Origin of the sequence: Paenibacillus sp. 4624 (genome assembly GCF_050435065.1) — a bacterium.
In the GTDB taxonomy this organism is placed as follows: Bacteria; Bacillota; Bacilli; order Paenibacillales; family Paenibacillaceae; genus Paenibacillus; species Paenibacillus amylolyticus_D.
Genome location: NZ_JBNDJR010000004.1, coordinates 230,687 through 288,357, shown reverse-complemented (window position 1 = coordinate 288,357; position 57,671 = coordinate 230,687). Strand labels below are relative to the sequence as shown.

Below are 57,671 nucleotides of genomic sequence, written 5' to 3'. Positions count from 1 at the left end.
ACCCGGGCGGAGCGCAAAGAGATTGAAGCGATGATGGATGAAAATGCCCTTGGGCCAGAAGCGGCTTTCAAATGTGACAACTGGCTGGATCGCAAGGAGATGATGCTCTCGAACCGGATAAATACTCAGCTACTGGCGTCACTTCATGAAATCGGAAGAATGCTGGGCCAACTCTTTACAAGCCGCTCCAGCAAACAAGACCAGCCCTTTATGCTTGAAAATGCGGAACTGTTTCGAAAGGTTAAGCTACGCACCTCTCAGGCAGCAATCAAAGCAATCCGGGCACAGATGAATGACTCCAATCGTGTGGCGGCTCTCGCGGTTATTTCCAAATATGAACGGGTGATCGCAAAGTTACGTGCGTGGAATCAGGATAAGACGACTGAAGATCCGTTTAATCAGGATAAACTGGAACTTCAGATGGTAGCCATCCAGGAGCAGCGCAATACAATACAACAACTGTATGAGAATGGAGAGATTACACGCGATGTTGCAGCCAGATTACGTCGTTATATCAATGATGTAGAAGCAACAGCTCTTAAAAACGATTAATCGATTATTCATGAGTTCGCGCGAATCGGGCAATGCTAACGGAGAGTTTGACGTATGAAATTCAAAGTGAGGATACGACATGAAGCTGAAAGCTACCCGATTCATCGCATTGTTCATGCTGACTGGAATAATCTTTGGCAGTTCGACATGTTCAGCGTATGCCAAGCCAGTGCAGAAGAACCGTCAGTATTATGAAGAACGGGGAGAGATCGTGTGGGAAGTTCCCACGCAGGACAAACTGATCGCCCTGACTTTTGATGATGGACCAGACCCTGTGCAGACACCGCAAATTTTAGCTTTGCTCAAACAGTATCATGCAAAGGGGACTTTTTTTGTACTCGGCAAATGGGCAGAAAAATTTCCGGACATCGTCAGGCAGGAACAGCTCGAAGGACATGAGATCGCAAATCATACATTTGCACACACGTATGCCGTTCGCTCAACAGCAGCGGACAAATACATGAAAGACATGGAGGCAGCGGAGGATTCCATTGTAAGTGCAGGTGCGCAGCGCCCGCTGTTGTTTAGACCTCCTGGGGGGTATTACAACGATATGGTGATTCAGGCTGCTAAGCAAAAAGGGTACACCATCGTATTATGGTCTTGGCATCAGGATACTCGAGACTGGGCCCTGCCTGGTGTATCAGCGATCACAAACAAAGTGTTAAATAATGCTCGTAATGGAGACATCGTTTTGTTTCATGACAAAGTGGAGAGCAAATCCCATACGATCGATGCCCTGCGAACGATTTTGCCCAAATTGCAGGAACAGGGGTATCAATTTGTTACGGTATCCGAACTTCTTGCGGTGAAAGCTCGTGAAGCTGCCAAGGGTGGAGTGTCGTCCTCATTACCACGAAAGCAGCCTTAATGCAGGAGCGTTAACGATTGTAAGCAAAGCCTGCTGGATCTAGACAGTGATGAAAAAAAGCAAGAATATATTTTTTGTTATGTCTATACTAATCACAGCCGCAATCAAGCTGAACTAATGATGCTTTGCGGCTGTTTGTCATGTAGTTATTCATTTAACCTCGTTTGGCGGGATGTCGCAAAATGTTCGGAAACAAGTCCTACGCTTTTGTTTTACAATCGAAACGTCTACAATAGATAAAGTCTTTATATATCAGACACAATTATGTTAATAGAGTAGGTGAACAAGTTGAATGGACAAAAGAGAGCGGACATCAGACCTGGTCTAGAGGTAGATATCGTGCTGAAACAGGATCAATCCAGTGGCAAACTGACAAGAGGCATCGTCAAGGATTTGTTAACCAAGTCTCCTTCACATCCCCACGGGATCAAAGTGAGATTGACAAACGGTCAAGTGGGGCGAGTGAAACAAGTGATTTCTGCAGGTAATCATCCGCAATGAGTGTGAACGGGAGGCTGGATACGACCAAAAAAGTGATGACACACCTGTCGGTTGGCAATCAACGCCAACAAGATGCTTACCGTGTTTTGCACGAGAGCGGACTACTTTTCATGCTTTCTGCCCACGCTGCGTACCCTGCGGGCACGGTACCGATTGACGTGGATCTTCCTGATAGTGATCTGGACATCCTGTGTTATTCAGAAGATCTGAACGCTTTCCAAGTCGAGATGGCTAGGCAACTAGAGGGCATCGCGGTGAACGGAAGAACAGAGTGGACGTACGAAGATCATGTCTTAAATCAGAAAGCATATGTCACATGTAAACTGAGCTTGGGGTTATGGCCTGTTGAAATATTTGCCCAAGCGACTCCTGTGTATCAGCAGCACGCTTACTTACATATGCAGGTCGAATGGAGTTTGTTGCAGTTATGGGGAGAAGCAGGGCACCGCGAGATTCGCAGACTGAAGCAATCAGGGTGGAAAACAGAGCCTGCTTTCGCCCATGTGCTAGGGTTAGAGGGTGATCCTTACATAGCCATGCGTGATCTAGCCTGCCTGCAAGAGCCAGAGCTGTGGGACTTTGCCCGGTCACGAGTCACATTTAAATGAGGAAGATCGCTACAATCGTAGTTACTGTTAATCCGATGATAACCGGTTTCAGATTACGCCTCGCAAGTTCAAACGGGCTGACCCCGCAAATGGCGGCAGCCGGAATTAACGCCCACGGAATCAACGTTCCGCCGCCAACCCAGATTGCGGCTACTTGGCCCAGTGCGGTAAGTACCGGAGCCGCGTTTGTCGTACCTGCAAACATGGCAGCAATCGAACCCACGAGGGAAATTCCCGAAAAGCCAGAACCATCCAGACCGGTTACAGCCCCAGTGACGGTCATCGTAATCGCCCCAACAGTTCCATTCATAGGCACAATCCCCGCAAGTGCAACGCCAAGATCATTGACGATCCCGTGTGACCCCTCAGGAAGTGGATTCACAAATAACTCTGTTATAGCAGCATCACCGAGATAAAAGAATGCAGCAATCGGAATAACTGGACCAAATACTTTGAACCCGAACTGGAATCCTTCAATTAAATAATGGGTTGTTTCTTCTGATCCACTGTGACCGTGTGCTGCAAGAGAAACGGCAATCAGAATAACAACTGCGGTTCCGCCAATTAACGCTGTTGCATCTCCGCCTTGCAGGTTCAGAATAAACATGAGTACAACATCTAGTGCGAACAACAACGGAATAAGCAGGGCGAAGGTTTTTCTCAGACGGAGAGGCAATGTCGGAACCGGTGCAGACTGATTTGGTTCTGACGGTGACTCAGACGCTGACTGTTGTGGGTGAGTAAACTCTTGTACCTTCCATTTGGTGGTGTTCATCTCTTTGCGAAGCATCCAGAAGGCGGTAAGAGTAGATACCATGCCCATGACTACGACGAGAGGAACACTGGCAACCATCACTGACGTAACAGGAAGACCTGCTGCGTCTGCAGTAAGTTTGGGAGCGCCTTGAATAATGTAATCCCCTGACAAGGCAATGCCATGTCCAAACAGGTTCATCGCGATTGCAGCTCCAATCGGAGGTAAACCTACGCGAACCGCTACCGGTAAAAGTACTGCTCCAATCAAGGCTACTGCAGGAGATGGCCAAAAAAATAAAGATACGACCATCATAATGAGTCCAATGCCCCAGTATGCAGCTTGAGGCGTGCGAATAAATCGGGTGAGCGGCGTGACCATGATTTCATTAATACCTGTTCGGATTAAAACACGGCTCATCGCCACAATAATTGAGATGATAAAGATTGTACTTAGCAATTCCTTCGTTGCGTAGATAAAACTGTTAAAAACCCCGGTAACGGAACCGCTTAATGTTTCAGTTGCCAGCAGTCCAATGGTCATAATGCCTGCGACACAGATCATCGTTGTATCTTTGCGGCGAACCAAGACAGCAATAATGAGGACAATAAACGCCAAATACACATAATGCAATGGTATAAGTTGAATATTCACCATGATGACAGCCTCCCTGCATCCCCGGTCATCGATCCTGGGAGTGCTATATCCTATGCATGTCAAGCCTAGGTGTTCGTGGAGGGAGGCAGCAGGATTTTTTTTACATTCAGAGAATTATATGAGTGAAACGAGCAAACACACGACAGGGGACTATGACTATAACAAGTCACGATAACACACATTCGAGGGTCACCGAACCTGATAGACAACGTCAAACTGAGGTGATTACAATATACATGCCATCTTTAGGTAGAAATTAGAAAAAATTCAGCCCAGCCTGAATCAAAAGGACGTTAATGTATGAACTTGATCCGTTCATTACGCTTTAAATTTATTGTTGGACTAACGCTAATCATGCTGCCGCTTTTTATGCTGCTGTACTATAACAATGTCTACGCCATGAAGGTCGTACGTGATAAGGTATCCCTTACGAATATGAACCATTTGGCCAAAAACGTGGAACAAAATGAGCGTGTATTACAGGAAACAAATCGATATCTATACAGTTTGGGCGAGCGTGACCCGGATATTATCTCGCTGTTTTTTCTGGAATACGGAAGTGGAGATTATATCATTGCCAAGCAGCGAATCATGAACAAGTTTATGACCGATATCGGTTTCTATAATCTTATCGATTCTTTTTATTTGTATGACGCGGTGAATGATGACCTGTTGCTGGCAACCGCTGGCAATTATGATATTAAAAAATCGGTGGTACAGCGCAATATGCCTGCACAGATGCGGCAGCTCGAAGGTGATATCCAAAGGCCGGAATGGAGCATCGTCCGCGGAGGATCATTTAATGCACTTGTGAAAACGGTGCGTATTAATCAGCAGTTCTATGCTGGCGCACTGGTCGATATGAATGCGCTGAATGACACACAACAGTTTGCTGAGTCGGGTGACAGAGGTGGAGCGGTTATCGTTACACCTGATGGCAGACCATTATCCGATTCTACGTTAAATAAGGAGCAGATCAAGTTGGTCGGCGATCATTTGACCGATTTGGAAAGTCCGTATCAGGTCATCTCGGAGCCGGGTAGCGCAACTCGTCAGTATTTAATGGTAGGCATTCCCTCCGCCATGTCGGAGATGAACTACATCGTCTTGTTGCCGGAGGAAGACATGATGCGTAACTTGCCGTTTTTTCAGCAGATCATCAGGTTACTTCCGATCGGAGCGGCCGTTATATTGATCACAGCACTTTTCTTCCTAAGACAGCTTCTGTTCCGTCCGATGAATGCGCTAATTCGGGGAATGAGAAGAGTCAGTCGGGGGGAACTCGATGTAACGCTGGAGGCACCGTCTTCGTCTGAACTGGAATTCGTGACACGCAGCTTTAATCAGATGATTCAGGAAATTCAGCATTTGAAGATTGATGTGTATGAGGAGCAACTGCGTACGCGAGAGGCGGAATTCAAGCAATTGCAAATGCAGATTAATCCTCACTTTTATCTGAACTCCTTGAATATTATTCATAGCCTGGCTTCCCTTCAAAAACATGAACTGGTGCAACAGATGGCTGGTCATCTGGCTGATTATTTCAGATCCAGCTTAAGGGCTGGCAAACGTGTGATCACACTGCATGAAGAGATAGAGCACATTCGGCATTATCTTGAGATTCAGAAGTTAAGATTCCCGAGTAAACTGGATTTTGAACTGGATATTGATCCGGAGGTGGGACATGTTGTGCTTCCGCCGCTGACGATTCAGCCTTTTGTAGAGAATGCGATTATCCATGGCTTCCAACGCAGAATGCAGTCGTTTGTGATTCGAATTACTGCATGCCTGACGGAAGCGTCCAGTAGTCAGGGCGGAGATAGTATGCTTCAATTACAAATTGTGGACAACGGGGTTGGGTTCGAACCAGTGCTGCTAGAGCAACTGCAACGGGGAGAATATGCCAAAGATCCCGGAGGACAGCACATCGGGATATGGAATGTTGCACATCGGTTGCTGGTGAAGTATGGTCCAGAGGCCGGGTTAACGTTTGAAAATAGGATAGACGGAGGCGCTGCAGTAAGCATTTATTTGCCTGCTCAGACCGAGGAGCAAGAAGGAGGAACTCATGCGGAACCTGTTGATCGTGGATGATGAAGTGTATGCCCTGCAAGCCATGCTGGAGGGAGTGGACTGGAATGCAGCCGGAATTGACCAGGTATTCGGTGCTTGTGATGTTGAGGAAGCAAGGCAGGTCATCCGAACCCGTGCTATCGACATTCTGATTTGCGACATCGAGATGCCTGGGGAAACCGGGCTCGACCTGCAGAGCTGGGTATTGAAGCATGACCCTGGTATCCTGACCATTTTTCTGACAGGTCATGCGTTATTCGATTATGCACAGACGGCCATCAAACTGAACAGCTTTGATTATCTGTTGAAACCTGCTCCCGCAGACCAACTGCTTAAAGTCGTTACACGAGCATTGGAGAAGATTAGAGACGGAGAGCAGCGTACCCGAACGAACGAAGTTTACGAAACCGTATACAAACGCTGGAAAACCCATAAACCACTCCTGACGGAACGTTTCTGGAAGGACGCTGTGTCTCAGCGAAGTGCACTTACTCCACAACGGCTGCAGCAGCTTGCTGAACTGTACGGTGCAGAGATTGATCCCGAGGTGCGTGTTCTGCCCATCGTGATCTCCGTTGAAGAGTGGGTACGTGAATTTAATCTGCGCGATGAAGAGGTACTGGAATACGCTCTACGTAACGCAGCCAGAGAAATATTGCTCGGAGACAAACTGGGTGAAGTGTTCCAAGATCACAGTGGCTTAAATATTGTGCTAGCCTACGAACAAGATGATGTCATCCTTGCCGCCAGTGAAGCGCAGCAGCGTTGTCAGCGTTACATTCAGGAGTGCGGCACATACTTCTACTGCCGGTTATCCTGTTATGTAGGCGCACCGGTAGCTGTAACCGAATTGCAAGGCATGTTGAATGAACTCATGGACATGGAGCGCCGCAACATTAAAGAGCTTGAAGAGGTTTTTGTGTATGATGAGCGGGATCGAGATCAGGAGGATCGGTTTTTGCCTATCCCGTGGTTCTCGGAGCTGTCCATCCTTTTTGAAACCGGCAAGGTAGAAGATTTGCGTGAACGTGTGGATGAAATCTTCGATTTACTTGCTGCTCAGGAAGGGTTATCTCCAGAGATGTTACGGCTTTATTATCATGCGATGTTGCACGTTGTCTATCCGCTTCTGCATCAGAATAATGTATCCATTCGCAGCTTGTATCCCGGAGAACGGGAGCCGGAAGAAGCCGTAGTCACGAGGTCATTGCCGCAGTTGAAACAATGGACACTTGATCTCATTGATCGTGTCATTCCCGTATTGTATCCGGACGATCAGAACCCGATGTCGATTGTGGATCAGTTATGTATCTATATTGAAAATCACATTGGAGAAGAACTGATGCGGGAGGAACTGGCTGCTTTTGCAGGATTTAATCCGGCATATTTGTCCCGTTTGTTCCGTAAAGAAAAGGGAATGTCTCTGTCCGAGTTTATCCTTCAGCGCAGAGTGGCCATGGCGAAAACATTGTTATCTCAATCCACCGTCAAGGTAACGGATATTGCAGGTAAAGTCGGATACTATAACTACTCCCATTTTACGAAAATGTTCAAAAAATGCACCGGCATTACGCCGCAAGAGTTTCGCAAACAATCCAGAACCATGTAATCAGGCGCAGCATGCTGCGCTTTTTGTATGTTTTTTATGGAATGAAAGTCATAATTTGATAACTGAATAGGTCACCACAGCAGATAGAGGACTTGATCGCCCCGCCGTATACTTGAACCACAGGAGGCGCACGGAGCTTCATCCTGAGGAAGAATTCAAGAGGAGTGAGGGAGAACACGTTATGAAGACACAACCCCAAGCGGGTAAGGGCGTACGGATATCGGAGATACCGGAAGGCACGGTTCGAAAGCGCAAGTCCGTGTTGTACAATCTTGGCAAGTACAAGGTACTTTACCTGATGTTTCTGCCAGGCATTCTGTTTCTGCTGGTAAACAATTATATGCCGATGTTCGGCGTTCTGATCGCATTCAAAAATGTAAACTACGCGGATGGAATCTGGGGAAGCCCGTGGAGCGGGTGGGACAATTTTAAATACCTGTTCTCAACCAGCGATGCATGGGAAATTACACGAAACACCCTTGCATACAACACCGTGTTTATTGCACTTAATCTGATTGTCGGTGTAGGTCTCGCCATTTTACTCAACGAAGTCAAAAACAAAGCGATGTCCAAACTGTATCAGTCTCTGATGTTGTTGCCTTATTTTCTATCGATGATCGTGGTCAGTTATCTCGTTTTGGCTTTCCTCGGCAAGGACTCGGGATTTATGAACTCAACCATACTGCAAATGTTTGGAGGCCAGCCGATTGACTGGTACTCGGAACCGAAGTATTGGCCGTATATCCTGCCGCTCGTGAATACGTGGAAAAATATCGGTTATTATGCCGTCATTTATCTGGCCGCTGTTGTGGGCATTGACGAAGAATATTATGAAGCGGCTGTGCTGGATGGTGCATCGAAGTGGCATCAGATTCGTTTTATCACCATTCCGTTTTTGATCCCGCTGATTGTCATTATGACATTGCTTCAGATTGGCCGGATCTTCTATGCAGACTTCAGCTTGTTCTATCAGGTTCCGCTGGAATCAGGCGCGCTGTTCCCTGTAACCAACGTTCTTGATACGTATGTATATAGGACATTCCTCATTGGTGGAGACATCGGGATGTCATCTGCGGCAGGTCTATATCAAGCGATTGTCGGATTTGTACTGGTGCTGGTGTCCAACACCATCGTCAGACGGATTGACAAAGATAATGCACTATTTTGAGAGGAGGCAAGTCAGTTGTGAAAACACGTGATCCATTAGCTGTATCCAAGCGTTCTGCTGCTGTCATTCATTTCATGTTTTTATTCTACGCCATTGCCTGTATCGTGCCGATCATACTGGTCTTCGCCATCTCTTTCTCGGACGAGACAACCGTTGTTGCGAATGGCTACAAGCTAATACCGGAGCAATTCAGCCTAACGGCCTATGAATTCCTCTTTAAAGATATGGATCAGATCATCCACTCGTATGGAGTTTCTATTATTGTAACGGTCGTTGGTACGATTACGAGTGTTGCGCTGACCGCATTATATGCCTATCCGCTCTCACGAAGAGACTTGCCATACCGGGGCTGGTTCGCCTTTTTCATCTTCTTCACGATGTTGTTTAACGGGGGCTTGGTTCCTTGGTATCTGGTTTACGTCAACGTCCTGGATTTGAAAAACTCGATCTTTGCCTTGATCCTGCCGTTGCTCCTATCACCGTTTTTTGTACTTGTCATGCGTACGTTCTTTGCGAACTCCATTCCGGTATCCATTCTGGAATCAGCTCGTATTGATGGAGCAGGTGAATTGAAAACGTTTTTGCGAATTGTACTGCCGCTTTCCTTGCCCGTTATGGCAACCGTCGCGCTGTTCAGTACGCTGAACTACTGGAATGACTGGTATCTTAGTATGATTTTCATTTCGGATAATCGGACGATCAGCCTTCAGTACCTTATGTACCGGACGCTGCTCGATATTCAATATTTAACAACCAACTCTAACGTTTCTTCACAGATCTCATCGCAGGGCGGACTTCTGAATCTACCAAACAAAACGCTGCAAATGGCGATGGCTGTCGTCGGTATCGGTCCAATCGTACTGGCGTATCCATTCTTCCAGCGTTACTTCATCAAAGGTCTGACGGTAGGTGCTGTGAAAGGTTAACTCCGGCCGGTTAGGAGTGAGTATGGTCAACCGAAGATAGACGAAAGGGCATATACAGAAAGCTTGCCGTTTATGAGGAATTGGGGAAGAACGGTAAGGGTGTGGAAGACAAGGGTCCATTATATGAACAGGAGGGGTTCAATTGGTTCAATCGTTAAAAGGTTGGTCACGTATGACGGCAGCGGCCATGGCACTGGCACTGGTGCTCGCGGGCTGTTCGTCAGATAAGGGAAACTCTGCAACACCTGGTGCTGAAGGCAGTACGCCGAACACAAACAATGAAAAGCCCTATGAGGTATCGTTGTTCTATCCGGGCACACCTCAGAAAGATGTCGCTCTTGTGGAAGCAGAAATTAACAAAAAGATGGAGCCAAAGATTGGAGCAACCATCAAAATTAATGCTGTGGACTGGGGACAGTGGGATAACAAGCTGAACCTGATGATCTCCTCTGGGGAAAAGGCAGACATTATCTTTACCGCTGCTTGGCAGAACTACACGGTAAACGTGGCGAAGGGTGCATTCTTGCCGCTGAATGAACTGCTGGATAAATACGGTCAGGATATTAAGAAAAATCTGGACCCTGCCTTCCTGGAAGGTTCCCAGGTAGATGGCGTCAACTATGGTGTACCAACGAACAAGGAACTTGCTGCCACACGTGGCGTGCTGGTGCGCAAGGATCTTGCTGATAAATACAAACTGGACCTGACAGCAGTTAAAACATGGGCCGATCTGGAACCACTGCTCAAAACGATTAAGGAAAATGAACCGTCCGTTACTCCGTTCTATATGTCCAATACAAATGGTAACGGATTGCTTGAAAATCTCGACTGGGATTACCTCGGTGATGCCTCTGTACCTGGCGTGATCTCCAAAACAGCAGGTGGGACTACTGTGCTGAATGAGGTGGAAACACCGGAATTCAAAGAAGCAGCCGAACTTGCACGTAAATGGTATCAAGCGGGTTACATCAACAGTGATGCAGCTACATCTAATGTATTCCCGAAAGATCAGGCGAAAGCCGGCAAAGCTTTTATGTGGACGGATGGTATGAAGCCAGGTAAAGATAAGGAAGAGGAAGGTTATGTAGGACATCCGCTCACACAAATTGAGATGACTAGTCCAACGATTACAACCGGTGATGCCTCTGGTGCGATGCTTGCAATCTCCCGTTCTTCTGAACAGCCGGAGAAAGCAATGCAAGTCATTAACTTGTTGCACTCCGACAAAGAAATTAACAATTTGCTCAATTTCGGTATCGAAGGTAAACACTATGTAAAAGTAGAAGGTCAAGAGAATATCATTAAGCTGCCTGACGGCGTAGATGCGAACAGTCGTACCTACAATCCAGGTGCACAATGGCAACTGGGTAACCAGTTCCTGAACTATCTGTGGGATAACGAAGATCCGCAGAAATGGGAAAAATTCAAGGAGTTTAATGCTAAAGGCGTAAAATCTCCTGCCCTTGGTTTCACATTTAACAGCCAGTCGGTTAAAAATGAAATTGCGGCTGTAAATAACGTCAATAAACAGTTTAAGCCGGGCATGACCTCGGGTGCTGTTGACCCGAATGAAATGATTCCGAAGTATTTGGAAAAATTAAAAGCAGCAGGCATCGATAAAATTATCGCGGCGAAACAAGAACAACTGGACGCATTTTTGGCTCAAAAATAATACAGCGCTATCCTGAGAGATCGCATGTTTCCATCATCTTATGCATCTCATCTTGGAGAGTTCCAAAGAGGACGTTATCGGTAAAAACCGATAACTCCTTTTTTTGTGTCTGGATCGTTAATCAAAAACAGGAAAAATATGATATAATATGGTGGATTATTAGGAGGTGTTTGCGTGTCGAGAACCAGGCTTGTGTTCTCAGGGGGATTATTACTGTTTGCCATCATCTTTACCTTTAAACATCATCTCGGTTTCTCAGTAGGGGATTCGCTGTTATTATTCATTGGTATTTCTCCGTATACCACATCCTATTTAAGTGGTGTACACATCACGATGTACTTTGGACTTGGCATGCTAGCCTGCGGATATTATCTTACGCGTAAAGAGATCATGTGTAAGTTTCCACTTGTGGCAAAAACGTTATGGATTGCTGTTCTGTCGATCATATTCTGTTATTCATTTATGACAGACAAGTTGATGTACGTGGTAAAATGGGGAGCGACAGGCATGAATAGCATATCTTACATGCAGAATGACAGCTCATGCACCTATGATGTGTCATCCAATGGATATGCCTTGGCAACCTGTGAATTGACGCTGAAAAATTACAGTAACTCTGCGGTGGCTGTAATGATTAAACCTGATTTGTATGGAAGCTATTCAAATCAGGATGATCCGCTGTCCGAATCTTTACAGTCGGTTCATTTAGAGGCGAAACCAATTCGGATTGAGCCAAGGAAAACATTCACGGGTACACTTGAATTTTCGGGGGTGGCAGAAAGCCCGCTCGAAGTGAGGGGCAATTTGAAGGATATTGTATTAGATGTGGCAGTCGATGGGAGAAATACGGTTTTCGATTATGACATTCCTTAGTTCGTGATATACGGAATTTAGATCCAAGTACATAACACATATAATGAATCACTTGCACAAGGAAAATATAAAAGCAAGCTTTGCTTATACGGACGGAACCGGCAGGTATGCCGGTTTTTTTATGTGCGGAAGTTGAATTTAGTGCTGATAAATTGGGTTTATCTCCTTTTCCACAAGAGAGACAATGTTTAGGATAGATAGTGGGGCACTCTCTTGATTGGATTTGCCTGCGTGCAAGAAATAGATTGTAATTACAACCAATTTGACTACAATTAATGTCACGATATAAGTTAAACTACAGATTTTACACAGCCCACTCCGATGACAGAATAACCTTTCAATCGCTGTTATCCCCAGATTTTTTTGAATTCCCTTTTCCAAAGGGGAAATCCGGTGATAAGCGTATGCTTCCGATGCAGCTTTCTTGCAGAAAGCTTTTAGGCGAACGCTTCGCTTTTCCAGGTTTTTTCTATCCTTTCCGTTAATGTGTAAAAAAAGAGTTAACTTATAATTTAAGTAAAAAAATAAAAAAGCGAGATGAAACTTCCATGTCATACCGGACAAATCTGTTTTCCAAGATGGTCATTTTAATTCTGATCATGCTTATTCCCGTTGTACTCCTGTACTGGTATTCGAATCATAAAACAACAGCTGTACTAAGGGCTGAGCTTAACCGTTCAAATAGCAATCAGCTTGAGTTTTTTCAAAATCAGGTCAACACAAATATTGAGTTGTTATCGTCCTGGCCCAACTTGCTGATTCATGACCCCGATATTGCGAGTTTTCGGCGGATATTTGCGGAGAGTCGTTATTTTGATTTGGATACTATTAATCTCGTCAAGCGAATCCAGAACAAGCTGAGTATTCAGGAGAGCTCCTCTAACTGGGAGACCAAATTATATCTGTACTCTCCCTCCCTTGGCAGGGTGATCTCGGAGCGAGATGCTGGTACTTACGACAAGCAGGCTTTAAAAGAAAATATTATCTCTGGCTGGGATGTGCACAAGATTAACGATGGGCAAAATGATCGGTTCAAATTTAGCTGGATCACGGTATCCCCTTATGGCATCGAGAATCCTGCGGAGAATGCAGAAACGATAATCAAGCTTGAGTTCGACAGTGATAATATTCGGGATATGCTCGACAAATTCAAAGGCGACGGCAGACATGATCCGTTCTATTTTCGTGAAGGAACAGGGGTGATCTATAATCGGACATCGGACCGCACGCTGACCGATCAATTGATCCATGAATTATCCAGCCACACGTTACAAGATGTGGAAAATCGTACGATTGTTATTGGAGATGAGCCATACATGGTCAATTCCGTAAAATCGAGCACAACCGGCTGGTATTTGGTCGATTATATGCCACTGTCGGATATTTTGAAACCGATTCACCAGTCGAATCAGCTGTTTTATTCTGCGATGATCTGTCTGCTACTGATGAGTTGTATTGCGGCGTACTTGTTATATGTGCAAGTTCAAGTACCAGTGAAGCAATTGATTCGCGGTTTCCAGCGATTGAAGCAAGAAGATTATTCGGTTCGTATTGAGCCCAAAGGTCGTAATGAGTTCAGTTATCTGTCTGAACGTTTTAATTCGATGGTGGAAAAGATTCAACAGTTGTTTGAGCACGTATATCTCGAGCAGATCCATGTCCGGGAAGCACGTTTAAAGCAATTGCAGTCACAGATTAACCCGCATTTCTTCTATAACTGTTTCTCGTTCATTACGAGTATGGCGAAGCTGAAGCGAGTCGATGCTGTGGTGGCTATGTCGCACAACCTGTCGAGGTATTACAGGTACACCACAAGACAGGAGCGGGATGTCGTTCCGTTATCTGAAGAGATTGAATTTGTGACTAACTATCTTGAAATTCAGCGTATGCGTATGGAACGTATCCACTACACGCTGGATCTGCCAGAAGACATGTTGCGGATTGAAGTGCCTCCGCTAATCGTACAGCCTCTGGTTGAAAATGCGGTCATCCATGGTATTGAGGCGGATGCAGAAGCTGGTGAGATTCGAGTATCTGGTGAGCAACGGGACGGTACACTTTTTTTAATTGTCGAAGATGATGGACAAGGGATGACACAAGAAGAACGCGAAGCGATGCTGATCAAACTTGCAGGTACGATGGATCAGGAGATGGGCTGCGGATTGTGGAACGTGAATCAAAGGCTGCAACTCAGGTATGGAGGGAAAGGCGGCATCAAGCTCACGGAATCAGAGCTCGGGGGAGTTCGTGTGACCTTGTCATGGCCAGTAGAACAACAACCACTACTGAAAGACACAGAGTGAATTTAAGTGACTAGGGAGTGACTACAGTGATTGATATATTGCTTGTGGATGATGAAACATATGTAACGGAAAGTTTGGAATTAACGATTCCTTGGGGGGAACTTGGAGTCTCAACGGTGTTGCGTGCGGCATCGGGCAAGGAAGCACTGGAGATTATGGAAGATAATGCAGTCGACATCGTCGTTACAGATATTCGCATGCCGGGTATGACAGGCCTTGATTTGATTTCGGAAGTAAATCGGCGCTGGCCTCATGTTCGCTGTATTCTGCTGACAGGTCACAGTGACTTTGATTATGCCAAAAAGGCAATTCAATTACAGGCGGCTGATTATATTTTAAAGCCTGTCAACGATGATGAGTTTATGAGTTCGGTATCAGCGGCGATTACCTCACTGCGGGATGAATGGGATGAGTTCGACAAATATCATCGTCTCCTTTACAGTCGTAAATCTGATTACAAGATTCTAAGAGAGAATCTGATGCATGATTTGTTGCTTGGCCGAGAGATTTCATCGAAAGCGCTACGTGAGCAGTTAGAGCAGTATGAACTTCATATGGAGCCGGAACAGCCTGCTGCTATGATGCTGATTCGTCTTGCAGGACGTTTTGTATCCATGGATCAGCAGTCCCTTGATTTGATGGATTTTGCTGTTGGAAACATCGCCGAGGAAGTGCTTGGGGAGACATATCATGTCTGGTTCAGCCGAGGGCCACATGATTGCCTGGTGATGTTTCTGCAGCATAGGGAAGAGGGGGAAGATTCCCCGCTGGTCAACAGTAGATTACGTAATGCTGCCGAGACCTTCCGGGAACATGTGGTGCGTTACCTACAGGGGGATTTGTCGATCGTTGTGATCCCGCCGTTTTCTTTTAAAGAACTTACCAACGTTTATCGTAAAAGTCTAGGTTCTCTTGTTCTTTCGGGACCGGAAGAACACAAAATCATCTATATGGACATGGAAAATACCATAAACAAGCGCCCTGAAAATGATGCGGCTCGGGCTCTTGAAGAGTTATACAAGCCACCGGTGTTGCCTCAGTTACTGGAGACCAAACAATGGGAGACAGCAGCCGCAAAGTTGAATGCCGTTTTTGATGCGGCGGAGCAGGTTTGTTTGTCCAGAGAGCATGTGTATGAGATGTACCTGTCGGTTACCAATGCTTTTATGTATATTGCGCACAAACAGGGTCACTTGGTTCATGAGATCGATCATGCTGGGTTTGATCTTTTGCTGGCTCATCAGTTGATCCAATCTCCAGAAAAGCTACGTCACTGGGCAATGGACATGCTGGCGAAGCTACAAGAGGAACTGTCGGATCAGGAAGGCGCACAGAGCCGCAGACATGTCATCAAGCAGGTACAGGAATTAGTGACAAGAGACACCGGGCAAGACCTCTCTGTGAAGATGATCGCGGATAAAGTCTATCTACATCCGGTATACCTTTCGAAAATATATAAAGCAGAGACAGGCGAGGGCCTGGGAGATTATATGATTCGCATGCGTATGGAAAGGGCGTTGTATCTGCTCAAAAATACGAATAAAAAGATATATGAGATTACGAGTGAACTCGGATATCAAAATCCGCAATATTTCAGCAAAATGTTCAAAAAACATTATGGGTTGACACCGAATGAATTCCGGGATCAGACATAAATACAACATCATTCGAGCATATAGGTTGGCAAAGGTGCAGAAATCTTGATTTCGTATCATAGGCTGATGTACCTGACCCGTCCTATAATGAAAGGGTAACCAAAACGATTTAAGGGGGAACAACATGAGAGCGCAATCAACGAAAAAGAGATTCTTGTCGCTTCTCGCTACAACGCTGTGTCTGACTGTCGTGCTTGCAGGATGTTCAGGCGGCAATGAAAGCAAAGAGAGTGCAGCGCCAAGCTCCACGGGAGCTCAAAATGAATACAAGGAAAAGTATGATCCGGCAGTAACGATCACGACGGCATGGGGAATTGACCCGGAACTGAAATTTAAAAACGGCGAATCCATGGAAAATAACGTAGCTACCAAATGGGCAAAGGACAAATTTGGTATTGATATCAAATCCCTTTGGTCTGTGACGGATACGAACAGTGCATTCGCAACAAAGTTGCGTTTGGCGATGTCTTCCGGTCAGGAAATGCCTGATATCGTTACGATTGGACAACCGGACAATCTGGTTGCTCAAGATTTGATTGACTCGGGTATGTATCAGGAAGCTGGACCGTTGTTCGATAAATATGCTTCAGACACATGGAAAAAAGCAATGGAGCAAGATCCAAACGTATGGAATCAATACAGCCGTGACGGTAAAAGAATGGGTATTCCTGTACTGGATTACGCGTACAACAACGATTACCTGCTCTGGATTCGTCAAGACTGGCTGGACAAGCTGAATATGAAAGCGCCAAAAACCATTGACGAGCTGGAAGCCGTAATGGAAGCCTTCAAAAATAAAAATCCGGATGGACTGGCTCCCGACAAGGTGACACCGCTCAGCATTGGTTTCAAGAAATCCATGAACACATGGATGGGAGATCCATCTTGGATCTTCGGCGCATATGGTGCCTTACCTCAACAATGGAATGTAGGTGCAGATGGAAAACTGGAGTATGGTTCGGTTAATCCAGGCATGAAACAAGGGTTGACGAAGCTGAATGAATGGCTGACAAAAGGTTATATTCCTCAGGAAGCAGCGCTGTGGGATGAAAACAAAACGGCAGAACCGGCCGTTGCAGGTACAGCCGGCATTATTCCCGGTCCATACTGGATGAGCGGATGGCCACTGAATGATACGGTGAAAAACGTTCCAGGTGCAGTCTGGAAACCAATTGAGATCCCAAGTGGTCCTGATGGCAAAGCGATGCGCCATGGTACATCATTTGTCAATGGTGTTACTTTGATCAAGAAAGACATGGAACATCCAGAAGCATTCTTTACGTATCAAAACTATCTGTTTGATAATTATGCAGATCCGAAACCAGGAAGTGAATATGATAACGGTCTGTTTGAAGGTTATGACTACCAACTAGATGCAAACGGAAAACAAAAACGGTATGAAGACATCGATGGCGGGCATGTCAACGTAGTACGTTATTTGCTCGTGCGTGATGGGGCCCGTATTCCGGATGCACAAATGAAAGCTTTGATGAATTTGGCTGATGGCAAAGAGCCGGAAACCAAATTGGAAAAAGATGTAGCCGCGAACTATGGTAAAGAGACACCTAACGCAGCGAAAGTGTTGCTTGAACAGAAAGATATTTCTTTCAAAAACATGTTCACAGGGCCTACAACCAAAACAATGAAATCGAAGCTTGACTATCTGAACAAAATTGAGAACCAAACGTTTAATGAAATTATTTATGGTAAGAGTCCGGTAGATGCGTTTGATACCTTTGTTCAAACATGGAAATCCGGTGGCGGCGATCAGATCACTCAAGAAGTGAACGAGTGGTATGACGGTGTGAAAAAATAAGCGGTTATACGATATGAAAATGTAAAGCCTAAAATGACGCACAGACGATAGAAGTCTGTGCGTTTTTTCTTTTTTTAACGTTGCAGAATGTGTCAAAAACCCTGTGAATCCGTGGTCAAACTGCGTCAGGAGTCCCTCTTTCCGGTACATGTCCAAAGTAGTTGCTTTTGTGCCATTTATATTGCTTTTATGCGCTGTTTGGGGGTGCTGGAAGGTTGATATAATTTGCCTATAGAGCCACTCAGGAGTACTTGAGTAGGAAGAATTACAGGGGGAGCAATCATGAGAACTTTAAAACGAACTTGGCCATTCCACGTAATGCTGCTGCCAGCCATCATCTTTCTGATTATTTTCAGTTATGTGCCTATGGGCGGAATCGTTATGGCATTCCAAGACTACAAACCATGGATGGGCATCAGCGGCTCGGATTGGGTCGGGCTTGATAACTTTAGATATTTATTTGAACGTGATGATAGTTTGCAGGTTATCTGGAATACCCTGATCATCGCAGTACTCAAGCTGATTTTTAATTTGTTTGTCCCGTTTGTGTTCGCCATTCTGTTGAATGAAGTTCGCAAGATGGCCATTCAGCGTACGATCCAGACGTTGGTATATCTGCCTCACTTCTTGTCCTGGGTTATCCTGGGCGGGATTCTGCTTGATCTGTTGTCAACGGGAGGACTTGTGAACCGAGTGCTTGGCACATTTGGCCTTGGACCATACTTCTTCCTTGGAGATAACAGCTTGTTCCGACCAACGATCATTGTGACGGATGTGTGGAAGGAATTCGGGTATAACATGATTGTTTTCCTGGCTGCCCTCGCCGGCATTAACCCGGCGCTGTATGAAGCGGCAGAGATCGACGGAGCAAACCGCTGGAAGCAAACGCTTCACATTACGATTCCGTCGCTTGTACCGATGTTGATGGTCGTTGGAACGTTGGCTTTGGGTAACGTACTCAATGCTGGATTCGATCAGATTTTCAACTTGTACAATCCGCTTGTATATCAATCAGGAGACATCATCGATACATTCGTATATCGCTCGGCGTTGGAAAATGGAGAGATGGGCTTTGCAACCGCGATCGGATTGTTCAAGTCGGTCATTAGTATGGTTCTGATCCTCGTATCCTACAGCCTAGCTAAGAAATACGCCGGATACCGCATATTCTAATCGAATGAACAGAGAAGGAAGGGACTACGATGTATCATAAATCACCATCATATCGCATTTTCAATGTCATCAATATCAGTTTTCTTATTCTGATTGCTATCATGTGTATTGTGCCAATGATTCACGTACTGGCTGTATCGTTCAGTAACAAGGCTGCAGCAGATGCAAATCTGGTCAGTCTCTGGCCGGTAGGGTTCTCCCTCGAAGCCTATAAAAAAACAATGAATAATCCGATCTTCCTGAACTCACTCTGGATTTCACTACTCCGTACCGTCATTGGTACAGGCATTACACTCCTGATAACCTTCCTGGCGGCATATCCGCTGTCCAAGGAAAATAGTGAGTTCAAAGGCAGAACGGTATACTCCTGGATTTTTGTATTCAGCATGATTTTCAACGGCGGTTTGGTACCGTTCTACATGGTTATTCAAAAGATTGGTCTGATGGATTCCTTCTGGGTGCTGGTACTTCCGGGTGCAGTTAATACGTTCCTGGTCATCCTGATGCTTAACTTCTTCCGCGGCATTCCGAAAGAACTGGAAGAGGCGGCACTGATCGACGGAGCAAATCATTTCAGAACCTTGTTCAGCATCTTCCTGCCGATCTCCATGCCTTCCATTGCAACGATTGCACTGTTCAGCATGGTGTTTCACTGGAATTCCTGGTTTGACGGTCTCTTGTACATGAACAATGCGAAAGATTATCCTTTGGCAACCTTCATGCAGACGGTCATTATCAAACGTGATATGAGTACGATGGCGATGAATCCGCAGGAAATGGCAACGATCTCGCAAACAACGGTACGTGCAGCTCAAATTTTTATCGGAAGTGCGCCGATTCTTATTGTTTACCCGTTCCTTCAACGTTTCTTTGTAAAAGGTATGACACTGGGCTCAGTAAAAGGCTGAGCCCCAATCCCTAATCACTGGAGGCTGATATTTTGAATTCATCAACCAATCAACCATTTGTTCTCGGCATGGATGTGTCATTTATGGACGAGATCGAACAGCATGGGGGAACATATCGTGATGTGGATGGCAAAGAGGAAGATTTGCTGACCATTCTCAAACTGAATGATGTGAGTGCGATTCGTCTTCGCATCTGGAATGATCCTGTCGGCGGATACTGTAATCTGGAGCGCACGGTAGAAGTAGCGAAACGAATCAAGGCACAGGGATTACAATTTCTGCTCGATTTTCATTATTCTGACCGCTGGGCCGATCCCGCGAATCAGTGGAAACCGAAAGCATGGGAGAACTTGTCCTATGAACAGCTTAAACTGGCTGTATGCACATATACGGCGGATGTGCTCCGCACATTGAAAGAACACGACGCCTTGCCGGATATGGTTCAGGTTGGTAATGAAATTACGCCAGGCATGTTATGGGATGATGGACGTGTCGGTGGTGAAGAACATGATACAGACGAACAGTGGCAACGTTTTGCGGGGCTTGTGAAGTATGGCATTGCAGCGGTTAAATCCGTTGATCCTTCCATTCAAATCATGATTCATATTGACCGCGGTGGAGACAATGCCGAGAGCCGTAAATTCTATGATCGTTTTGAGGCGTTAGGTGTAGAATTTGACGTCATCGGTCTGTCTTATTACCCTTGGTGGCATGGAACACTGGACGCCTTGCGTGACAATTTGAATGATCTGGCCACACGCTACGGCAAACCAATCAACGTGGTTGAAACGGCATACCCATGGACGCTGGAACAGCCAGAAGGCATCGAATGGATCATGAATCAGGAAGACATGCTGCTTCCAGGTTATCCTGCAACGGTAGAAGGACAAACGCGATATCTGAAGGATATGTTACAGATTATTCGTGAAGTTCCCGGTGGTCTGGGTCATGGATTCTATTATTGGGAGCCTGCGTGGATTCCGAGCAAAGAGGAATGGTCTGTAGGGCACCCGAACAACTGGGGTAATCTGACGATGTTTGATTTTAAAGGTCGCAAGCTTGAATCATTTAAGGCGTTAACTGCGGCGCAAGAACTCAATGTTACGACATTTGTTTAAGAGGCATGCATAAAGTAAATTATCGTAATTCAACAGCAAGGGAGTTTTCATAAATGACGTACAAATTTCCACCCGTAAGTTCCAAAGCCCCGCACATGCTACATGGTGCTGACTATAATCCGGAGCAATGGCTTCGTTATCCAGAGGTACTTGAAGAGGACATTCGTTTGATGAAACTGGCGAAGTGTAATGTGATGTCCATCGGTATTTTCTCCTGGGTATCCCTAGAGCCGGAAGAAGGCGTTTATACATTTGAATGGCTGGATCAGGTGCTGGATCGTTTTGCTGCAAACGGGATTTATGCGTTCCTGGCAACACCAAGCGGTGCTAGACCCGCATGGATGTCGGCGAAATATCCTGAAGTGTTGCGTGTCTCGGAGAATCGAGTTCGTAACCTGCATGGTTTCCGTCATAATCACTGTTACACCTCTCCAGTGTACCGGGAAAAAGTAACGGCGATGAACAGTAAACTTGCGGAACGCTACTCGGATCACCCGGCTGTCATCGGCTGGCATATTTCGAATGAGTTCGGTGGGGATTGTCACTGTGACTACTGTCAGGAAGCCTTCCGCGCCTGGGTTCAAAACAAGTACAAAACGTTGGATGAGTTAAATCACTCATGGTGGACAACGTTCTGGAGTCATACGGTGACGGATTGGAGTCAAGTCGAATCTCCGGCACCACACGGCGAAACTCAGGTTCATGCGATGAATCTGGACTGGCGCCGCTTCGTGACGGATCAGACAGCGGATTTCATCGTTCATGAAACGAAGCCACTCAAGGCGAAAAATCCAAATCTGCCGGTAACGACGAACCTGATGGAATTTTACGGTGGCCTGAACTATTGGAAGTTCGCGGATATTCTAGATTTTCTCTCTTGGGACAGTTATCCAACATGGCATGATGCAGAGGACGATGCGAAACAGGCGTCGCGAATTGCGATGATGCATGATATTGTACGTTCCATTAAAGGTGGTCAGCCATTCCTGCTCATGGAGAGCACACCTAGTTCTACGAACTGGCAGGATGTAAGCAAGTTGAAACGTCCGGGCATGCATCTGTTGTCCTCCTTGCAGGCGGTAGCTCATGGATCAGATAGCGTTCAGTACTTCCAGTGGAGAAAAAGCCGTGGATCCAGCGAGAAGTTACACGGTGCGGTAGTAGACCATGTAGGTACAGAACATACCCGTGTGTTTCAGGATGTGACCGATGTAGGTATAGCACTGCAAAGCATGGAGGATATTGTAGGAACGACGGTTCCTGCTGAAGTCGCGATAATCTTTGATTGGGAAAACCGTTGGGCCGTGAATGATTCCCAAGGTCCACGCAACATCGGGGTGAAATACGAGCAGACAGTAGAAGCTCACTACGAAGCGTTCTGGAAAAAAGGTGTAGCGGTCGATGTCATCGATATGGAAGCGGATCTATCCAAGTACAAAGTGTTAGTAGCGCCAATGCTTTATCTCGTTCGTGAAGGAGTAGGCGAACGGATTGAAAAGTTTGTAGAACAGGGCGGTACATTTGTCGCAACATACTGGTCTGGCATTGTGAACGAGAATGATCTGTGTTTCCTTGGTGGATTCCCTGGTCCGCTTCGTAAAACGCTTGGCATCTGGTCAGAAGAGATCGATGGATTGCATGATCGTGAACTCAATGGAATTATTCCAGCGCAAGGCAATGAACTTGGCCTTACTACAGAGTATGATGCAATCGAGCTCTGTGACCTCATTCACCTGGAAGGTGCAAAATCTCTTGCGGTGTATCGTTCGGATTTCTACGCAGGACGTCCGGCTTTGACAGTGAACGAGCTTGGTTCAGGGAAAGCTTATTATATGGCGGCACGGATGAAAGCACCGTTCTATGATGATTTTTACGGCAAGCTGATTGCAGATCTGGATCTGGAGCGTGGACTGAAATTGGACTTGCCTGCAGGGACTACTGCACATGTACGTACCGACGGTGATTCCGATTATGTGTTCGTTCAGAACTACACCGAGCACGAGAAACAGGTTCAGTTGGACAGTCCGTCGTATACCGATGTACTTAGTGGAGAAGCGGTTGAAGCAAGTCTGGACTTACAGCCTTACGACATTCGGGTATTGCGCAGAGCGGCGAATCGCAAGTAAGTAAGTTTAACGGGAGATATGAATAGGGCATTGGAGTTTATCGGAAGCATGAGCCTTAGGTATGCATTGGGATAAACGAACGAATGTTACACATAGAGAGACATTAAAATGGATTGTCTTGGGCCTTCAAACAGGTGCCAAGACAATCCATTTTATTTTGTCTCTTGTGGGACTTGAGGGCTTTTTTTGGACAAGATAAAGGATAATCGTGTCCACGTAGCGAAGACAAACACGTAACTTGTCAACTTAAGACTTTCATTGTCTGGGAGGAATTGAAATGAATCAGAGAAATCTGGACGGCAACAGCATTATTATACGGCTGGAAATGACAACGAAAGATATCAAGTTTGGTGAGGTGGCCTCGGCCATCTCGGAAGCTGGAGGAGACATTATTGCCATCGACGTCATTTCGACCAATCAGGATGTCAGTGTGCGCGACTTGACCGTCGCGGTCACCGATTCACAGGATAACAGCAAAATTATAGAAGCAGTACGCCAGCTTAAAGGCGTGTCCATCGTTAACGTATCGGATCGTACATTCCTGCTGCATCTGGGCGGCAAAATTGAAGTTACACCAAAGACACCCATTCACAACCGGGAAGATCTTTCCCGTGTGTACACACCGGACGTGGCTCGGGTATGTTCCGCTATATCAGAGGAGCCAGGGAAAGCTTTTTCATTAACGATTAAACGTAATACTGTTGCAGTTGTTTCAGATGGCAGCGCAGTGCTTGGACTCGGCAATATTGGTCCTCGTGCAGCCATGCCGGTGATGGAAGGTAAGGCGATGCTGTTTAAACAATTTGCAGGTGTGGATGCGTTCCCGATCTGCCTGGATACACAGGATACCGAAGAGATCATTCGCACCGTGAAAGCGATATCACCTGCTTTTGGCGGCATTAATCTGGAGGATATTTCTTCCCCGCGTTGTTTTGAGATCGAACGCCGGTTGAATGAAGAGCTCGATATTCCGGTATTTCATGATGATCAGCATGGTACAGCGGTTGTACTGTATGCAGGTCTGATCAATGCGCTTAAACTGGTTGGCAAGTCGATCGAGAATGTGAAAATTGTCGTGTGCGGCATTGGGGCAGCGGGTGTAGCTTGCAGCAATATCCTATTATCTGCAGGTGCGAAGCGACTAATCGGTGTGGATCGTGATGGTGCAATCGTACGCACGAATTCGTATGAGAATGAGGTATGGACCGAATATGCGGCACGTACTAATCCTGATCTGGAGAAAGGTTCCCTGCGTGAAGTCATTCGAGATGCCGATGTATTCATTGGTTTATCGCGTGGCAATCTGTTAACGCGTGAGGATGTACAGACGATGGCAGACAATCCCATTGTATTTGCGATGGCGAACCCTGTACCTGAGATCATGCCTGCTCTGGTTGAAGATATTGTTGCGGTCATGGCAACTGGACGCTCGGATTATCCGAACCAGATTAATAACGTGCTTTGTTTCCCAGGCATGTTCAGAGCTGTTCTCGATTGCCGGGCAACGGAAATTAACGAAGAGATGAAGCTGGCTGCTGCTCAGGCGATTGCTTCTTCCATCTCGGATGAAGAGCGTACACGTTATTACATTATTCCGAGTGTATTTAACGATAAAGTGGTTAAATCGATGCGCAGTCGTGTCATTGAAGCGGCAATCAAAACGGGAGTGGCAAGACGTGTGCCACGGGAGCAGGCGCGTGAAGGTGGAGAATCCTGATGACTTCCGATTTACCTAATATGACTTCGGATTTACCTAATGCATCTGAGCAATCGCATCATCCGGTGAAGGAATCCATTTTGTGCGAGGCCCGTGCTTTTGTGCAGGAAGATGCTTCCCGGCATGCCGATGGACACGACTGGACTCATATTGAGCGCGTCACCAGACTTGCAGCCAGATTGGCTCATGACGAAGGCGCTGACCCGTTTATCTGTGAACTGGCTGCGCTACTGCATGATGTACCAGACGAGAAGCTTAATGATAGTCTGGAGGCAGGCATGGTGAAGCTGCACGCGTGGCTGGATTCGCAGCCGCTTGCTCCAGCAGCACGTGAAGCGGTGGTGAACATCATCAGCACGATCTCGTTTGCAGGCGGTCAAGGAGCTGCGCTCAGTTCTCTTGAAGCTCAGGTCGTGCAGGATGCAGACCGGCTTGATGCACTGGGTGCAATCGGCATTGCCCGTACCTTTGCATTTGCCGGCGCCCGCGGGCGAGAAATGTACGATCCTTCACTTCTGCCGAGGGAGCAGATGACCCGTGAGCAGTATCGCAATGAGCGCAGCACAACGATTAATCATTTTTACGAAAAGTTGTTCAAACTCAAAAATCTGATGAACACGTCCTATGGCAAGGAACTGGCGCAGCAACGTCATGAGTATATGGTGCAGTTTGTGGAACAGTTCAAGCAGGAATGGGAAGGTACAGATGATTAAAAGTGAGCAACAGCTGGTAGTCGGCTGGTCTGCTAATGTAAGGAATAATGTTATTTTGAAGCATGCCATCTCTAATCAGAGACGGTGTGCTTTTTATATTTTTCAAATTGCAGATGTGGGTTATATTACGTTTCGAGTGGTTTGTTCGTATGGACAATGAATGTAACCCTTTAATGGGAGAACAACAATATGGGCTACTGGAAGCGCACTATGAAAGCGGAAAATATAATGTTATTGTCACACTTCAGGACTTTAGAAAAGGAAACAGGATAAGTATATACGGACTAGTTGCAACTCCTTCAAATCCTGACGTCAGTAAACATTACTTATTAGAGGGTGGTAACCAATATAGAGTAGCTATCGCAACTTTGGCTAGTGGTTGGGGATACCTTTTTAATTACATACCTTAACAATCTTCATCATTATAAACACCAGAATATCGTTCTAGTAACAGCTCTTCTTCTATTTGCAACGAAAATAAGTTTCAGACAGAAACTGTTATGTTTTTTATGCAGAGAAAGAAACAAGCTGACCAATCATCAGGTCAGCTTGTTTGAATTCAGGAAATTTGTTCGTTTAATTGGGAAAAAAAATCTATTTTCTGAAGCAACACCTATGATTTTTTATCTTTCATAGCCTTGTATAAATCAATGCCTAAAATTAGTGCCAATATAAATGTGGAAAATAACAAGGGTTTTATATAGCCAGAACCAAAAATGAAAAAACTAGCGAAGTAGTTAACTATAAAAACCATAACGTATCTCCACACCATATAGTACACCTCTTCTGTTGAAATTAGAACCAAGGAACCAATGAAGTTCCACGTCTCGTGTCTACATCATATGCTCCACCAGTATTGTTCGAATTTTTGGTAATACGTGTTTGTTTCCGAATTTCATAATCACCGTATACTGTACCATTGGAATCAACAAATCCTGGTCCCATTGTACGATAATGGTAAGTAATAAAAGTATACAAGTCTTCCGTATTATTATTAATAAAATAGTAGGCCGCGTAGCCACCTGCAGCAACAGCCACAAGTTCTTTCCATGGTGTAGCTATGTTTTTGGCATAGGCTGTAAAAGCGGCTACAAAAGCTGTCTTTGTAGCTCCTGAAAACTTTTTACTGCCTGCAAAATTATAGTTTTTTAGAGACTGCCATGCACTGGGATAAGTGGCCATTGCACTTTGAAGATTTACATCAGTTCTAAATGATGCAATAAGAAGTTGATTTACTCTATTTCTATTGGTCTCAGATTTATCAGATATAATAATTGTACCATCTGAAACTGCGTAGTCAATGTTATTGGACTCCAATATACCTGTAATTCTCTCATCAATCATAGGGATAATGGGTTCTTTTGTTTCGGATTGTGCAGAAATAACAGGAGCAACGACAGATACTATTAAGATTAAAGACAAAAATATCAAAGTGATTTTTTTCATTCTTTACCTCCAGTAGATCAGTATTCTGTTTTCTTAATGATAAAATAATAATAAACCTCACAAAACTTCTAAGATATTCCTCCTCTCGATTTAATGAATTAACTATATTTGGATATTGCTATGATTACAATATAAGCTCATATTAAATAGAAAATTTGGTTCTTATGATCCATAAAATGATAAAGAATCCTAAATTTCTGTTTTGTTTTGTGGATCTTTTTGTTGAGAAATGTCGTTTGTAATCATCTTTTTAATGTAACTTGTCAGTACTGAACGAAAGTGAAAGAAGTATTCAGATAATAAGTGCTTTTGGGAATTCCCCTGATTCACTGTCCTTATTGGCCCCACGTATAGAGACCTACATATCCGAAGCTTTTTTGTGGAGGCAGGAAATTCAGGGGGAAATGGGTTAAAGCTTTACAATCGCAAATCAGTTAGTAGGTCCAAAAAGGGTAAGATGAAGGAAGAAACACAATGAACGCTAGTAAATCGGTAGAACTAATCGGGGGATCACCAAAGATTGGGACGATGGTGCGTAGCCTATTCGATCGCCTCAGTTCTGGTCCTAATGATGCGGCATCAGCTTCGTATGCTTCACAAGGGGGAACGTGAGATAAACTCGATGGATTGGCTTATCTGAACGAGATTCGAGCGTAGGTCCGTTAGAGCTGGATGAGAGATTGACGCAACCTTCGTAGGCGCAAGCGGTATTCATTAGAGCGACGCTCTAAGCTCGATCCGAATGTGATGGCTGGGATAGACTGGAGGAAGAAAAACAATGGCCGTGAAGCCGGGAACATTCGGGCAAATGCAATTGCGCCGGGCGGTGTTAACACAAATATCCAGACAACAATTACCGCGCTACATCCACTGGAAATTGCAGATATTTTCGATGTAGGACCAGGCAAGCTTGCCGAACCGGAGGAAATTGCACGAGTGGCCTTGTTCCTTGGTTCGAATGATTCCACCTTTGTTAACGGGGATGTTATTAAAGCGGACGGCGGCTGGACGGCTCGTTAAACAAGTGTCTGTTCGTCGGAAGTTAACATTGACTGAATAAACAAGAATAAGCTCCATCCTTTTGCATGTTTTGGGTTAAATTATGCTCAGAACACCTGCACAAGGATAAAGTTTTTTTGTGTTTCGAATACGTTCACTGAACTGGGAATAGCAAAGCCTAAGCTCCCATGGTACAATAAATCGTTCTCCTGAACTCATTCGGGCAAAATAAGAAATATGGGGTAATAATGAACATGATCATCATCAAATGTAAACGAGCAGGTCAAGGAAAAGGAGGGAGATGCCATGTCATTTGGAGCACGTGTACTTAAGACAGGTATAGCGGTCACGCTGGCTTTATATCTGAGCAGTCTGTTTCTGAATCCGCAATCTCCCGTGCCTGCCGCCATCGCAGCGATATTTGCCATGCAGCCTTCCATCTATCGTTCGTGGAAATATTTCCTCGATCAGTTGCAGACGACCACACTGGGTGCAATTGTAGCCTTACTGGGTGGTATGGTGCTGTCCAACGAGCCTATTGCCGTGGGCTTAATTATTGTGCTGGTTATTATGATCTGTCTTAAATTAAATATGGGTGAAACTGTGGGGCTGACACTTGTCACGGTGGTATCGATTATGGAAGCTTCAGGAGATTGGCACTTTGCGCTGAATCGCTTCTTGCTAACCCTTGTGGGCATTATATCAGCTTTCCTGATTAATATCTCGGTGTTTCCTCCTAAACCGAAGGTACAGTTTGTGAAGCAGATTCAGAGTGTGTTTAATGGCATGTCACTGCTGCTTCGTACATCAATCTCTGATGAGATTAAAGAGGTTGTTTTCCGGGAAGAAAAAAGCAATCTGGGCGGTTCGATCAAGTCTTTATCTGACAAGTATCATCTGTTTGAAGAAGAGCAGAAGAAGATGAAACGTGCCAAATTCAGCAAGACCCGTCAGATGGTCGTATATAAACAAATGCTGTTAAGTTTGCAAAAAGGATACGATGTACTGGACTCCGTAGAACGTCACTACTTTCAGGCACAGCGAACACCGGAAATGGATCTGTTTTTTGATACCCATCTTGAACGGGTGATTAAATTTCATGAGCATGCCTTGCTCAAATTTGAAGACAAACTCAAACCAAATGGTGAAGAGGCTGCACAGTTTGTAACCGAGAATGATCATTTTATGGAACAAGCCATTACGCAGTTTGATGTCGATCAAGACGGCATGTTAAGGTTATCGATTGTGGCCGCAGCGATATACGATTACGGATATCAGCTGGAACGGTTGAATCGGTTGGCAGACCATGTGCACACTTCAAGTGAAGATAAAGAGTCACATGACCACATGCTGAACTGGCTGAAATGGCCCTAGATGGCAAAATAAGATACAATATAGGTAATATAAAGCCCGGACAGTAACGTCCGGGTTGTTTGGTCTATCGGTGAATGCAAGTGACGTGAATCGATGAGAATCGATAGGAATGAATGGGAACGATGATAACCATTATGAATGAACTGAGGGGTAGAAATGGAGATCAAGCAGTTGGATGCAGAACTCATGGAATGGTTAAGCGGAAGCGATTTGGAGAACAAGCAGCATGAAGCGATGCAGTTGCTAACCGTAACTGACGGACAGTGGCCTCATCTGGCGATGATCAGCATGGGAGAAGTTATCGCAATAAGTCCTAGTTGCCTTCGGTTGGCGCTCTGGCAAGGGACACAAACGAGTATGAATATGATGGAAACGGGTAAGGCTACGTTAATTGCGGTGCATGGACAGCGGATATTGCATGTTCGGCTTGAAGTCCGTTTACTTCCTGAACTCGTGGACACGATTCACCCGCGAGATCGGTATGAGTGTAACATCCTTCATATACGGATCGATCAGGCGCCATATGCAGAAATCACGTCAGGCATTACGTTTCAATTAAAAGATCAAACGGGTGCATTGGCACGCTGGACTTCAACTATTGAGGACTTGAGAATGTAGAGGGAAATGCGCATGTTGTGGTTAATACTGTGTGACGAGGTATAAGTACCAGATCATTTAACCACACGACAAGAACACACAAGTGAAAATAACAAATAACGTCTCCGCTTGCATCGGGACGTTGTCGCTGGTACAATATAAAATGGTTTTCAGAAAATTAGAATTAATTAACATAAAATTAAAATGTTTACTTTCTAATAATTATACCATTGCCTTTTCGGGCTTGTCAAATGGATATTCGAAGACACAATCCGGGGAAAGAGAGGCGCATAACATATGAGTAATGAGCAACAGTGGAACCAGGAACAGGAGCGGGTGAACACCGTGACTGATCAGATTGAGCGCAAAATCGCTACACTGGAGGAAGAGGTCGGCTCCTTCCGGGACGAAGTGGTCGGGATGCGTAAGGACTTCTGGGATGAGGTGACGATGAACTTTAGTGAAGCCGATGATGTCGGGGAGACGTCAACGAGTATGCGGCAACAATCGCAGGTTTTGTCCGATCGTGAACGAAGTCATCTGAATACAGCTGCGGCTTTGGATAAAATGAAACGACTGCATCATTCACCTTATTTCGGACGAATTGATTTCAAGGAGGATGGATACCCGGACTCGGAACGTATCTATCTGGGCATTGCATCCCTACTGGATGAGAAGGAGGAGTCCTTCCTGATCTACGACTGGCGTGCACCGATCTCCAACCTGTACTACGATGGTGCACCTGGACCGATCTCTTACCGTACCCCAAGCGGTGAGATTAGTGGAGAGATCGAGATGAAACGTCAATTCGTCATTCGGGATGGGCGTATCCGGTTCATGTTTGATACAGGGGTAACGATCGGAGATCAGCTGCTTCAGGCTGTGCTCAGCCGAACATCTGATGCACAGATGAAGAGTATTGTGGCAACGATTCAGAAGGAACAAAACCGAATTATTCGTAATGATCGGACACGCATGTTGATTGTTCAGGGCGCAGCAGGAAGCGGCAAAACCTCTGCCGCTCTCCAGCGAGTCGCGTATCTTCTCTATAAATACCGCGAGCATCTTCAAGCGGATCAGATGGTTCTTTTTTCGCCAAACCCGATGTTTAACAGTTATGTATCTACGGTACTTCCAGAGCTTGGGGAAGAGAATATGTTGCAGACGACGTTTCAGGAGTATCTGGAACGCCGTTTAGGGCGGGAATATCAGCTTGAAGACCCATTTATTCAGCTGGAATATGTGCTCACAGGAACGGAGGAACCTGGTTACGATGCACGAATGTCCGGTATACGGTTCAAGTCCTCTGCATCATTCCTGAAGGTGATCACACGTTATAAGGAGAGCATGTTAACCGGAGGCATGAAATTCAAGCCGGTTCGTTTTCAGGGCAAGGCGATTGTGGATGCGGAAGCGATGTCAGCGAAATTTTACAGCTTCGGTTCATCTGTCAAGCTAGTTAGCCGGCTGGAACTGTTGCGGGATTGGTTGCTTAAGGAGCTCTCGACGTTTGGTAAAGGGGAACTGAACGCACCGTGGGTTGATCAGCAGCTTGATCTGATGGAACCGGAAGATTTGCAGCGAGCTTACCAACGCTTGAAACGCAAACAAAAGGGGAAATCCCATACGTTTGATGATTTTCAGCAGGAAAGAGAAATTCTGGCGAGAATGGTGGTCAGTGACAGGTTGAAGCCTTTGCGCAAATGGATCAAATCACTGCGTTTTGTGGATATCCGTCAGTTGTATGCAAACTTGTTCGAGGATCAGGCACAGATGGTTCGTCTGCTTGACAGAGAGCCTTTGCCTGCCCACTGGGAAGAAATCTCGACCATGACGCTGCGCAGATTAAAGGTACAGGAGCTGGCTTACGAGGACATTACGCCGTACCTGTATTTGCGCGAACTGCTGCTAGGATTCCATATTAATTCGAACATCCGCCATGTCATTATTGATGAAGCGCAGGATTACTCTGCCTTCCAGCTCTCTTTTATGAAGAGACTATTTCCACACGCGAAAATTACGGCTCTTGGTGACTTTAATCAGGCTATTTATGCCCATTCATCCGTACTCAGCGGCACTGGACCATTAAGTGACTTATACGGGCCAGAGAACACGGAGGTTATTGTGCTGACACGCAGTTACCGCTCTACGATGGAGATTGTGGAATTTACGCGGGGCATGGTTCCTGGTGGGGAGGAGATCATTCCGTTTAACCGAAATGGAGAGAAACCTAAAGTCATCGTGACCTCTGATCCAAAGCAGCATGTGGAGCAAATTACGGCAGATCTTCATCATCTGATACAGGAGGGTTATGAATCCGTAGCTGTCATCTGCAAGACGGCGGAAGAAAGCCAGGAAGTTCACGCCCTACTCAGTAAAAAGCTGGATAAGGCTCCCAAGCTGATCAAAAAAACAACACTGGCTTTTGAACAAGGCGTTCATGTAATCCCGGCTTATTTGGCGAAAGGTGTGGAGTTTGACGCGGTCTTAATCTATAATGGCTCCGCTGATGCCTATTCCCGTGAACAGGAACGCAAGCTGTTCTATACCGCCTGTACCCGGGCGATGCATTTGCTACATGTATATTCTTTAGGGAAACCAAGTCCATTTATCACCTCACAATCAGAAGAGTGGTACGAGATGAAAGATATCCCTGCTACTCGTGTAGAGTAAAAAGAGGACGAATCCGAGCAGTATGTTGCTGTGAATTCTTTTGTGTAAGGTGAGGTCAGCCAGACATGTTCTGGTTGACCCTTTTTTGTGTATGCTATGAAGAGAAACTTGCTAACAATAGTGACATGCGCAGACATATCTTAGTTGTTATTGATAAATAAGGTGAATCTCCTTGTGCATGTATTCAATAGATGTAATTTTTCTTTACACATGAAGCGCAGACTCATATAATCGTAACAATCTATTTTTTGGAGCGTTGCATGATGATGGGGGAAAAATTCATTGTATGAGTAATCCATACTCTAATTTTGGGAGCAGGCAACGGAACAGGGAATCTAATGAAGGAGGCAGGTAACATTGAAAAAAACAGGATTTGAGCGGCCGCTGATGGCCGATTGCGTACCGGATCTGGTCGCTACAGCCCGAGGAGATATGAAGGCAAGTTTGGTGATTCGAGGCGGCACTTTGGTGAATGTGATCTCGGGGGAAATTCTGCCGGACATGTCTGTCGCTGTGCAAGGTGCACGAATTGCGTATGTGGGCAGAGATGTAAGCCATACGATCGGAGAGCATACCCGCATTATTGAGGCAAATGGAAAGTATATTGCTCCGGGACTGTTAGACGGTCATTGTCATATTGAGAGCACACAGATGAAAGTATCCGAGTTCGCAAGAGCAGTACTGCCTTCGGGAACGACTGGCGGCTTCTTTGATCCACATGAAATTTCCAATGTGCTTGGGCTTAAAGGATTGCGGCTTATGCTCGATGAAGCACGTACCACACCAATGGCGGCTTATATGCAAGTAGCATCATGTGTACCTTCCACTCACCCAGGGCTGGAGACTACAGGAGCTTATATTGGGCCGGAAGAGGTAGCAGAGGCACTATCATGGGGACCGGACATGATCGGCCTGGGTGAAGTGATGAACTTCCCGGGAGTGGTGTATGGGGATGAAACGATGATCGGGGAGATTCAGGCGACTCTGCGCGCCGGCAAAGTGGCAGATGGACATTTCACTTGGGCCTCGGATGACTGGCGTCTGCCTGCTTATGCGGCGAGCGGTGTGACAGGAGATCATGAGTGTGTTACGAAAGAAGATGTGGTGGAGCGCTTGCGGCTTGGGATGTATGCGAAGATGCGCCAGGGTTCTGCATGGCATGATGTTGCCGAGACGATTAAAGCATGTACGGAGCTTGGACTCGATACCCGGCGAATGATGCTGGTGACCGATGATCGCAGCTCGGAATCATTGCTGAAAGAGGGCCACATGGACTTTGTCGTTCGACTGGCCATTTCCCAAGGGGTGAAGCCTGTAACAGCATTCCAGATGGCTACGATTAATACGGCAGAACGTTTTGGTGTGGCGCGTGATATCGGAGCGGTGATTCCGGGTAACATTGCCGATATTATTTTGTTAGACGGACGCCTTGCGGATGTACGTGTAGGCACAACGATTGCTGCCGGGCAAGTCGTAGCAGAGAACGGTAAAATGACCGCCGTGTGGGACACGTTCACTTATCCAGAGGAAGCGCTAAACACAGTGAAGCTGGAAGCGAATATTCAGCCACAGGATCTGGAACTGTCTGCACCCATTGTGGATGGGACGATAGGCGCACGCATTATCCATGTGACGGAGAATCATGTGGAAACGAAGGAGAAGCATGTACAAGTGAATGTGCAAGCTGGCAAGGTGGTTCTGCCTGCCGCAGGTGAGGTATGCAAAATCGCTGTGCTGGAACGCCATAAACAAACGGGAAATCGCGCAGTGGCACTGGTCGGCGGGATCGGATTCAATTCGCCAGCCGCCATAGCCATGACGGTAGCCCACGATAGTCATAATCTGCTGATCATCGGGAACGATGATACACTTATGGCAGAGGCCGGCAATCGTGTCATCCGTATGCAGGGCGGTGTAGCTGTTGTAACACATGCAGGTGTAACGGAATTTCCTCTTCGGATCGCCGGGCTGATGTCGGTAGAACCCTTCGAAGTGGTAGCGGAACAATCAGCAGCCGTCAGCGAAGCACTGCAATCGGCAGGATGTACGTTGAACAATGCGTTTATGACCTTATCGCTGCTGGCGCTGGTCGTTATTCCTGAACTGCGCTTGTCTGACATCGGGCTGGTGCGCATCTCTGCAGACGGAATTGAACGGGTCTCTCTGTTTGATGAACCAAATGCGGATTAAGCAGGTGAATTACAGAATGAAAGAATATAGATGAATGAATATCAAATGATCATTGCAAGCCACGCCGCCTTCGGGCGGTTTTTTGTTTTGGAAAAGAAAACGCTTCCTAGGTCTACAGAATCGAAGTGTTAAAAGAAAATATAGACTGAAGTCGTAACTTGGATTTTGATTTTTACATATAATATTAAATTTTGTGACTTTTGGACTATATATTCAGAACTATGAATTCCCGAAATAAGTTATATGATTCTTTCGTCGTGAGTCTTAAAGGTGATGTTGCGTATAAAAGCAGTTTGAATTCATCGTACTTCCATAATAGTGCAAAAATTGATTCATAAACGACATCCTTTCACCCGGATTTATACGTAAGAGCTGCCATAACTTCAAGGGAGTGTACAAATATGAAAACCAAAAAAGAACTTCGTTTTATTCTGCTGATGAGTTGTCTAGTACTGTGTTTAAGTACAGCCTGTTCTACACGAGTGGATGCGGTAGGTTCGGTAGAACCGGTGGACAGTTATGCCACAATACATGGGAAGCTGGATCGGCCCGTGCGGGGGACGTGGGTATGGGATACGACTCAAATCCGAAATAATGCGCAGGGTATTTTAAGTTTTGCTAAGGATAACAACATTAATACGATCTATCTGCAGATGAACCGGGATATTAAAATTCCTGAATATAAGAACTTTATCCGGCTTGCACGGGCTCAAAATATCGCTGTGGATATCATGGACGGACGTTCCGCTTGGGGACTATCCGAGAGTCGGGAACAGATTGCTTCCTTTATGGACTGGATTGAAGCTTATCAAGCACAGGCACTGGCTAATGAGAAATTTGCAGGCATTCATCTGGACATTGAACCTCATGTGCATCCCCAGTGGAAGATCAATCAAGCCAGCGTCATTACGCAGTGGCAGGGGAATGTGAATTATATTGTAGACCGTGCATCACGTATGAAGATGCCTGTGGCCGCTGATCTGCCGTTTTGGCTGGACAATTACAAAATTCCGGGTTCAACGATGGCGGTAAGCAGCTGGATGATCCGCAAATTTGATTCCATTACGATTATGGCTTATCGGGATACAGCTGCCGCCATCTACAATGTGGCAAAAGACGAACTTATCGATGCGGCTTCTGTAGGTAAGAAAATATCGATTGCGGTGGAAACGAAGCAAAGCAAGGAAGGTGACTTTATTACCTTTTATGAAGAGGGAGACGCCTACATGGAGGAACAGTTGAAGCTGGTAGAGAAAATGGCGAGTGCTCACACTTCCTTTAATGGTTTTTCTGTACATGAGTATTCTTCCTGGAAGACGTTAAGAAAGTAGAGCAAGAAATGGCAAGCTTGTCTTGAGAGAATAGAAATTAGAAAGAAAGAATACTTAAAGAGAGCCATCAAAGAATAGGCTTAACGTAATAAAAAGGTGCTTGCAGCGTACTTTCTGTAGGTACCTTTTATTGATCTTTTTATGAAGCATCATTCGATCCAAGAGATTTCTTGGTGTTAACGCTATCGTTCCGATTGTGATCTTCCTACATTAAACGATCTGAGTCTCTGTGAACGCAGCAGGCGCAAGTGTCACGTTTTTGGAAAACATTTTACGATACTGGGACGGGGTTGTGTTCTTATGCTTCTTAAAGGTGGTAATGAAATAACTCAGATGTTCGAATCCAACATCCATAGCGATATCCACAATCTTATGATCCGTATTCTCAAGCTGTGCGCAGGCCTGCTGCACCCGATAATAATTGATGTAATCGACAGGGCTCTTCTGCACCAACTGTTTGAAAAAACGACAGAAATGTCCCTCGCTCATATTGGCTTCACCCGCCAGGTCTCTCAGCTTCAGCGGTTCAGGATAACGCTTGTGAATGTAACTGAGCACTGATTTTAGACGCTCCATCTTATCCGCTGTTCCCCCGTTAACTGCACCTTTGGGCGGAAGTACCTTTCGCTGTTCAAACATGCGAGCAAGCATGAGATAAAGATAGGCTTTTGTAGATATCTCACAAGTCTCTGTTCCGCTCGCGTGATCTGAGAAGATGCGCTTGAGGTAGGCCAGAACCTCTGAACCCCAGGCTTCATCAGCCGTGATGTGATAGGGGAGCTGTATACTTTTTCGCAAAATAGGTCCAATAAACTTCTCCTGCACCGCATCAAACGTATGACTACCGAGCAGATCCGAATGAAACACAATGGAAGAAAATATACAAGGCTCATCGCCTATCAGATATCCTGCATGAATCTCACCTCGATGAATAAAAACAGCCTCGCCCGCCTTAACCTCAACTCGGTTCATGTCAATTTGAAACACAGCAGCTCCTTGCGTCACCATCGTAAACTCCATCTCATCGTGCCAATGGCAATCCAGAATGCTGTCCCCATTTAATTGTTGAATGTCTGGGTACACACTAACCGGGTACATAGCGTTGCCGTGAATCCGATCTTCCCGTAAATGTTCCCGTTCCATCATGGAACCTCCCTATGCATATAAATAGATGTAATCGTTTGCAATTTATTTTAGAAACTCACCCTAATCACGTTCAAAATATCAAAATAATGATATAAACGATCAAAATACAAGAAGAAATTCGTCATTGATATCAATATCATTATAGTATAACCGAAGGAGGTAATCCAAGATGAAATTTACCGATGGCTACTGGCAGATCCGTGATGGATATCATGTTCAAAATCCGGCGGATATTCGAGATATTGTACAAAAGGGTGATTCCTTTACTGTATATGCAGCAACCAAACGCATTGAGCGCAAAGGCGATACACTGAACGGAACGCTGCTCAAAGCAACCTACAGCTCCCCAATGCCTGATGTTATTCGTGTGCAATTGAACCACCATAAGGGCAAAGTTAATCCAGGTCCCGAGTTTGCACTGAACACGCTGAATACCGATGTGCAAATTACCCGGGATGAGAACGGTGCAGAGCTGAAAAGCGGAAATCTTCGTGTAACCGTGAACAAAACAAAAGGCTGGGATATCGGCTTCCATTATAATGAAAAACGCCTGACTGGCAGCGGCTGGAGAGGTCCGGCGTACATTGAGTCAGCATCAGAAGGTACGTTCTTCCGGGAACAACTGGAGCTGGGCGTGGGCGAGTATGTCTATGGCCTTGGTGAACGCTTCACTCCGTTTGTGAAAAATGGTCAGGTTGTGGATATCTGGAATGAGGATGGCGGTACAAGCAGTGAGCAGGCCTACAAGAACATACCGTTTTATCTGTCGAACAAAGGGTACGGCGTATTCGTCAACCATCCTGAGAAGGTATCCTACGAAATCGCTTCCGAGAATGTATCGAAAGTGCAGTTCAGTGTGCAGGGTGAGACGCTCGAGTACTTCATTATCGGCGGTGCTAATCCGAAGGAGGTGCTGGATAACTACACCAAGCTCACAGGTAAACCGGCTCTTCCACCAGCATGGACATTTGGTCTGTGGCTGACGACTTCGTTTACTACAGATTATGATGAAGCGACCGTTAATCATTTTGTTGATGGCATGGCTGAGCGTGATCTGCCGCTTTCCGTGTTCCACTTTGACTGCTTCTGGATGAAAGAATATCAATGGTGTGACTTTGAATGGGACAAAGATATGTTCCCTGATCCGGAAGGTATGTTGAGACGGTTGAAGGACAAGGGACTCAAAATCTGTGCCTGGATCAACCCGTATATTGCCGAGAAATCCATTTTGTTCGATGAAGGCATGGAAAAAGGATATCTTGTCAAGACAGCCGATGGAAGTGTATGGCAGTGGGATAAATGGCAAGCGGGCATGGGCCTTGTAGATTTCACCAACCCTGAGGCGACTGCATGGTACAAAGGCAAGCTGAAAGGTTTGATCGACCAAGGCGTGGACTGTTTCAAGACGGATTTCGGAGAAAGAATTCCGACCGATGTTGTGTATTATGACGGTTCCGATCCGGTGAAAATGCACAACTACTACACCTTCCTGTACAACAAAGCGGTATTTGATGTGCTTGAAGAAAACCTGGGTAAAAACGAAGCGGCTCTTTTTGCTCGTTCGGCAACCGTGGGTGGTCAACAATTCCCTGTACACTGGGGTGGCGATTGCTCGTCCAACTATTCGTCCATGGCAGAATCACTGCGCGGCGGATTGTCGCTCGGTCTTTCCGGGTTTGGCTTCTGGAGCCATGACATCAGCGGATTCGAAGCGACAGCCGAGCCGGATGTATATAAACGCTGGGTACAGTTCGGGTTACTTTCTTCACACAGCCGTCTGCATGGAAACGAATCGTATCGTGTGCCGTGGTTGTTCGATGAAGAGGCAGTCGATGTTGTGCGTGACTTTACGAAGCTGAAGCTCAGTCTAATGCCGTATCTGTTTAATTCTGCGGTAGAGTCCTCTGTACAGGGGTTGCCTATGATGCGGGCGATGGTGCTGGAGTATCCCGACGATCCGACATGTGCGACACTTGACTTACAGTACATGTTTGGGGATTCTATCCTGGTTGCGCCAATCTTCAATAAAGAAGGTGACGTTCGTTATTACCTGCCAGAAGGAACATGGACCAATTATCTGACAGGGGAAAAAGTTCAAGGTGAGCGCTGGATCAGTGAAAATCATGACTTCAAAACACTGCCAATGATGATCAAACCGAACAGTCTGATTGCGGTAGGTGCTGTGAATAACAAGCCGGATTATGATTTTGCGGACAACGTATCTTTGCATTTGTTTGAACTTGCCGACGGACAGACTACACAAGCGGTTGTTGTAAATCAAAGTGCTGAGCGTGAGTTGCAAGTGACCGTCACACGCAGCGGTTCGAAGCTGGAAGTTCGTGCCGAAGGTGCAGGCAAGCCATGGCAAATCGTGCTTCGGGGCATTGATTCCGTATCCAGCGTGGATGGCGGATCACAAGAAGCTGGCGAGCAAGGCATTATCGTAACGGCATCAGCAGGTGCAAGCAAGCTTACAATCGAGCTGTAACATGTTAGAATAGACCATAAAGGGACGGTGCCTGGAGGCGCCGTCTGTTTGTTTATATATAAGGGATTAGAATATTGGATAGTACTTTCGAGGAGAGAACGGAAAGAGGGGAACAATGTGGCACACCAACCAAATCAACACCCAGATAAACAACAGCATCCAAATCAACACCAAGATCAAAAACTAAATTCGGGCTTACATAGCCCAATATCAGCGAAAGTGTTGCATGCTCTGGTGCATCGACATTTTGGAGATCACGTTGTCGTAAAACAGTTTGGACTGCTGCAAGGTGGTCTGTTTAATACGACGTATCGCATCCAACTGGAACATACGGCGATTACGGACGTCATTTTGCGCCTTGCACCGGAGGGTGTACAACCACTGCAACTGACAAACGAAAATGGTGGGGTGACAACCGAGTGTGATCCGTTATTTTCGTTTGAACGCAAAATGATGGCCGCGGAACCAACGATCTATGAGTATTACCGCAAAGCAGGCATTCCCACAACCGAAGTGTTGGCTTGTGATGACAGCGCTCAGGATGTTCGGCGAACGTATATGTTTATGGCATTTATCCCAAGCGTGCAACTCGATCATGCGTCTATCGAAGAGAAGGACAAAACTCATTTGTATACCCAATTAGGCATGTACACAGCCGCAATGCATCGGATCGAAGGGGCATCATTCGGTTGGCCTCAGGCGGATGGTGCGATTCGCGGATCGGAACACTGGTCTGAGGTGTTGTTGGCAATAGCTGATGAAACAAGTAAAAAGGCGGCTCAAATAGGGTTTATGCCTGGCGTAGGGGAAAAGATTATGGCAATTTTCAAGCAAAATAAAGCTCTTTTTGATCAAATCAAGCAACCTGTGCTTGTCCATAATGATTTATGGGCAGCGAATGTGCTTGTGCACGGTGAACAAGGGGAAATGAGTATTGCTGCAGTTATTGATGGAGACCGCTCTATGTTCGCTGATCGGGAATATGAGGCCATCCTCAACACGGATTCTGTTGCGTTTCACGCAGGTTACGGTCGTCCCCTAGAATCATCACCAGCAGGGCATGCGCGCCGGCTAGCGTATCGTATATTGTCGTCTTATTTTAATGCCTACGTTCATCAGCATCAGGTAGACCAACCGGAAGATGGACGGATATTTGAGGAGCGTACGCTGGATTTGTTGGAAAAGTGGAAGGTCGGACAATCCTGCTAACGAAACCTATCCATTTTGACATATGCTGAATAATCACCCCCAGATAAACCAACAATAATGCCGTTGTGTGTAGAATCTGCGAAGGTGGTTAGGGTATGTCTGATAAAAAGTGGGACCTCGTCGCACTTGCTTCTATCCCTGTCATTATGACGTTGGGAAACTCCATGCTTATACCGATTTTGCCACAGATTGAACGGGAATTGAAGGTATCTTCATTCAAGGTCAGTATGCTGATTACGGTATATGCTGTAGTGGCCATTCTGCTGATTCCACTCGCAGGATATTTATCGGATCGATTCGGCAGGAAAGCCGTGATTATTCCCAGTCTTGTCATTGCAGCGGTTGGAGGGGCTGTTGCAGGGGTTGCTGCATGGTTCATGAGCGGAAATATAGCCTATTGGACGATTCTTGGGGGAAGGTTTTTGCAGGGAGTGGGTGCAGCAGGCGCATTTCCGATTGTCATACCTCTGGTGGGGGACATGTTCAAGAATGAAGATGAGGTAAGCAAAAGTCTGGGCATCATCGAAACCTCGAACACGTTTGGCAAAGTGCTTAGTCCGATTCTGGGTGCGGCGCTGGCAGTATGGTTATGGTATTCGCCGTTTCTGGCGATTCCGGTGCTTTGTCTAATTTCGCTAATCCTCGTTATATTCCTGGTTAAAACACCGAAGAGGAAGGAAAAACCGCCTACATTTTCGGAATTTGTTGCTTCCATTCGTGACGTTCTCAAAGAAAAGGGACGCTGGTTGTACGCTTTGTTCGCAATCGGTGGAATTTGTATGTTTCTTATTTTTGGCGTCTTATATTATCTTTCTGAAACGCTGGAGAGTGAGTTTGCGCTCAAAGGTGTAGTCAAAGGGCTCGTGTTGGCCATCCCTTTGGCATCGTTATGTCTAGCTTCGTTTTTGGCAGGCAAGTGGATTGGTAAAAATAAATCACGCATGAAATGGCTCGGTTTTGCCGGACTAGCCTTGGTAACGGTATCGCTGGGGATTATCGGCATATTCGATAATATTTACGTTGTGGTGGGATTGTTCACCCTAGGGAGTGCGGGTATCGGTGCTGCACTGCCATGTCTCGACACGTTGATTACAGAAGGTGTAGACAAAAAGCAACGTGGTACAATTACAGCTCTGTTCAGCAGCATGCGTTTTATCGGCGTATCGCTCGGCCCGCCCGTTGTTTCTTTGTTGATTGGTTCCCATCATTTTTTGCTTTTTGGCATTCTGGCTGCGTCAGGTGCTGTCGGAGGCTTGCTCACGTTGCTGGCGGTTAAACCTGAGAAGAGAGGGGGGCCAACTTCTGGCAGTGATTCAAAGCAGGATGATCAGGAGAAGCAGGATGAAGAAGACAAAAAGCATAGTAATAAAGACAAGCAGGACGGGCATGACAAGTTGCGCAAAAGGCGTGTGCAAGAAAGTGAAACCGATCAAGGATACAGACCCTCACCTCTGCGCCGTAAAAAAAGTCTCTACTGACGGGTGCATGGAATGATTCCTTACGCTAAGGGAAACCTAAAAACGCGTTTACGTCTCACAGAGCAGAGTAGCTGCTTGCCAGATGTAAACGCGTTTTTGTACTGACATCCCGACAGAAGATGATATCAATTTGGCTCTTTTGATGAACACCTGTGTTTCAGGTGAACTTCAGGAAATACATATTCTGAAATTCAACGTAATTATCTGTTAGTTTCTTTTATCAAGCTCTGCTTGTACATGATTTGTATCATGTGAAGCAAAGCTGTCCGTTGCCGTAATATGTGTATGGGATAACAGCGGATGTGTTTCAATCTGGAAGCTGCCACTTCGTTTTCCCTGAATCAGATAGATCAGGAGAAACAATGCCATAAATATGACGGAGTAACGATACATTTCCGTATAACTTGTTAAGGAAGCGATAGCGCCGAGCAGAAGTGCACCCGTAGCAATGCCAAAATCAAGTGTGTTCAAAAACATCCCGTTTGCCATCCCTCTCTGAGCAGGGGAGACCACCTGAATCATCCAGGTTTGTAATGACGATTGCATAGAGCCATAACCAATACCGTAGATAAAAGCAGCTACAAACAGGACAGGCATCGTCGTTGCCCAGGAAAGGGTAAGGAGTCCAAGGGCGATACATATTGCCCCAGGAATCAATAAAGCTTTAGGACCTTTACTGTCGTAAATTCGACCGGCAAACGGTCTAACGAGTAGAACAGCCAGTGCATTAAACAGGAAAAACAGCGCTGGGTTAGCAAGATGCGCTTCTTTACCAAACAAAACGATAAACCCGACTAATCCGCCGTAGGTAATAGACAGCAAACCGTTCAGTATACTTGGCAGGATCAGTTTCCGGTTAAAAGGCGCCTTTGCTTTAGAACCCGGTTTAGCTTCTGAAACAGTTGCAACATCGCGAGCTAATTGCTCTTGTTGTGAGGGTTGCGCCTTAGTAACCTGGGAAGCCTCTGTCTTGGCTGCTTTTTTACGTGTCAGGCTATAACTGAGTGGATAGATCACAGCAATCACTCCCGCAGTACTCAGCATAAGGGTGACAAACCCAGCTCCTTGTAGCAGGGTAACGCCGATAATCGGCCCCATGGACATCGCCAGGCTGGTGGACAATCCAAAGTAACCCATGCCTTCGCCCATTCGCTTGACAGGTACAATGTCAGATGCCATGGTTGGAAATGCAGTACTGCTTAGTCCGAATCCAACACCGAACACCATACGGAGCAAAAGCAGAACAGCGATACCCGCAGCAAAATAATAGCCAAGCGTGGCAAGCAGGGCTATAGACAAGCCAATATAGATCATCGCATTACGGAAACCCTTTTCCAGTGCTTTCGCAGAGTAGAGTCGTGCCGCAATGGCGCTTAATGCAAACAGGCAGGTGAATAGGCTGACTTGAAATGCATTGGCATGGAATCGATCCTGCACATAAGAGGGTAGTGGTGAAACGATCATGTGCAGTTGTAGGAATAATAGAAAATTACATAACATGAGTAAAATAAAATCGGTCGTCCATAATCGGACAGGTGCAGATTGTTCTTTCATGGTGAAACATTCCCCCTGAGTTGTGATAGTTACAGATTGCGATTAATGAGGGAAAGAGTATGTTTAAATGCTTCCATCTGGTCTTCGGGTATACCTTCAGCAAGTTTTTTATTCATTTCTCTTTCGATCGGAACAAGCACATCAATTAATGCTTTGCCATCTTTGGTAGGATACAGCAGGTACGCTCTACGGTCCTGATCACTCGTGCGGCGCTCGACCCAGCCTTTTTTCTCCAATAAATCGATGATCCGTGCGGTGGTAGGCTGGTCTTTGAACACATAACCTGCCATTTCTTTCTGGTTAACGCCTTCCTTACGCACCACATTAAAAAGCACAGAAAATTGCTCTGTGGTAATATCGTAGGGTTTAAATTGTGCCGCTAGAAGGGCAGCTGTTTTGCGGTGGGTGAGTCCGAGCATGAATCCAACAGATTGCTCCAAAGAATACTCCATGAATGGATGAACCTCGCTTCCGTAGAAAATATCTCTAAAATTCATATAGTTGTTATAACAACTATATGTGGAACAAGTAATTTTGTCAAAGACAATTGTTGTGCCACAGGGGCAGAGCATATCGATGCAAAGCGTAAAAATTCCTGCTAGAATAGGGATGAAACGGCTTCCAAAGTAATAAAAAATTTGTTATGTAAGGAGCGTTTAATGATGCTGAAAAATATTCCTGCGATCCTTCCGCCTGAACTCCTCAAACTTATGTCCGAAATGGGACATGGTGATGAACTTGTGCTAACGGATGCAAACTTCCCTGCGGCCAGCCATGCTGAACGTTTAGTACGCTGTGATGGCATTGGCACTGTGCAACTATTGGAAGCTGTATTACAGCTATTTCCGCTAGACACCTATGTAGAGCGACCAGCCGCCGTCATGCAGGTGGTTAAAGGTGATCCAGTCATTCCGATTATCTGGGAAGATTACCGGCGGTTAATTGAGCAATACGAGGATATGAGAGATGCACTCGAATACGAGGATCGTTTTGATTTTTATGAACGTGCCACCAAAGCGTATGTCATTGTTGCAACGGGTGAACGTGCTCAATACGCGAACCTCATTTTGAAAAAGGGAGTTGTTTTCCCTGAATCAGGACCCGCTCAAGAGCGGATGAATTCAGAAACCTACTAAAATCATATTCGTTTAGGGCGACGGAGCTGGTGAGGCTTTCGCCGCCTTTTTGCGTTTGCCTGATCGTTCCGCTTACGATCTGGCTGCCAAGTCTGATCCGATCTCGGTTCGTGCAGCCTCTTCAAGCAATGGCTACCGTATCTGTGAGTGAACAATGATCACTATAGTGTGCAACACTTGAGTAGAAATATACTTTAGGTATGGCATGATTCGGCAAAGGATACATAAATGCAAACTTTACTCCTGATGATGAATGGGGCAAAGGCATGATTTCTTTTACAATGGACTTCAGGAAGATCTAATTCGAGGGATGTATTGTAAGGAAAAGAATGAAGAGAAAGTAGGGGAAAAGGGACGTGAAAAACACGAAGGAAATGAAAATCAAAATTAGACAAGCGAATCCAAATGATATTTCGGAAGTATCGAGGCTTTTTAATGAGTATCGCATGTTTTATGGTCAGCATTCAGATCTGGAGGCAGCGACATCTTTTATTAAAGAACGGATGAGTAAGCAAGAATCAATGATTTTTATTGCTGCGTGTAACGAAGGATCAAAGATGCCTGACACCGCTATGGGTTTGGTACAAATTTATCCCAGTTATAGTTCCGTTTCGATGGGACCGATCTGGATTCTGAACGACCTGTTCGTGGATTCAAAATATCGGAAGCAGGGGATAGCCCGAAAGCTGATGCAGGCGGTGATGAAGCAAGCCAAGAAACAGCAGATTCTTCGAATTGTACTTTCTACAGCGATTAGCAATCAGCAGGCTCAAGCATTATATGAATCCGAAGGATATACACAGGATCAAAGCTTCATGTATTATGAATGTAACGTTGAGCGTGAAAATGGGTCCTGATTAAGTTGTTACAATACATCATCTGGTGTTGACGAGATAAGGAGGGATAACCAGATATGATGCAGTGGATTGCCATGATTACGATGTTGATTGATCATATAGGAGCTGTGTTTTTTCCGCATGTGGTTGAACTGAGAATCATCGGCCGTATCGCTTTTCCTATCTATGCCTTTGCTGTATATATCGGCTACAAGCATACACGTAATGTACAGAAATACATATGGCGATTGTTTTGGATCGCAGTGATTTCCCAAGTGCCGTTTATGGCTGCGTTTAATCATTTTTCGCTAAATGTAGTCTGGACCCTGTGGTCGGCACTGCTGGTGCTGCTGGCTCTGGATCGGCTGTCTTCTAAGCTGATCAGTATCCCGATTGCGATCGGGGCGGGATGGGTAATGGAATGGTCACATATGGATTATGGTATGTATGGTCTGCTGCTCGTGCTGTTATTCCGTTACTTCAAAGGGCCAGTGTTGGTCATGGCACATGTTGTATTGAATGCACTTTATTTGTTGCTCCATCACAGCTCTCTCCAGATGTACAGCATGCTAGCAACGATGGGGATTGCAATTGCACAGTACTACCAGGCAGGTTTCCGTTTGAAAGGGCCTCGGTGGATCTGGCGTTATTTCTATCCGGCTCATCTTGCTATCATTGCTGTAATCCGTTGGATATAGTTTTATGTGGTGAAAAGACAGCGTATTAAAGAGGTTACGTCGTTATTACGATCACTCCCCATTTTTCACTCATCTTTATGCAAAAAAAGCCACTTATCGCCGTAACGCGATAAAGTGGCTTTTGCTTTATTTATTTCTATTGATATCGTTATCCGACATATCGTTTAATCTGCAACTGTTGTTGTACCATAATTCGGACGAATTGCTGCAGGAAAATAACCGATCTGAACTGCATAGTCCAGCATGGTATGAATGAAACGCTCATCGGTTTTGGCGCAGAAGATTCCTGCTGGTTCGACATAAGCCGTTGTTACCGGTGATGCATAGGCATATGCTGAATCCTTCGCTCCGTCACCTTCCAACTGAGCAATCGCAAGTTGCAGAGCTTCCGGTTCTTTGGCAATTGTTGTATCAAACAGCCAGTGGTTATAGTCTTCAAACGGCATTGTTTCGACATTATAACCTGCATGCTTCACCGCTTCTACCAAGGCATCATACCGGATCGGCTCTGGATTACAGATATGGAATACACGGCCAGCTGTATCCTGACGTAAGGCCAGATGTACGATTGCTTCGCTGGCATAATTGATCGGGGTAAAGTCCATCAGCCAGTCGGCGGCAGGGGCTTTGCCCAGCAATAACATGGCCTTGATCATGCGGTAGATCGCATTGCTATCAATATTTGTCTGAAAACGACCTGTACGAGAATCACATGTCAGGTTGCCTGCACGGTAAATGCTGACTGGCACTCCTTCTGCTGCGGCATTCATGAGTACTTTCTCGGCTTCGAGCTTACTGTCGGAGTAGACATTGTCCACATGTAACTCTTCCGGGAAACGGTCATATTGCAATGTAGATTCCCATTGTCCGCTGAGGGCCAGATCTTCGGGTATGCCCATCGTGGATATGTGATGGAACGAAGCTCCTTTTTTGTTACGTATCAGGTCTAACAAAGCAACTGTGCCTTCGACATTGGTTTTAGCGAACTGTGCCGCTTCCCCGAAATGACGAACATCAGCGGCGCAGTGAATGATACGGTCAATCCTTGACTCAAGCAACGTTTGTTGCTCGGCGGCAAGACCCAGATTCTTTTCCTCCAAATTCCCTTCAACAATCACAACACGACCTTCGAGCTGGTCAGCAAGTTGTTTGCCGAAATAACCCAACATTACTTTGCTTAAACGTGCCATTGCTGTCGTGCCATCGCTTGGACGACGAACAAGAGCGTAGATCCGTGCCGAAGACTTCACAATTAACTGCTGCAGTACATGTGAGCCCAGATAACCGGTTGCACCCGTCAGCAGCACATGTTCAGGCTGTAGAATGTTCGGATATCCAAGCTGGGGAGACAGTTCCACCGGATGTTCGGAAAGCTGCGTGATGATGCCAGTTGCAGTGGATGTCTGTTTCGCCGGTTCACGTTGCTCTGATAAAAGTGCGACTCGGCGAGCAAGTGCGCGAATTGTTTTCTCCGCAAAGAAATCGGCGATTTTCAGCTGCGGATAATGTGGCTTCAGAAGAACCAGAACATGGATGACACGCAGGGAGTCGCCACCAATACTGAAGAAACTGTCTTCGACACCAAACTCCTCATGTTGCAAAATCTCTTTCCAAGCATGGAAGAGTATAGATTCCGTTTCTGTCTCCGGCATCACGCGGTCTGGCTGATCGGTATGACGTTCAGCATGTGGCATGGATACCATGGCCTTGCGGTTGATTTTCCCTGTTGGGGCAATAGGCATCTCATCCAGCTGGCAGATCCATTTTGGTACAAAGTAGGATGGAAGTTTCTCTGAAAGTGTTGCTTTGATATCCGTTACGGAAAGGGTGCTTCCATCTTTGGATGTAAAGTAACCCACGAGCATGTTTTGCCCATCCGCTTCCTTTTTTGCAATAACGGCAACATCCTGGATCTGCTCCAGTCTGGCCAGATGATCTTCGATTTCACCGATCTCGATTCGGTGACCCCGAATTTTAAGCTGAGAGTCACTGCGTCCCACATATTCCAGTAATCCGGTATCCAGCATTTTGGCAATATCCCCGGACTTGTATATTTTCTCGCCAATCGCAAACGGGTTATCAATAAAGGATTGCTCAGTGCGCTCCGGCTGGTTCAAGTAGCCTTTGGCAAGCGCAGGAGTTGCGATATACACTTCGCCAGGTACGCCTACAGGACAGAGCTGATGTTCTTCGTTGACAATATAAACTTTGTAATTATGAATAGGTCTGCCAATCGGAATATTAACGACGTGTCCCGGGACCTGTTCACTAATCCGGTGTGTCGTGGTAGCCACGGTGCATTCTGTTGGTCCGTATACATTAACGATGTCAATCTGATTGCCAAATTTGCGTTGGAAAGCCCGAACCTGTTCTCCATAGAGGGCCTCCCCGGCTACGGTGATGATGCGTACTTTTGCCAGTTTATGAAAGCCTTCATCAGACAGATAAGAAGCCAGTTGATTGAAGAAAATGGTGGGCAATATCGTAATAATGGTCGTTCCTGTTCTTTCGATTGCACTTGCAAACTCTTCAATAGATACTCGTTCTTCTGCAGATAACAGATAAAGCTCGGCTCCATAGAACAGAGCACCAATCGTATCCCATACTGATGCATCGAAGCTATATGTGGCAAACTGCGTTAATACATCGCCGGGTTGAATGTCACAGTCACGCTGTACAACACTGCCCAGATTGGTGACACCCCGGTGAGCGATCAGTGCGCCCTTTGGTTTGCCAGTAGAGCCTGAAGTATAAATGACGTAAGCGAGATCATCTGGTTTGATATCCAGGTTCGGATTGCTGGCAGCAAATCCTGCAAGTCGTCCGTCTACGGAAAGAATGTGACGTACCGTAGAAATACCGGAAAACAATGCTTTGGCTTGATCAAACGAGGCTTCTGTTGTCAGTACAAACGGAGAAGCTGTATCTTCGACAATGTAACTGTTCCGTTCTTGCGGATGTTCAGGATCAATCGGTACGTAGGCACCGCCTGCTTTAAGAACACCGAGCAACGAGATGATTGTATCCAGGCTGCGATCCATAAAAATACTGACAAATTCACCTTGCTTTAATCCGTTGGATATTAATACGCGAGCAACCTGATTCGCGCGTTCATTTAATTCCCGGTACGTATAACTCGCTGAAAGTGAGGTGATCGCCGGAGAATTCGGGTATGCCGCAGCGACGGCTTCAAACCAGCTATGGATGGTCGGATATGCTGGCTCAAGTACCGCCGTGTCATTCATTTCCCGATAGAGCAAACGGTCTGAAGTAGACAGAATGTCTACTGCACCGATTGCTTTGTGACCATCACGCAAGAGAGCGAGAAGCAATGTTTGAAAATACTCCGCATATCGCAATATCGTTGATTCTTGTAGCAGCGAACGGTCATAAAACAGATCGAGAATCATCTCGTTCTGATCATAACGAACGTTCCAGTTCATCACCTGAGGAGCCTGAGGCAATTGAACACTGTTTAACATAAACATTGTCTCAGGATATCCTCCGGTTTGTTGTGTATAAGGAATCTGAAGTTGCTTCGTAATCTGTTCGAATAATTCAGTGAAAGTTGTCTTGCCCTGAAGCTCTAATGAAAGATAAGAAGCTGCCTGATCCGGAGCGAGTACTCCAATCGCAAGCTCCTCTTCAGCAGACAATCGGAATAACAAGGCTGCATAAGCTGAAAGGAATGCAGGGTACACCATCTGTTCCCCAAACTTCTGTTTAAGTTCACGACTCAATGAAGCTTTCAATGTAATATGAGTAGACTCATAAGAGAATGTTTGCTGGCGACGTCCATAATCCAATGGAATCTGAAGAACAGGTAAGCCAGATTCCACGGAGTGGGAGAAAGATTGGTTTTCAATCACTTCAGGTATCCTCCTTGGTTGAAACCGAGTGTTAGTTATTTTTTTATTGTTGCTTGCTTACATTGAAATGAGAAATCAATTCCTGCAGCTCTTCAGACATATCATTGAGTCGAGTGGAGGAGTCTACCAGCGTAATCAGAGAAGCCTTTTGCTCGTCTACAGATACAGAGATCTTTTCACTGCTATCAGCTGTCTTGCTTACGCTTGCAGACAAATCATCCGCTGTTGCAGTCATCTCTTCTGTGCCTGCTGAAATTTCCTGGGTTGCACTCGAAACTTCCTGAATCTGATGGGATACCTTTTTCGCTGCTTCCAAGATTTCATCAAACAATTGACCGGTTTGATCGGCTACGGAGAGACCTGTATCTACTTCAGATGTACCTTGTTCCATGGCTTGAACAGCTTGTTTAATACCAGCCTGGATCTCTTGAATCAATACGCCAACCTGACTGGTTGCCTGTTCAGACTGTTCGGCAAGCTTACGGACTTCGCCAGCTACGACCGCAAAACCTCTTCCTTCTTCACCTACACGAGCTGCTTCAATGGATGCATTAAGAGCAAGCAGATTAGTTTGGCTTGATATCCCTGAGATTATGTTCAGAATGTCACCGATTTCCTGTGAACGGCTCTCAAGGACTTCGATTGCAGAAGCCGTATTTTTCACAGACTGCGTAATCAGGTTCATTTGCTCGGATACCTGACGAACTACAGTATTACCTTGTTGTGAACGGCGCTCCATCTCATAGGCTTCGTCCGCAACACTTGCGGAACTACTTGCAATGGTCTGGATTACGGTAGCCATCTCGGACATTGCGCGTGCGCTGTCACGGGTAGCCTGTTCTTGTGAACGGATGTTTGTACTAATATGCACAACGTTACTGTTAATAGAGTCTGCATTTTCACTGTTACGCTCAGAGACTTCATAAAGTTCCTTCGCAGACTGGTTTACTTCCTGAGAGGTCATTTGTACTTTAACGATCGTGTCATTGATACGGCGTACCATGACGTTGAATTTTTCGTTTACAAGTCCCAGATCGTCTTTTCCTGTCGGGATGTTGACATCCAAATTACCTCTGCTGACTTCATCAATGCCTTTGATCAGATGACGAATCGGAGAGAGGGTGTTTTTAACGACAAGATATTGAATAATGAGGAACAGGAGCAAGAACGCTACAAGAATAATAACTCCATTTAATAACAAGGAATTCAGACCTTTTGGAACTGCACTGGCGTCCGCATCCACAGCGAAATAAGCAAAAATTTTGCCGTTGCTGTCTTTGATCGGATAAGCAATGGTTGTCCAGGTTCCGAAGTCATCGGAATAAAAGGTGGTGAACGTTGGACGATCGGTATTTAGCATCTCTTTCAGAGCATTGGCTACAACGACCGGTTGTTCGTACATATCGCCAATATTTACGTTGTCGCTCTGAAAAGCCTCTCTCAGGTTCGTTGGCATTGCAACAAGGGAAGTTAACCGTTTGTTGTCGCCGCCAAGCTCCACACCGAAGATATAGGCTTGTGCAATGTTAGGATAATATTTTTGCATTTCGTCAAAATAAGCTCTTAGTTTCGTCTGAGCAGTACCGTCGTAGCTGCGCTCTGTGATTGCAGTTTGTACATCTGCGGCATTAATATCTTGAGCCCACTTTTTCGTAATCTGTGATACTTGTCCATGCAGTTGATCGACCAGAATCGTTCTTTGGAAGTAATAACTGCTTGCAATCAGAGCCACGCCAATAATGATGATGTTGGTAAATGAGAGCAATAGGTTTTTGGAGAAAAACGACATGTTTTTCCAACTCAATGATTTCACTAAACTCCACTCCTGATCTTCTGTAAATTAAGAATCTGTAAGATGCGCTTTTGGAGCAAAAATTATTTCATTCTGTCATCTCCTTCTAAAAGGGAAAGTGCGACAATGGTCTCGGTTTCTTGGTCACTATGCAAGACTTATGTACCCTTTCGAAACAACTGTGTCTAATTATTAAAACACATCTATATCTATTATGTCGTGCAAAATGTCGTTAAATTGAATAGCTTTGTTAAAACTTTTTTAATATTTTACGTACTTATGGACATATCTTTCTTTTTATAGGTAATTAGTACTGTTTATTTTTAAAAATTGCCATTTTTTAGTTTCATTCTGTATTCTATAACATAGCAAGGAAAATTACACCATTTATCATCAAAAAATCGGTCTTAATCTGTCCAGGAAGCTTGGATATACATCGGATGAGGTTTTATCTATAATAACTACATATGGTTTTATACAAATTAAAGAGCAGGCGGGGGTTAAATAATGAATCTGAAGCAGATTGCGGCAGAACATGCGGCATCGTTCGTTGAAGATGGAATGAAAGTTGGTTTGGGCACAGGCTCAACCGCATATTATGCAATATGTCGAATTGGGGAGCGGGTTCGGGCAGGTCTGAACATTCAGGCAGTAGCTACCTCAGAGGCTTCAGACAAGCTGGCACGGGAATGGGGCATTCCAATTATTCCTTTTGACCAGATTGGACGATTGGATCTGACGATTGATGGAGCGGATGAAGTAGATCCGGATTTCAACCTGATCAAAGGCGGTGGCGGAGCTCTTTTGCGTGAAAAAATAGTGGCAGCAAATAGCGATAAGCTGATTATTGTTGCTGACGGTAGCAAGGCTGTACAAAAACTGGGGAAATTCCCTTTACCGGTTGAGGTCGTACCTTTTGCATCGGAATGGACTTTTAAGGCGCTCGAAAACATGGGATGTCAGCCGAAGTGGCGGATGGATGGGCCAAAACAATACCTTACGGATAACGGAAATCTGATTGCAGACTGTCAACTGGGGGCCATTGCCGATGCTTCCGAACTTAACGTACAACTGAATATGTTACCAGGTGTCGTGGATAATGGACTATTTGTGAAGATGGCAGACGTTGTGATCATTGCCAAAGAAGACGGCAGTATAGACGAACTTCACCGTCCGTAACGAATTTAAAGGAAAGCAGGTGTCATGATCCAGAATGAGAGAACTGCCCCTTAGAGATGATGAGCTTGTTCTTCGAATCGTGGAGCAAGATGACCTTACTGAACTATATGAGCTGATCTATAAGGATGACCACCCCGAATGGAAAAAGTGGGATGCACCTTATTATCCGCTGGAGCGTGAACCATACGAGCGTTTTGTGCATCATACGCTTGCACGGCTGGAAGCAGATCAAAAAGCAGCACGGCCAGCATCCAGTCGGGTCATTGAGGCAGACGGAGAAATCGTGGGACTGATTAGTTATTATATTGAAGATCCGTTATCGATGTGGCTTGAGATGGGAATTATCATCTACAAACCATCTCGATGGGGGAGAGGGATCGGTACACGTTCACTTCATATGTGGTCAGGTCATTTATTTGAAAATCTGCCTATCGTTAGGGTTGGACTGACTACGTGGTCTGGTAATGAGCGAATGATGAAGGCTGCAACAAAGATCGGGCTGCAAATCGAGGGGCGAATGCGGAAGTGCCGGTTCGTTCTCGGGGACTATTATGATTCAATTCGGATGGGCATGCTCCGCGAGGAATGGGAGCAGAAGTTATCCAGTGAAACGGACGGAAATGCATACAACTGATGGAGGATTATAGAAATGCTGAAAACGGAGGATAACCGGGAGTTGTCATTGCAATTGTTTGTGGTTCTTATTCGCGCTTACAATTCAGTGACATCACGTTCCAATCGGGACATCCAGAGCCATGGACTCAATTCCACAGAATTTGGAGTACTTGACTTGTTATATCATAAAGGACCACAGGCTTTGCAAAAGATCGGTGAAAAAGTATTGATGTCTAGTGGCAATATAACGTATGTTGTTGACAAGTTACAAAACAAGAATTTACTGTTTCGCCGTCCCTCCAAGGAGGATCGCCGAGTTATATATGCGGAATTGACGGAAGAAGGAAAACAGTTATTCACGCAAATATTTCCACAGCATCACCAAGTCATTATCGACATTTTGGAGGGACTTGAACCATCCGAAAAAGTTGAGGCGATCCGCCTGCTGAAGAAACTAGGACTTGCTGCAGAAGGCAAAACGGACCTGCGTATATAACGTGGATCCGTTTTTTTTTTGTCTTTAACATAACTCGGATACTGGCTATATGGCTTGCGTATAGCTTCATAATATAGGAAGATTGTTTTATAGCATCGAAATGATATAGAACGCTCCATGTATACTAGATTAATAGAATTGTCTCAAACGAAATATATACATGAAAAAGATTTGTTTGGCACAGGATGCAGACAAAGGAGGAATGCGCCGATGAGTCATTGGGAGGCCGGAGAACGTTTGCTTCAAGATGCAGGGATCTTGGCTGAGAAAATAACCGAAATGCAGTATCGGTTGCAGCCCGACTTAATGGAGCGTTTCGGTCCGATTGGAAAAATAAGAACCAAGCAGGACTCACAGTACAGTCTGAGCTATCTGGCGGAAAGTGTGCTTGTGAAAAGTCCCAGTTTGTTCACTCACTATATATCGTGGTTAAAAGTGCTGCTTGCCGGTTATCGGGTATCGGCAGAGGATCTGGGAATGAACCTCAAGCTAATCAAACAGGCATTGAATGAAGAATTCGAACAACCTCATCGTGAGCTTCTATTGGAATATTTGGAGTTGGGGATCGATGTCACGAAGCAAATGGAGACCCAGTCCAGCTTTATTCATGAATCTATGCCCTACGGGTTCGAAGCAAAGGCTTATTTACAATATCTTCTGGATAACCGACGGAGAGAAGCTTTTGCTATGATCGATTCGGAATTGGATGCTGGAGCATCGATCCGTGATATGTATCGGTATATTTTTCAGCCTGTTCAATATGAGATTGGTCGGTTATGGCAACTGGGGCAGATTAGTGTAGGTCAGGAGCATTTCTGCACAGCAGCAACACAATCATTTATTTCTCGTTTGTACTCCAGATGGCTGATTGAGCCGAATAAGGGAAAAAGACTGGTCGCGGCCTGTGTGGGGAGTGAACAGCACGAGATTGGGTTGCGCATGCTTACAGATGTATTCGAAATGGAAGGCTGGGATACGTATTATCTTGGAGCTAATGTTCCAAACGGAAGCATTGTGGAAGCAATCAAGCGGCATGAGAGTGATGTAGTAGCGATTTCGGTGACGATGACTTATCATCTTCATCTGGCTAAAGAGTTGATTGAACGTATTCGTAACCATGCAGAAACGGCTCATATCAAAGTGATGGTTGGCGGTTATCCGTTTAATATAGACAAGGAATTATGGCGAGCAGTCGGTGCTGATGGTTATGCACCTGGAGCAGAAGAGGCTGTTGCTATTGCTGAACGTCTGCTTAATCATCCAGTGTCGCTTGACAATGTAAGTACGGCAAGTGAATAGGGAAGGGATGAAGGGATGCCGAATGACAATGAAGAGATACAGAGGCTGCGTAAAACGATTGAGCAGTTATCGGACCAACTGATTCGAAGCAAAGAGCAAGAGGAACGCACACTGTCAGCATTTTCCGATATGAATAATGAGCTTGTGACGCTTCAGCGGCAACTTTCCAAGAACAATGCAGGCCTGGAGTCAGCACGTCAGAAGGCTGTAGCATCTGACGAATCAAAAAGTGCTTTTATGGCGGTCATTAGCCACGACTTTCGGACACCGCTAAACGGAATATTGGGGATGGCTGAGTTGTTAATGTTATCGCCGTTATCGGAGGAGCAGAAAGATTCAGTAAATGTTATCCAAGAGGCAGCCAAGCTTTTGCTCAAATTAATTCAGGATCTTCTCGATTTTTCCAAACTTGAAGCAGGTCAATTGCGTCTTGAACAAGGAGAGGTGAAGCTCCAAGAGATTCTGGATCACATCTTGCGTTTGCTTAAGCCACAGATTGATAAGAAAAGAAATTGTATTACCATGGATTGTGACCCAGAAGTCGCCGCCGTACTTGAAGGAGATTCCACTCGAATTACACAAATACTGATTAACCTGATTCAGAACGCAAACAAATTCACTACCGATGGATCTGTTAAGGCGGAAGTTAAGCTTGTGAGGCATCAGGCACGCACTCAGCTTGTACGCTTCGAGGTGCATGATACGGGGATCGGTATTTCAAAAGCAGACCAGGCTCGTCTTTTTCAGCCATATATGCAGACAGAACAGGGACGTTCGAAAGAGCATGAAGGTACAGGCCTTGGTTTATCGATCTGCAAGTCACTCGTTCAATTAATGAACGGAGAGATTGGAATCCAGAGTAAGGAAGGACAAGGGTCCACTTTCTGGTTTGAGCTTGAACTTGGGCTACAAAGGGTGGAAAGCGGAGAAAGTGCCCAGCTAACGGTAGCAGACGAAACTTCGAATCCTACAGATGGTGCGAAAAACGATGTTGGTGATACAACGAAGAACAGTTCTCGGGATGCACCTGAGCAGGAGGCCCGCACTGTACCGATTCTACTGGCTGATGACAATGTTATTAACCGCCAGCTTGTTCAACTGCAACTCAAAAAGCTGGGTTTTACTGAACTCGAATGTGTCTCCAGTGGGGAAGAAGCTGTGAATGCATTTCGCGATAAAACATACAGTCTGATTTTGATGGATAGTATGATGCCCGTTATGGACGGGATTGAAGCCGCACGTCAGATTCGTGCAATGGAGCGGGATGAGATGCGTCCAGCGACGCCGATTATCGCAATGACCGGCAATGTAATGCAAAGTGAGAAGGACAGGTGTTATGAGGCTGGAATGAATGACTTTATCGGTAAGCCAGTTACCTTAGAGGTGCTCGGCACGACCATTCGGAAGTGGCACTCGGCATCGAAACCTGCACAGATTCTGAATATGGACGTTGTCCGTGAAATTGCTGAATTA

46 protein-coding genes (2 of these 46 running past the window's edge) are annotated in these 57,671 nt (G+C 45.6%); 39 read left to right on the top strand and 7 right to left on the bottom strand.

Annotated features, from left to right (window positions below; translation table 11 throughout):
- The 4 genes from ABIE27_RS11725 to ABIE27_RS11710 form a co-directional block, all read left to right on the top strand.
- On the top strand, positions 1–552 hold the 3' end of the coding sequence (locus ABIE27_RS11725) for a Na+/H+ antiporter (RefSeq protein WP_429350571.1). It extends 1,479 nt beyond the left edge of the window; only the last 552 of its 2,031 coding nucleotides appear in the window; its start codon lies beyond the left edge, outside the window; it ends in the stop codon at positions 550–552.
- Positions 553–631: 79 nt separating this feature from the next.
- Entirely contained in the window at positions 632–1,423 is a 792-nt protein-coding gene (locus ABIE27_RS11720; RefSeq protein WP_123064353.1) for a polysaccharide deacetylase family protein, read from the top strand.
- 288 nt (positions 1,424–1,711) lie between these two features.
- Entirely contained in the window at positions 1,712–1,924 is a 213-nt protein-coding gene (locus tag ABIE27_RS11715) for a YwbE family protein (protein ID WP_090924399.1), read from the top strand.
- Positions 1,921–2,532, top strand: coding sequence for a DUF4269 domain-containing protein (locus ABIE27_RS11710; protein WP_429350570.1), 612 nt, complete (start codon positions 1,921–1,923; stop codon positions 2,530–2,532). Before ABIE27_RS11715 ends, ABIE27_RS11710 begins: the two co-directional genes overlap by 4 nt.
- Here ABIE27_RS11710 and ABIE27_RS11705 read toward each other — a convergent pair.
- Positions 2,525–3,943: a hypothetical protein gene (locus ABIE27_RS11705; RefSeq protein ID WP_429350569.1), complete on the bottom strand. Its 1,419-nt coding sequence runs from the start codon at positions 3,941–3,943 to the stop codon at positions 2,525–2,527. The genes ABIE27_RS11710 and ABIE27_RS11705 overlap by 8 nt on opposite strands.
- A gap of 300 nt (positions 3,944–4,243) precedes the next feature.
- Here ABIE27_RS11705 and ABIE27_RS11700 point away from each other — a divergent pair, with 300 nt between their 5' ends.
- From ABIE27_RS11700 to ABIE27_RS11620, 17 genes are all read left to right on the top strand, one after another.
- Complete coding sequence (locus ABIE27_RS11700) at positions 4,244–6,037, top strand: sensor histidine kinase (RefSeq protein ID WP_123064356.1); 1,794 nt, start codon at positions 4,244–4,246, stop codon at positions 6,035–6,037.
- Positions 6,012–7,625, top strand: a complete 1,614-nt coding sequence (locus ABIE27_RS11695; RefSeq protein WP_123064357.1) for a response regulator transcription factor — start codon at positions 6,012–6,014, stop codon at positions 7,623–7,625. The genes ABIE27_RS11700 and ABIE27_RS11695 overlap by 26 nt, the downstream gene beginning before the upstream one ends.
- A gap of 181 nt (positions 7,626–7,806) precedes the next feature.
- The gene (locus tag ABIE27_RS11690) at positions 7,807–8,793 is read left to right on the top strand and encodes an ABC transporter permease (RefSeq protein WP_192895093.1); all 987 of its coding nucleotides are present in this window, start codon (positions 7,807–7,809) and stop codon (positions 8,791–8,793) included.
- Between the two features lie 17 nt (positions 8,794–8,810).
- The gene (locus tag ABIE27_RS11685) at positions 8,811–9,719 is read left to right on the top strand and encodes a carbohydrate ABC transporter permease (RefSeq protein ID WP_123064358.1); all 909 of its coding nucleotides are present in this window, start codon (positions 8,811–8,813) and stop codon (positions 9,717–9,719) included.
- 142 nt (positions 9,720–9,861) lie between these two features.
- Complete coding sequence (locus tag ABIE27_RS11680) at positions 9,862–11,391, top strand: ABC transporter substrate-binding protein (protein ID WP_123064359.1); 1,530 nt, start codon at positions 9,862–9,864, stop codon at positions 11,389–11,391.
- 174 nt (positions 11,392–11,565) lie between these two features.
- Complete coding sequence (locus ABIE27_RS11675) at positions 11,566–12,264, top strand: hypothetical protein (protein WP_123064360.1); 699 nt, start codon at positions 11,566–11,568, stop codon at positions 12,262–12,264.
- 548 nt (positions 12,265–12,812) lie between these two features.
- On the top strand, positions 12,813–14,567 hold the full coding sequence (locus ABIE27_RS11670; RefSeq protein ID WP_123064362.1) for a sensor histidine kinase: 1,755 nt from the start codon (positions 12,813–12,815) through the stop codon (positions 14,565–14,567).
- Positions 14,568–14,593: 26 nt separating this feature from the next.
- Positions 14,594–16,222: a response regulator gene (locus tag ABIE27_RS11665; protein WP_123064363.1), complete on the top strand. Its 1,629-nt coding sequence runs from the start codon at positions 14,594–14,596 to the stop codon at positions 16,220–16,222.
- A 124-nt stretch (positions 16,223–16,346) separates the two neighbouring features.
- Positions 16,347–18,038: an extracellular solute-binding protein gene (locus tag ABIE27_RS11660; protein WP_123064364.1), complete on the top strand. Its 1,692-nt coding sequence runs from the start codon at positions 16,347–16,349 to the stop codon at positions 18,036–18,038.
- Between the two features lie 282 nt (positions 18,039–18,320).
- Complete coding sequence (locus ABIE27_RS11655) at positions 18,321–19,211, top strand: ABC transporter permease (protein ID WP_123064365.1); 891 nt, start codon at positions 18,321–18,323, stop codon at positions 19,209–19,211.
- Positions 19,212–19,240: 29 nt separating this feature from the next.
- On the top strand, positions 19,241–20,119 hold the full coding sequence (locus tag ABIE27_RS11650) for a carbohydrate ABC transporter permease (RefSeq protein WP_090924410.1): 879 nt from the start codon (positions 19,241–19,243) through the stop codon (positions 20,117–20,119).
- Between the two features lie 32 nt (positions 20,120–20,151).
- A complete protein-coding gene (locus tag ABIE27_RS11645) occupies positions 20,152–21,237 on the top strand; it encodes a glycoside hydrolase family 53 protein (protein WP_123064366.1) in 1,086 nt (361 codons plus the stop codon).
- 53 nt (positions 21,238–21,290) lie between these two features.
- Positions 21,291–23,363, top strand: a complete 2,073-nt coding sequence (locus ABIE27_RS11640; RefSeq protein ID WP_123064367.1) for a beta-galactosidase — start codon at positions 21,291–21,293, stop codon at positions 23,361–23,363.
- A 277-nt stretch (positions 23,364–23,640) separates the two neighbouring features.
- Positions 23,641–25,080, top strand: coding sequence for an NAD-dependent malic enzyme (locus ABIE27_RS11635; protein ID WP_123064368.1), 1,440 nt, complete (start codon positions 23,641–23,643; stop codon positions 25,078–25,080).
- A complete protein-coding gene (locus ABIE27_RS11630) occupies positions 25,080–25,793 on the top strand; it encodes an HD domain-containing protein (protein ID WP_123064369.1) in 714 nt (237 codons plus the stop codon). Before ABIE27_RS11635 ends, ABIE27_RS11630 begins: the two co-directional genes overlap by 1 nt.
- Positions 25,786–25,953, top strand: a complete 168-nt coding sequence (locus ABIE27_RS11625) for a hypothetical protein (protein ID WP_429350568.1) — start codon at positions 25,786–25,788, stop codon at positions 25,951–25,953. The genes ABIE27_RS11630 and ABIE27_RS11625 overlap by 8 nt, the downstream gene beginning before the upstream one ends.
- Complete coding sequence (locus tag ABIE27_RS11620; RefSeq protein WP_429350567.1) at positions 25,943–26,203, top strand: hypothetical protein; 261 nt, start codon at positions 25,943–25,945, stop codon at positions 26,201–26,203. Before ABIE27_RS11625 ends, ABIE27_RS11620 begins: the two co-directional genes overlap by 11 nt.
- A gap of 385 nt (positions 26,204–26,588) precedes the next feature.
- Here ABIE27_RS11620 and ABIE27_RS11615 read toward each other — a convergent pair whose 3' ends face one another.
- A complete protein-coding gene (locus ABIE27_RS11615; RefSeq protein ID WP_123064371.1) occupies positions 26,589–27,239 on the bottom strand; it encodes a hypothetical protein in 651 nt (216 codons plus the stop codon).
- A gap of 474 nt (positions 27,240–27,713) precedes the next feature.
- Between ABIE27_RS11615 and ABIE27_RS11610 the strand changes: the two genes are divergently transcribed.
- The 7 genes from ABIE27_RS11610 to ABIE27_RS11580 all read left to right on the top strand — a co-directional run bounded on the left by ABIE27_RS11610 (position 27,714) and on the right by ABIE27_RS11580 (position 36,403).
- The gene (locus ABIE27_RS11610) at positions 27,714–27,851 is read left to right on the top strand and encodes a hypothetical protein (protein ID WP_161556918.1); all 138 of its coding nucleotides are present in this window, start codon (positions 27,714–27,716) and stop codon (positions 27,849–27,851) included.
- A 135-nt stretch (positions 27,852–27,986) separates the two neighbouring features.
- Positions 27,987–28,259: an SDR family oxidoreductase gene (locus ABIE27_RS11605; protein ID WP_123064372.1), complete on the top strand. Its 273-nt coding sequence runs from the start codon at positions 27,987–27,989 to the stop codon at positions 28,257–28,259.
- Between the two features lie 285 nt (positions 28,260–28,544).
- On the top strand, positions 28,545–29,612 hold the full coding sequence (locus ABIE27_RS11600; RefSeq protein WP_123064373.1) for an FUSC family protein: 1,068 nt from the start codon (positions 28,545–28,547) through the stop codon (positions 29,610–29,612).
- A 156-nt stretch (positions 29,613–29,768) separates the two neighbouring features.
- A complete protein-coding gene (locus ABIE27_RS11595) occupies positions 29,769–30,230 on the top strand; it encodes a pyridoxamine 5'-phosphate oxidase family protein (protein ID WP_123064374.1) in 462 nt (153 codons plus the stop codon).
- Positions 30,231–30,506: 276 nt separating this feature from the next.
- On the top strand, positions 30,507–32,882 hold the full coding sequence (helD, locus tag ABIE27_RS11590) for an RNA polymerase recycling motor HelD (RefSeq protein ID WP_123064375.1): 2,376 nt from the start codon (positions 30,507–30,509) through the stop codon (positions 32,880–32,882).
- A gap of 387 nt (positions 32,883–33,269) precedes the next feature.
- On the top strand, positions 33,270–35,072 hold the full coding sequence (locus ABIE27_RS11585) for an adenine deaminase (RefSeq protein ID WP_123064520.1): 1,803 nt from the start codon (positions 33,270–33,272) through the stop codon (positions 35,070–35,072).
- 401 nt (positions 35,073–35,473) lie between these two features.
- Entirely contained in the window at positions 35,474–36,403 is a 930-nt protein-coding gene (locus ABIE27_RS11580; protein WP_429350566.1) for a hypothetical protein, read from the top strand.
- A 210-nt stretch (positions 36,404–36,613) separates the two neighbouring features.
- On the opposite strand, the gene ABIE27_RS11575 is transcribed toward ABIE27_RS11580, so the two are convergent.
- Positions 36,614–37,546 carry a helix-turn-helix domain-containing protein gene (locus ABIE27_RS11575; protein WP_123064377.1) on the bottom strand — a complete coding sequence of 311 codons (933 nt, stop codon included), beginning with the start codon at positions 37,544–37,546 and terminating at the stop codon, positions 36,614–36,616.
- A 172-nt stretch (positions 37,547–37,718) separates the two neighbouring features.
- Here ABIE27_RS11575 and yicI point away from each other — a divergent pair, with 172 nt between their 5' ends.
- From yicI to ABIE27_RS11560, 3 genes are all read left to right on the top strand, one after another.
- The gene (gene yicI, locus ABIE27_RS11570) at positions 37,719–40,037 is read left to right on the top strand and encodes an alpha-xylosidase (RefSeq protein ID WP_429350565.1); all 2,319 of its coding nucleotides are present in this window, start codon (positions 37,719–37,721) and stop codon (positions 40,035–40,037) included.
- 234 nt (positions 40,038–40,271) lie between these two features.
- Entirely contained in the window at positions 40,272–41,246 is a 975-nt protein-coding gene (locus tag ABIE27_RS11565; protein WP_429350564.1) for a phosphotransferase family protein, read from the top strand.
- A gap of 95 nt (positions 41,247–41,341) precedes the next feature.
- A complete protein-coding gene (locus ABIE27_RS11560) occupies positions 41,342–42,724 on the top strand; it encodes an MFS transporter (protein WP_123064380.1) in 1,383 nt (460 codons plus the stop codon).
- Positions 42,725–42,931: 207 nt separating this feature from the next.
- On the opposite strand, the gene ABIE27_RS11555 is transcribed toward ABIE27_RS11560, so the two are convergent.
- Positions 42,932–44,278 (bottom strand): MFS transporter, encoded by a 1,347-nt coding sequence (locus tag ABIE27_RS11555; protein WP_123064381.1) that lies wholly within the window; start codon positions 44,276–44,278, stop codon positions 42,932–42,934.
- A gap of 29 nt (positions 44,279–44,307) precedes the next feature.
- Positions 44,308–44,775, bottom strand: a complete 468-nt coding sequence (locus tag ABIE27_RS11550; protein ID WP_429350563.1) for a MarR family winged helix-turn-helix transcriptional regulator — start codon at positions 44,773–44,775, stop codon at positions 44,308–44,310.
- A gap of 165 nt (positions 44,776–44,940) precedes the next feature.
- Between ABIE27_RS11550 and ABIE27_RS11545 the strand changes: the two genes are divergently transcribed.
- From ABIE27_RS11545 to ABIE27_RS11535, 3 genes are all read left to right on the top strand, one after another.
- On the top strand, positions 44,941–45,414 hold the full coding sequence (locus ABIE27_RS11545; protein WP_123064383.1) for an RbsD/FucU family protein: 474 nt from the start codon (positions 44,941–44,943) through the stop codon (positions 45,412–45,414).
- 356 nt (positions 45,415–45,770) lie between these two features.
- A complete protein-coding gene (locus ABIE27_RS11540; protein ID WP_240036827.1) occupies positions 45,771–46,271 on the top strand; it encodes a GNAT family N-acetyltransferase in 501 nt (166 codons plus the stop codon).
- Between the two features lie 56 nt (positions 46,272–46,327).
- The gene (locus ABIE27_RS11535) at positions 46,328–46,948 is read left to right on the top strand and encodes a TraX family protein (protein ID WP_240036829.1); all 621 of its coding nucleotides are present in this window, start codon (positions 46,328–46,330) and stop codon (positions 46,946–46,948) included.
- Positions 46,949–47,112: 164 nt separating this feature from the next.
- On the opposite strand, the gene ABIE27_RS11530 is transcribed toward ABIE27_RS11535, so the two are convergent.
- Together ABIE27_RS11530 and ABIE27_RS11525 are read right to left on the bottom strand one after the other, a co-directional pair.
- The gene (locus tag ABIE27_RS11530; protein ID WP_123064384.1) at positions 47,113–50,817 is read right to left on the bottom strand and encodes an amino acid adenylation domain-containing protein; all 3,705 of its coding nucleotides are present in this window, start codon (positions 50,815–50,817) and stop codon (positions 47,113–47,115) included.
- A gap of 43 nt (positions 50,818–50,860) precedes the next feature.
- Entirely contained in the window at positions 50,861–52,606 is a 1,746-nt protein-coding gene (locus tag ABIE27_RS11525) for a methyl-accepting chemotaxis protein (RefSeq protein ID WP_123064523.1), read from the bottom strand.
- 510 nt (positions 52,607–53,116) lie between these two features.
- Between ABIE27_RS11525 and rpiA the strand changes: the two genes are divergently transcribed.
- The 5 genes from rpiA to ABIE27_RS11500 all read left to right on the top strand — a co-directional run.
- Positions 53,117–53,788 carry a ribose-5-phosphate isomerase RpiA gene (rpiA, locus tag ABIE27_RS11520; RefSeq protein WP_429350562.1) on the top strand — a complete coding sequence of 224 codons (672 nt, stop codon included), beginning with the start codon at positions 53,117–53,119 and terminating at the stop codon, positions 53,786–53,788.
- A gap of 34 nt (positions 53,789–53,822) precedes the next feature.
- Positions 53,823–54,422, top strand: a complete 600-nt coding sequence (locus ABIE27_RS11515) for a GNAT family N-acetyltransferase (protein ID WP_123064386.1) — start codon at positions 53,823–53,825, stop codon at positions 54,420–54,422.
- A gap of 15 nt (positions 54,423–54,437) precedes the next feature.
- Positions 54,438–54,899: a MarR family winged helix-turn-helix transcriptional regulator gene (locus ABIE27_RS11510; RefSeq protein WP_123064387.1), complete on the top strand. Its 462-nt coding sequence runs from the start codon at positions 54,438–54,440 to the stop codon at positions 54,897–54,899.
- 210 nt (positions 54,900–55,109) lie between these two features.
- Entirely contained in the window at positions 55,110–56,198 is a 1,089-nt protein-coding gene (locus tag ABIE27_RS11505; RefSeq protein ID WP_123064388.1) for a cobalamin B12-binding domain-containing protein, read from the top strand.
- 15 nt (positions 56,199–56,213) lie between these two features.
- A protein-coding gene (locus ABIE27_RS11500; protein ID WP_429350561.1) for an ATP-binding protein crosses the window boundary here: on the top strand, positions 56,214–57,671 show its 5' portion. Its footprint extends 306 nt past the window's final position; only the first 1,458 of its 1,764 coding nucleotides appear in the window; its start codon is at positions 56,214–56,216; its stop codon lies beyond the right edge, outside the window.

Bases quoted from the DNA above. Each gene is read 5' to 3' on its own strand.
- ABIE27_RS11650 (WP_090924410.1), top strand. From the start codon at position 19,241: ATGTATCATAAATCACCATCATATCGCATTTTCAATGTCATCAATATC.
- ABIE27_RS11695 (WP_123064357.1), top strand. From the start codon at position 6,012: ATGCGGAACCTGTTGATCGTGGATGATGAAGTGTATGCCCTGCAAGCC.
- ABIE27_RS11630 (WP_123064369.1), top strand. From the start codon at position 25,080: ATGACTTCCGATTTACCTAATATGACTTCGGATTTACCTAATGCATCT.
- ABIE27_RS11635 (WP_123064368.1), top strand. From the start codon at position 23,641: ATGAATCAGAGAAATCTGGACGGCAACAGCATTATTATACGGCTGGAA.
- ABIE27_RS11705 (WP_429350569.1), bottom strand. From the start codon at position 3,943: ATGGTGAATATTCAACTTATACCATTGCATTATGTGTATTTGGCGTTT.
- ABIE27_RS11535 (WP_240036829.1), top strand. From the start codon at position 46,328: ATGATGCAGTGGATTGCCATGATTACGATGTTGATTGATCATATAGGA.
- ABIE27_RS11700 (WP_123064356.1), top strand. From the start codon at position 4,244: ATGAACTTGATCCGTTCATTACGCTTTAAATTTATTGTTGGACTAACG.
- ABIE27_RS11505 (WP_123064388.1), top strand. From the start codon at position 55,110: ATGAGTCATTGGGAGGCCGGAGAACGTTTGCTTCAAGATGCAGGGATC.
- ABIE27_RS11555 (WP_123064381.1), bottom strand. From the start codon at position 44,278: ATGAAAGAACAATCTGCACCTGTCCGATTATGGACGACCGATTTTATT.
- ABIE27_RS11550 (WP_429350563.1), bottom strand. From the start codon at position 44,775: ATGAATTTTAGAGATATTTTCTACGGAAGCGAGGTTCATCCATTCATG.
- ABIE27_RS11585 (WP_123064520.1), top strand. From the start codon at position 33,270: ATGGCCGATTGCGTACCGGATCTGGTCGCTACAGCCCGAGGAGATATG.
- ABIE27_RS11625 (WP_429350568.1), top strand. From the start codon at position 25,786: ATGATTAAAAGTGAGCAACAGCTGGTAGTCGGCTGGTCTGCTAATGTA.
- ABIE27_RS11615 (WP_123064371.1), bottom strand. From the start codon at position 27,239: ATGAAAAAAATCACTTTGATATTTTTGTCTTTAATCTTAATAGTATCT.
- ABIE27_RS11655 (WP_123064365.1), top strand. From the start codon at position 18,321: ATGAGAACTTTAAAACGAACTTGGCCATTCCACGTAATGCTGCTGCCA.
- ABIE27_RS11545 (WP_123064383.1), top strand. From the start codon at position 44,941: ATGCTGAAAAATATTCCTGCGATCCTTCCGCCTGAACTCCTCAAACTT.
- ABIE27_RS11690 (WP_192895093.1), top strand. From the start codon at position 7,807: ATGAAGACACAACCCCAAGCGGGTAAGGGCGTACGGATATCGGAGATA.
- ABIE27_RS11660 (WP_123064364.1), top strand. From the start codon at position 16,347: ATGAGAGCGCAATCAACGAAAAAGAGATTCTTGTCGCTTCTCGCTACA.
- ABIE27_RS11510 (WP_123064387.1), top strand. From the start codon at position 54,438: ATGCTGAAAACGGAGGATAACCGGGAGTTGTCATTGCAATTGTTTGTG.
- ABIE27_RS11640 (WP_123064367.1), top strand. From the start codon at position 21,291: ATGACGTACAAATTTCCACCCGTAAGTTCCAAAGCCCCGCACATGCTA.
- ABIE27_RS11610 (WP_161556918.1), top strand. From the start codon at position 27,714: ATGAACGCTAGTAAATCGGTAGAACTAATCGGGGGATCACCAAAGATT.
- rpiA (WP_429350562.1), top strand. From the start codon at position 53,117: ATGAATCTGAAGCAGATTGCGGCAGAACATGCGGCATCGTTCGTTGAA.
- ABIE27_RS11620 (WP_429350567.1), top strand. From the start codon at position 25,943: ATGGACAATGAATGTAACCCTTTAATGGGAGAACAACAATATGGGCTA.
- yicI (WP_429350565.1), top strand. From the start codon at position 37,719: ATGAAATTTACCGATGGCTACTGGCAGATCCGTGATGGATATCATGTT.
- ABIE27_RS11575 (WP_123064377.1), bottom strand. From the start codon at position 37,546: ATGGAACGGGAACATTTACGGGAAGATCGGATTCACGGCAACGCTATG.
- ABIE27_RS11515 (WP_123064386.1), top strand. From the start codon at position 53,823: ATGAGAGAACTGCCCCTTAGAGATGATGAGCTTGTTCTTCGAATCGTG.
- ABIE27_RS11605 (WP_123064372.1), top strand. From the start codon at position 27,987: ATGGCTGGGATAGACTGGAGGAAGAAAAACAATGGCCGTGAAGCCGGG.
- ABIE27_RS11670 (WP_123064362.1), top strand. From the start codon at position 12,813: ATGTCATACCGGACAAATCTGTTTTCCAAGATGGTCATTTTAATTCTG.
- ABIE27_RS11560 (WP_123064380.1), top strand. From the start codon at position 41,342: ATGTCTGATAAAAAGTGGGACCTCGTCGCACTTGCTTCTATCCCTGTC.
- ABIE27_RS11525 (WP_123064523.1), bottom strand. From the start codon at position 52,606: ATGTCGTTTTTCTCCAAAAACCTATTGCTCTCATTTACCAACATCATC.
- ABIE27_RS11595 (WP_123064374.1), top strand. From the start codon at position 29,769: ATGGAGATCAAGCAGTTGGATGCAGAACTCATGGAATGGTTAAGCGGA.
- ABIE27_RS11710 (WP_429350570.1), top strand. From the start codon at position 1,921: ATGAGTGTGAACGGGAGGCTGGATACGACCAAAAAAGTGATGACACAC.
- ABIE27_RS11600 (WP_123064373.1), top strand. From the start codon at position 28,545: ATGTCATTTGGAGCACGTGTACTTAAGACAGGTATAGCGGTCACGCTG.
- ABIE27_RS11720 (WP_123064353.1), top strand. From the start codon at position 632: ATGAAGCTGAAAGCTACCCGATTCATCGCATTGTTCATGCTGACTGGA.
- ABIE27_RS11580 (WP_429350566.1), top strand. From the start codon at position 35,474: ATGAAAACCAAAAAAGAACTTCGTTTTATTCTGCTGATGAGTTGTCTA.
- helD (WP_123064375.1), top strand. From the start codon at position 30,507: ATGAGTAATGAGCAACAGTGGAACCAGGAACAGGAGCGGGTGAACACC.